The sequence below is a fragment of the Pectobacterium versatile genome (genome assembly GCF_020166435.1).
Lineage (GTDB): Bacteria > Pseudomonadota > Gammaproteobacteria > Enterobacterales > Enterobacteriaceae > Pectobacterium > Pectobacterium versatile.
In genome coordinates this window covers 57672-115342 of the sequence record NZ_JAINZP010000009.1, presented here as the reverse complement: position 1 = coordinate 115342, position 57671 = coordinate 57672, and the positions used below count along the sequence as shown (strand labels likewise).

Here is a 57671-nt window from a genome sequence, read left to right as displayed (position 1 = left end):
TCGTCATGCCAATGCGGTTGTAGAATTATTGGGCAAGTTTACTTGCCCTTTCATCATTAAGATAACTGCAACATGGCCCTTACTCGTCTTCTCATCAAAGATTTCCGCAATATCGAGGCGGCCGATCTGGCGCTGGTTCTAGGCTTTAATTTTTTAGTCGGTGCCAACGGCAGTGGTAAAACCAGCGTGCTGGAAGCGATTTATACGCTAGGGCACGGGCGGGCGTTTCGTAGTATTCAGGCAGGGCGCGTGATTCGTCACGATCAGCCGGAATTTGTACTACATGGTCGTATTGACGGTACAGAAACGGAGCGATCCGTTGGATTAAGCAAAAACCGTCAGGGCGACAGCAAGGTGCGGATTGACGGCAGCGACGGCCATAAAGTCGCTGAGCTGGCGCAACTGCTACCGATACAGCTGATCACCCCGGAAGGGTTCACCCTGCTCAACGGCGGTCCGAAGTATCGCCGTGCCTTTCTCGACTGGGGCTGTTTCCATAATGAGCCCGGTTTTTTCGCGGCCTGGAGCAACATGAAGCGTTTGTTGCGCCAGCGTAATGCAGCACTGCGTCAGGTGAGTCACTATGGGCAGCTCAGAGCCTGGGATCAGGAGCTGGTGCCGCTGGCGGAACGTATCAGCGAATGGCGTGCGCAATACAGCGCGGCGATTGCCAATGATATCGCTGCGACCTGTACGCAGTTTTTACCTGAATTTTCTCTCAGTTTCTCTTTTCAGCGCGGCTGGGATAAAGAAAGTGAGTATGCAGAACTGCTGGAACGGCAGTTCGAACGCGACCGTATGTTAGGTTATACGGCGCTGGGGCCGCATAAAGCCGACTTCCGCATCCGCGCCAGCGGCGTGGCCGTCGAGGATATGTTGTCCCGTGGTCAGCTCAAGCTGCTGATGTGCGCGCTGAGGCTGGCTCAGGGTGAATTTCTCACCCGTCAGAACGGACTGCGCTGTCTGTATCTGATCGATGATTTTGCTTCCGAACTGGATAGTACCCGCCGCCGTTTGCTGGCTGAACGGTTAAAAGCCACTCATGCACAGGTTTTTGTCAGTGCAGTCAGCGCTGAGCAGATAGAGGACATGATTGGTGAAAAGGGCAAGATGTTCCGCGTAGAACAGGGTAAAATAACGGTTCAATCACAGGACTAAAATGAGCGAGAAACGTTGATGTCGAATTCTTATGACTCCTCAAGTATCAAGGTATTGAAAGGGCTGGATGCGGTACGTAAACGCCCAGGTATGTATATCGGCGATACGGACGACGGTACTGGCCTGCATCATATGGTATTCGAGGTTGTGGACAACGCTATCGACGAGGCACTCGCTGGCTATTGTAAAGACATTATCATCACTATCCATGCTGATAATTCGGTATCGGTGCAGGATGATGGCCGTGGTATTCCAACCGGCATTCATGAAGAAGAAGGGATCTCCGCCGCTGAAGTCATCATGACCGTGCTGCACGCGGGCGGTAAGTTTGATGATAACTCGTATAAAGTCTCCGGCGGCCTGCATGGCGTAGGGGTTTCCGTGGTTAACGCCCTGTCGGAAAAGCTGAAACTGGTTATTCACCGCGACGGCAAACTTCACGAGCAGACCTATAAACACGGCGTGGCGCAGGCACCGCTGGCTGTGACGGGTGAAACCAACAGAACCGGTACGACGGTGCGCTTCTGGCCGAGCCACGAGACGTTCACCAATGTGGTGGAGTTCGAATATGAGATTCTGGCCAAGCGTCTGCGTGAGCTGTCGTTCCTGAACTCTGGCGTTTCTATTCGCCTGATCGATGAGCGCGAAAAAGATAAAGCCGATCATTATCATTATGAAGGCGGTATCAAAGCGTTTGTTGATTACCTGAACCGTAACAAGACGCCAATCCACCCGAACGTGTTTTATTTCTCGATGACGAAAGACGACATCGGCGTTGAAGTGGCGTTGCAGTGGAACGATGGTTTCCAGGAAAACATTTACTGCTTTACCAACAACATTCCGCAGCGTGACGGTGGTACACACTTGGCCGGTTTCCGTGCCGCGATGACCCGTACGCTGAATACCTACATGGATAAAGAAGGCTACAGCAAGAAATCCAAAATTAGTGCCACCGGTGACGATGCGCGTGAAGGGCTGATTGCCGTGGTGTCCGTGAAAGTGCCGGATCCGAAATTCTCCTCGCAGACCAAAGACAAGCTGGTTTCTTCCGAAGTGAAAACCGCTGTTGAATCGCTGGTAAACGAAAAGCTGGTGGATTATCTGATGGAAAATCCATCGGATGCCAAAATCGTGGTTGGTAAAATCATTGATGCTGCCCGTGCCCGTGAAGCGGCGCGTAAAGCACGTGATATGACGCGTCGTAAGGGTGCGCTCGATCTGGCTGGCCTGCCGGGCAAGCTGGCGGACTGTCAGGAACGCGACCCCGCGCTGTCTGAACTGTACCTGGTGGAAGGGGACTCAGCGGGCGGCTCTGCTAAGCAGGGACGTAACCGTAAGAATCAGGCGATTCTGCCGCTGAAGGGTAAAATCCTGAACGTTGAGAAAGCCCGTTTTGACAAGATGCTTTCCTCACAGGAAGTCGCGACGCTGATCACCGCGTTGGGCTGCGGCATTGGCCGTGATGAATACAACCCGGACAAACTGCGTTACCACAGCATCATCATCATGACCGATGCTGACGTGGATGGTTCGCACATCCGTACTCTGCTGTTGACCTTCTTCTATCGTCAACTGCCTGAAATTGTTGAGCGTGGCCACGTGTATATTGCGCAGCCGCCGCTGTACAAAGTGAAAAAAGGCAAGCAGGAACAGTACATCAAAGATGATGAAGCGATGGATCAGTACCAGATCGCACTGGCGCTGGACGGCGCGACGCTGCACACCAATGCACAGGCTCCTGCGCTGGCGGGTGAACCGCTGGAGAAGCTGGTTTCTGAACATTACGCCGTGCAGAAGATGATTGGCCGTATGGAACGTCGTTTCCCGCGAGCGTTTTTGAACCGTCTGATTTATCAACCGATGCTGTCTGAAGCTGATTTGGGCGAGCGTGAAAAGGTGCAGGCGTGGGCGGAATCGCTGGTTAGCAGCTTGAACGCAAACGAAGTGCACGGCAGCACATACAGTTTTGTCATTAATCACGATGAAGAGCGTAGCGTATTTGAACCCGCGCTGCGCGTGCGTACGCACGGTGTGGATACCGATTATCCGCTGGGCGCAGGCTTTGTTGCCGGTAGCGAATATCGCAAGTTGAATCAGCTGGGTGAAAAACTGCGTGGCTTGATTGAAGAAGATGCGTATATCGAACGTGGTGAACGCCGTCAGCCGGTTGCCAGCTTTGAACAGGCGCTGGAGTGGTTGGTGAAAGAGTCCCGCCGTGGTCTGACCGTACAGCGTTATAAAGGTCTGGGTGAAATGAACCCGGATCAGCTGTGGGAAACCACGATGGATCCGGCCAGCCGCCGCATGCTGCGCGTGACGGTGAAAGACGCGATTGCTGCCGATGAGCTGTTCACGACCCTGATGGGTGATGCCGTTGAGCCGCGTCGTGCGTTTATCGAAGAGAACGCCCTGAAAGCGATGAATATCGATATCTGATTCGGTCTACATTGTTATCGTTATCTGAGCCAGCTCCCTGCGGAGCTGGCTTTTTTTATGGCGAGTGTCCTGCTCGCCACCCTTGGGGTCGTCGCAAGCGACGTTGAAAAACGTTCCCTAGGTTTTTTATGCTTTTTATCAGGCCAATACACGTCGTTTGGCGCTGCGCATTTCCTGTAGCAGGGTGATGAAAGACGTGATCAGCATAAAGATGACGGCAGACCAGAAAATGGCGTGAGGGTGACCGTTATCCAACAGCCAGCCGAACAGCACCGGCCCTGCCGCGCCACCCAGATTAAAGCCGGTGGAGACAATCCCAAACACGCGTCCTTCCGCCCCCGGTGGTGAGGCGGCACGCACCAGCATATCCCGTGAAGGGGCGATCATGCCTGAGAGGAATCCAGCTGCGGCTAGCAACGGCACAAGCACAAGAGTCGGCAAAGAATACATGGCAACGATACTGACTAGCACGGCGGTGGCGGCCAGCGCAGCCGTCGCAACCAGCCCGTGGCGTTTGGTTTTATCCGCCAGTGAGCCGCCAGCCAATACGCCAAAGGCGCTGGCGAATAGGAATGCGGTAAGCGCCACGTTAGCCTGTGAAAGCGACAAATCGTAGCCCGTGACTAACGCGGTAACCGAGAAGTTCTGGATCGAGCCCGTACTTAAATTCAGCAGCAGGAACAGAATCAGCAGCGACAGAATCGGCAGCGTGAAAACGGGTGCGCGCGATTTGCTCGGCTGGGCGCCTGTTGCCGCCGCGGGTTTCACCCGACTGGGTTCATCGCGATCCGTCAGAAGCAGCGGTATCGTCAGTAAGCCGAGGACGCCAGAGACGATGAATGCGCTACCGATGCCGGAAAAGGCGGCAACGGACAGCAAAATACCAGGTGCAATCGCGGTGCCCAGAAAGCCGGAGAACGTGTGCACCGAGAACGCGCGACCCATGCGTTTTTCATCAATCCCGCGCGACAGCAAGGCGTAATCCGCCGGATGGTAAACCGCGTTCGCCACCCCGGCGAGCCCCATCGCAGCGACCAGCCAGACGTAGCTGCCTGAGAAACCGAGTGAGAGAAAACAGAGGCTCCCGAGCGTGATCCCTGCGGTTAACGTACGACGTGCGCCGATGCGGTCCACCATAAAACCAATCGGCGTCTGCACGCAGGCGGAGACAATGTTGAATACGCTGAGTGCAAACCCGAGTTCGACAAAGCTGATATCACGCTGGGCTGACAGCAGCGGAATGAGTGCGGGCAGCACCATCATATGGAAATGACTCACCAGATGCGCTGATGAGATTTGCGCCAGTAGCGGTAGTTTTATGAATTTCATGTTTTTTTGCAGCTTACAGGTCTGTAGATTTTATTATCGTGAGAGCTGGCGCAGGAACAGGGCGTCACTCCCTGGCAAATGGATCATAAGGTTAGCATATTACTTATATCGTCTATGGCGAATATTGATACCCGCCTTTTCGGCAGGATAGGAGAGAACGATATGACGTCTAAATCGTATTTGGGTGGGTGTTTATGTGGTCAGATTCGTTCGAGGATTGCTGTCCACGCTGGGAATCCCTCACAGGCCGTTTCCGGCCTGTGAGGGATTTCTACGGGTGAAGGACTGTGATTACGAAAGCTTAAATACCAGCACCGTCTGCGCGAGCTGTCTGGCCTGTTCCTCCAGCGACGCGGCCGCCGCCGTAGCTTCCTGCACCAGCGCGGCGTTCTGCTGGGTGACGCCGTCCATCTCGTGAACGGCCTGTGTTACCTGACTGATCCCGCGTGATTGTTCATCTGACGCTGAGACGATCTCATCCATGATGTCTTTTACCGACGTGACGGCACTCAGCATTTCCTGCATGGTATCACCGGCGTTCTGAACCAGCGTGACCCCGCTATCGACGCGGCTGGCGGACTCCGTAATCAGCGCGGTGATGTCTTTTACGGCACTGGCGCTGCGCTGCGCTGCGCGAGGTTACGTACCTCGTTGGCAACGACCGCAAAGCCGCGCCCTTGTTCGCCCGCTCTGGCGGCTTCCACCGCCGCGTTGAGTGCCAGAATATTGGTTTGGAACGCGATGCCGTTGATGATGCTGGTAATGTCGGCAATTTTCTTCGAACTGTCGTCGATCTCACTCATGATGTGGACAACCTGACCGACTATCTTGTCGCCTTTCTGAGCGATCTGCGCAGCATTCTGTGCCAGCGTTGTGGCGTTATGAGCGTTATCCGCATTCTGTTTCACCGTCGCCGTAATCTGTTCCATGCTGGCGGCGGTTTCTTCCAGCGCTGCTGCCTGTTGCTCGGTGCGGGAAGCCAGATCGGTATTGCCTGCGGCAATTTCCGTCGCACCGTGGCTGACGGATTCGCTGGTGCTAATCAGCTGCTCGGCGATATCTCTCAACTGCGTCTGCATGGCGTTCATGGCGTAAAAAATACTGCTGTCGTCCTTCGGTTGCACAGGAATGGTCTGCGTTAAATCCCCTTGTGCGACGGACAGGGCGATCTGCGCGGCCTGAGCGGGTTCGCCACCGATCGGGCGCGCAACCTTGCGATTAAAGATGATGCCCAGTACGCCGGAAACCACCACGATACTCAGCACCATAAGCAGCAGCCCCACGTTACGCTGCTGTGCGGTTTCCGCCATCACCACATTGACGGGGGCAGACAGGCCGAGCATCCAGGGCGTGCCGGTATTGCCGATGGTGACTGGTACATACACGTTAAACGCCGGCGTGTTCAGTACGGCATTGTCACGTTCGATCTGATAAGACTGACCTGTGGTGACATGCTCAAGCAGTATTGGGTCGTTTTCAATTTTTTTGGTCACCCGAGAGTTGTCGGGATGAGAAATGTAGGCACCGGTGTGAGACAACAGCTGTGCGTAGCCTGTGCCTTGATAGGGTTTTATATTGTTGGTGAGCTGTTGCAGTGTATCCAGCGAAAAATCCGCCGTGACGGAACCGTAAAATTTATTGTTGATGATGATGGGCACGGCAATGGAGGTCAGCAGGACATCGACGCCGTTGTAGGGGTAGCTATACGGTTCCAGAATCACTTCTTTCTGGCGTTTCTTCGGCAGCAGATAGTAGTCGCCGCTGCCGGGCGTTTCATAATCCACCAGAGTATGCAGAGCAACGTTGCCTGCGGTATCGCGGTCAACGTAGCGGACGAAGCGACCTTGCGGGTCCTGATCGGGCTGACCGACGTACTCTCTATCTTTGCCGTCAAACGCATCGGGTTCCCACGCCAGTGACATCGAAAGGAAATCGGGATGACTCTTCAGCGCATTCTTCAGCAGCGTCTCAGCGGTTTTTCGGTCGGCATTACCTGCCTCTTGCAGGCTGACAACGCTCTGCACCAGATTGCGCGCCGCATGTAGCGCGACATCCAGCTTTTGTTGAATGAGGTAGCTGTTGGTATATGCCGTTTGCTCAAGGTACTGCTGTGCAATGGTTTTTTTCTGCTGGCCAGATTGCCAGATCAGCAGGCCGATAGTGAGAATAAAACCGAGTGCGATGGTGGTGACGCCCGCCAGGAGCATCAGCATCCGTGTGCTGAGCTTTCTTTTTGACGTGGTTGGTGAGGCGTGGATGGATGGGGTGCTGTGATTAACCGGTAACAGTGTTGTAGACATATGCGTAATATCCCCTGGGATATAAGCGCCCATAGGCACCTTTTTTCATAAAAGAATCAATCGATTGTCTTCCTTTCTGTTTTTGGGCCATTCCCTTGCGTGACTCGTCATTTTTTGTGATGTAAGTCACAAATAAATTATCGGCGGGAAACAATATCGCTTTAGGTTATTCACGAAAATGTCACAAATCAGCGTGGTGCTTAAATCGAGATAGCAGTGAGGCATGACGCCTCACCGTGTGAGTGAGGATTAGGCGGCAGGGCCTTTGCTGACGGAATCGCGGATAATCAATTCGCCTTTGAAGGCGGGTGCAGGCGCGACGGTTTCACCCTCCAGCCGGCACAGCAGTTTCTCAAGGGTATAGCTGATCATCTCGGCGACGGGCACATGTACGGTAGTGAGGGGCGGGTAGAACCATGATGCCATCGGTAAATCATCGAACCCCAGCAGCGAGACATCCTGCGGAATGGTGAGGCCGTGTTCGCGCAGCGCTTTGGCTGCACCAATCGCCATATCGTCATTGCTGGCGACCAGTGCGCTGAAGGCGGCTGACCGCTGAAGCAGGGTTTTTGCTGCCGTATAACCGCTGTCATGGGTCCAGTCGCCTGACGCAACCAGCCTGTCATTATAGGGAACCCCGTTTTCCTCCAGCGCCAGCCGGTAGCCCGCCAGTCGGCTTGTACCCGTGGGGGAGTTCGCCGATCCGCAGACAAAGGCGATATCACGGTGGCCCTGTGCAATCAGGTAATTGACGGCATCATGGCAGTGCTGCTGGTGATCGGCGCAGATGCCGTTATCACCGTGCTGATGCAGTGTGCGGTTCACAACCATGATCGGTTGATCGTGCTGTTCGATAATCTCTTCCAGCTTATTCGTGGAAAGAAAACGCGGATAGATAATGACGGCATCGCAGCGTAAATCGAGCAGGAACTGGATCGCTTCGCGCTCTTCTTCCGCGCTGTGCTTACCATCTGCCATGATCAGCTGCCGCCCGTATTTTTCCGTCATGGTTGCCGTTTGGAACAGCAATTCGCTGAAATAAGGGCCGCTGTACAGCGTGTTGGTCACAACCAAACCAATAATTTGCGATTTGCTCGTGGCGAGCTGGCGCGCCAGCAGGTTGGGCCGGTAGCCAATCTCTTCAATCGCCCGAAATACCCGATCTCGCGTGGTTTTACTGACATAGTTATTCCCTGTCAGCACGCGTGATACGGTGGCTTTGGATACACCGGCTTTTTTCGCTACATCGAGCATGGTAACCATTGTACTTTCCCGTTCTCCTGTACTGCCTTATGTCGTCATTATAGGGAAAAATCCTCCTTTTTTATCAGCAATAACAAGTGTAGGGATAAAAATATTCCCCGATTGCGCTATTTATGATCGCCTTCAAAAAATAGTAAAAACAATATGAAACCGGTTGCATATTATTTTATGTCTTGCTTGAATAATAAAAAAACGGACGGTGAGGTGCAGTATGAATAAGATTTTACTCTGTTGCGCAGCAGGAATGTCTACCAGCATGCTGGTACAGCGAATGGAAAAGGTCGCCGAGAAAAATGCGATCGCTGTTGAGATAAAAGCCGTGGGTTTTGAAGAGTTTAATGAGCTGATTGATGAATATGATTGCTGCCTTCTGGGGCCGCAGATCAAGTATAAATTGCCTGAACTCAAGGTGATAGCTGACGAGAAAGAGAAGCCGATTGCGGTCATTAATATGGTTGATTACGGCATGATGAATGGGGAAAAAGTCCTCAACGATGCTCTGGCGATGATCAATTAGTATAACGGGAGGAATAATGAGTAAATTAAGCGAGTCATTATTCAGCGTTATCGAAAACCGTATTAGCCCCATTGCGGCAAAGCTCTCTAGCCAGCGCCATGTTGTAGCAATTAAAGATGGCTTCATTGCCTCTATGCCGTTTTTAATTGTCGGTTCTTTTATGATGTTATTCGCTCATCCACCTTTTAGCCCGAATAGTGAATGGGCTTTTGCGCAGTGGTGGCTGGGGATGGTGGAACGCCACGGCGAACAAATCATGATGCCCTACAACATGACGATGGGCATTATGGCGGTGTATATCACCAGCGCTATCGCCTATAACCTGGCGCAGAGCTATAAAATGAACGGTTTTATGGCTGCCAGTCTGGCACTGATGTCGTTTATGGTGGTGGCGGCTCCGCAAATCGACAAAAGTCTGCCGGTTGGGTCGCTGGGTGGCGAGGGGATTTTCACCGCGATTATCGTGGCGATCTATTCGACGGAGCTGATGCATTTTTTGCAGAAGCGCAATATCGGTATCCGCCTGCCGGAACAGGTGCCGCCGAAAATCCGCCAGTCTTTCGATCTGCTTATCCCGATTCTTGCCATCTTTCTCACGCTTTTCCCGCTTAGCCTGTTTATGCAGAGCCAGTTCGGCATGCTGTTACCGCAGGCGATTATGGCCGTCTTTGCGCCGATTATCTCGGCATCCGACTCGCTCCCTGCCATCCTGATCGCGGTGCTGCTCTGCCACCTGCTGTGGTTTGCCGGGATTCACGGGGCGGTTATCGTCGGCGGCATCTTGCAGGCATTCTGGCTGACCAATTTAGGGATCAATCAGGAAGCGTTTAACGCGGGTGCACCGATCACCAAAATCTTTATTGAACCCTTCTGGCAGTTCTTCATTACGGTGGGCGGCTCGGGAGCGACCATGGGGCTGGTCTTTCTCTATCTGCGTAGCCGTTCTGCTCACTTGCGCTCCATCGGCAAGCTGGCCGTGGTGCCGAGCATGTTCAACATCAACGAACCGGTGATTTTTGGTTCACCCGTTGTGATGAATCCGCTGCTGTTTATTCCGTTTATTACCGCGCCGTTGGTGAACGCCACTCTCGCCTATATCGCGTTAAAAACCGACTTAGTGCATCGCGTGATTTCTCTTGCGCCCTGGACAACGCCGGGCCCGATTGGCGCAGCCTGGTCTACGGGATGGGACTGGCGAGCGGTGGTGCTGGTGGGGGTACTGATTGTCGTCTCGTCCTTAATCTATTACCCCTTCTTCAAAATGTATGAACGTCAGCTGATCGCACAAGAAGTGGGTACAGCGGAGGAGGCAGTGAGTGATGCTCAATGAAACCATTCTTGATGAAACGACAGTAATGGAACTGATTATCTATGCGGGAGAGGCGCGCTCCAGCTCGATGGAAGCGCTGAGTGCCGCCAGAAAATACGACTGGGACAAGGCTGAAGAACGGCTGAACACCGCTTCCGTTGCGGCACGCAAAGCCCATCAAATCCAGACGGCCTTGATTGGTGCCGATGAGGGCAGCGGGAAAATTCCGGTCAACCTGATTCTGGTTCACGCGCAAGATCACCTAATGAACGCGATGCTATGCCGTGAACTGGTGGAGGAGCTGATTCAACTGCATCGGGAAATCTCCACCCTTAAACAGCTTATAAATTAACAACATGTAAATTTGAACTCACGAGAAGGAAATAAGATGTCTGCTGAACAATTACCGAAAGACTTTCTGTGGGGCGGCGCGGTAGCGGCGCATCAAGTTGAAGGTGGTTGGGATCAAGGCGGCAAAGGCGTTAGCATTTGCGATGTCCTGTCCGGCGGTGCCCACGGCGTTGACCGTGTGATTACCGATGGCGTACAGCCTGGTGTCAGTTATCCAAACCATCAGGCGGTGGAGTTCTATTCCCACTATAAGCAGGATATTGCCCTGTTCGCCGAAATGGGCTTCAAATGCTTCCGCACCTCGATTGCCTGGACGCGTATTTTCCCCAATGGCGATGAGCTGGAGCCAAATGAAGCAGGCCTGCAATTCTATGACGACCTGTTTGATGAGCTGTTGAAATACAACATTGAGCCAGTGATTACGCTGTCTCACTTCGAGATGCCACATCATCTGGTTAAGCAATACGGCGGCTGGCTGAACCGTAAAGTGGTGGATTTCTTTGTTCGCTACAGCGAAGTGGTCATGAAGCGTTACCAGTCTAAAGTGAAATACTGGATGACCTTCAATGAAATCAACAACCAGCGTAACTGGCAGTATCCGCTGTTTGGCTACTGCTGTTCCGGCGTGATTTTCACCGATCACGACAAGCCAGAGCAGGCGATGTACCAAACGCTGCACCACCAGTTTGTCGCCAGTGCGAAAGTGGTGAAGCTGGGTCATGAAATTAACCCGAATTTCAAAATTGGCTGCATGCTGGCGCTGGTGCCGATCTATCCGTGGTCATGCCATCCAGATGACGTGATGTTTGCTCAGGAAGCGATGCGCGAACGCCACCTGTTCGGTGACGTGCAACTGCGTGGTTACTACCCGTCTTACATCCTGAAAGAGTGGGCGCGCAAAGGCTATCAGATTGATATGCAGCCGGAAGATGAAAAGACGCTGCGCGAAGGCTGCACCGACTATCTGGGCTTCAGCTACTACATGAGCAGCGCGGTGCAACTGGCAGCGAAAGGCCAGAAAAAGGAAGATGCGATTACGGGCTTTGATGGCGGTGTGAAAAACCCACATGTGAAGGCATCGGAATGGGGCTGGCAGATCGACCCGGTTGGCCTGCGCTATACGCTGAACAGCTTCTACGAGCGTTATCAGAAACCGATGTTCATCGTCGAAAACGGCTTCGGCGCGGTAGACAAGGTGGAAGCTGATGGCAGCATTAACGATGATTACCGCATCGAATACCTCAAAGCGCATATCGATCAGATGAAGAAAGCTGTCGTCGAAGACGGCGTGGAGCTGATGGGCTATACCCCGTGGGGCTGCATCGACTGCGTGTCATTCACCACGGGCCAGTACAACAAACGCTACGGTTTCATCCACGTGGATAAACACGATGATGGCACTGGCGCGTTCAAGCGCTCGAAGAAAAAGAGCTTCGACTGGTATAAGAAAGTGATCGCCAGCAACGGTACCGAGCTATAACAGCGATTACAGGAAACGTTGGTCACAGGGCCGTGCTTAACCGCACGGCTTTTTACGTTGCATGTCATACGCCTGTCACCCTGGCGTATTTCGCTAACGACTTCATCGCTGAATCGCGTTAGCATGAAAACAGATAACTTGATGCTGGAAAAACTATGTCTGTAAAACTGATCGCTATTGATATGGACGGGACGTTGCTGACGCCCCAAAATCAAATTTCACCTGCGGTAAAAGCCGCGATTGCCGCTGCCAGAGAGAAAGGCGTGCAGGTTGTGCTGGCTACCGGTCGCCCTTACATCGGCGTCGAGCGCTACCTGATGGAGCTGGATTTGCAGCAGGAAGGCTGTTACTGCATAACCAACAACGGTGCGCTGGTGCAGCGTACGGTCAACGGTGACTGTGTGGCGCAAACGGCGCTGAGCTTTGACGACTATCTCTATTTCGAAGCGCTAGCCTGCAAACTGGGCGTCCATTTCCACGCGTTGGACTTCAATTTTGTCTACACCGCCAATAAAGACATCAGTCCTTACACCATTCATGAATCTCACCTGACCGGGATGCCGTTGAAGTATCGTGCGGTAGAAGAAATGGATCGCAGCCTGACGTTCCCGAAAGTGATGATGATTGATGAGCCAGAGATATTGGATCGCGCCATCAGCCAACTGCCACCGGAAGCCTTTGAACGCTACACCATCATGAAGAGCGCCGAATACTATCTGGAAATTCTGGATAAGCGCGTCAACAAAGGTGAAGGCGTGAAGATGCTGGCGGAGCACCTCGGCATTCCACGCGAAAGCGTCATGACACTGGGCGACCAACAGAACGATCTGGCGATGATTCGCTATGCGGGTATCGGCGTAGCGATGGGCAATGCCATCGACGAAGTGAAAGCAGCCAGCCAGTTTGTCACCAAAACCAACATGGAAGACGGCGTCGCCTACGCGATTGAGAAATTTGTGCTGAATGCTTGATTAGAGAGATATAACGCCGAATAGCCATCAACGATGGCTATTCCATGACTAATTACTTTTCACGATATTTAATATCATGGTTTTTAATGGTAGCCAGTCAAAAAATACTAAAATTAAATACTGTTTAATAAAATAAAATCTGTTATTAATTTCAATTTTATATTGAGCTGTTTTATCATTTTCTCTTGCTATTTATGTGGTGTATGATTTCCTTGATAAAAATAATTTAATCTAAACTAACAAAGATAGTGTATATGTCACACCTCATTTATCTCACCTTAGAAGGTGATCAGCAGGGGTTAATTTCCTCTGGATGTTCGACGGTTAATTCTATTGGCAATCGTTATCAATCTGGGCATGAGAATCAAATTCAAGTCTTAGGGTTAAACCATACAATAACGAGGGAAGAGAATATATCGCATCATCCTATACAACTCATTAAACCTATAGATAAGTCGTCTCCATTACTCGGCGTGTCAGTGACATCAAATGAAAAGCTAACGGCGAGTTTTTTCTTCTATCGAACCAATATGGCAGGGCAATTAGAAGTATTCTACGAGTTAATATTGACTGATGCGCGAATTGTATCTGTTTCTTCATCATATCCTAACTCAATAAATAATAATGATTCTATTCCTTATGAGGAAGTCATGCTGAAGTATGCCAGTATATCTTGGTCGCATAAAATAGCAGGCACATCGGGTTATAGCATTTGGAATTAGAGAGCTGATTATGAGCGATATAAATGATGGAGCATCACTAATAACGGATGGGAAATTAACATTTAACTCTGAAGGAAATAATATAAAAGGCTCAAAATATTACAGTAGGGTTATTCACTATCCAGAAAGAGGTGGGTTGTCGGGTGTGACCATTGGCCGAGGATACGATATGGGGAAAAGAACACGACAAGAAATTTATTCGGATTTAACGATGGCTGGAATTTCTCAGGAAAAATCCACTATAATATCTCATTCAGCAGGACTGATAGGATTTCAAGCTAAAGAATTTGTTAGGGTGAATAAGGATAAAATTGGAGAAATAACAGAGCAACAGCAGATTTCTTTATTTAAACACACGTATAGAAGTTATGTAATAAGAGCGAGATCGGTATACAATCAAAAGACAAAAGATATGCGGGAAAAGCCTGACTGGGAAGAGCTTCAGCCAGCGATAAGGGATATCTTGATTGATATCGTATACCAAGGCTATAGGGGGGATACAATAATGTTGGCAGCAACAACGAATAACATAGATGATATCATTTCTTTAATAATGAACTCATCTGAGCTTAGAAGGGATGAAAATAGCAGGAATAGGGTGAAATATCTAAACGAAAGCAGGGCTAGATGATGATTATAAAAAAAGTACTTTTCATTTTTTTTCTTCTATTTCCATTTTTTTTAAATGCAAAAACGACTGACGATTATCTGAACGAGAGTAAAATGGGAATATGCAAAGAAATGATAGAGCAAGAGGGCGAAATTAGCGTGTATGAGTGTGCTTATTTAATGGTGAAAGAGTCTGATAAAAAACTCAATAAAAGGTTGTCAGAAAGAACTTTAGAATTAGTTAAAATAAATGACAACGACATCATCAAGGCATTCAAGAAGCATCAACGTTCATGGGAAAGGTATAAAAAAGACCGATGTACATACGTAACATCAGGCACGGAAAAAGATAGCGCAGCGTATCAATTCCACTTAAATCTCTGTAATGCAACCGAAAACTACCGAAGAATCGAGACGTTGGAAGATGAGCCTGGGTTCCCATAATTGCCATGTTAAATATTCAAGCCTTCAGTGTGGCACGCCCAAACACTATTTCAACGCCAAACTCTCCGCTATTTTTTCTTTCATAACCTGAGTGATGTGATTAACCACCTGACTGCGGGGAATTTGTGGGGGATAAACTGCGCAATACGCCATTTTTATATCAGGATTGAAAGTCTTAACGATAACTGGTGATGGGCTGTTCAGGGCGGTAATAAAATCGACTACGCCGATGCCGACATTTTTCGATGCCAGAACGCAGCAGTTAGCCATCGAGGTTTCGATGGGGTTATGCAGATAGATCTGCTCTTTTCTGGTGGCGATATCGAGCTGCGCCCGCAGCGGTGTGGTTCTTCCCGGCAAAATAGCGCGTGTACCGGCCAGATCGGCAAGCGTAATTTCATCCGCCGTGGCAAGGGGGTGATCCACCGCTAACACTGCGACAGCACTGACGTCCGCCAGCGGTTCGGCCTCTAGTCCTTTAGTGCCAGGCTGGCTGAAAATAAAACCAACGTCATACTGATTTTCAGCAATCGCATCCGTAATATGGCTGCTGCTTTCTATGTCTAGAAACAGGGAAAGATCGGGGTATTTCTTGAGCAAAGCAGGGAGAACCTGATCTGAACAAAGAAACGAGAGCGCCTGAACAGCAGCGATGCGCAGCACGCTGCCCTTGGCGTGGCGAATTTCATCCGCAATCATTCCTATATGATCCAACCCCAGATAAATACGCTCGACTTCCCGATACAGCTTCATCGCCTCCGCGCGTGGAACCAGGCCGCGCCCGTCTCTATCGAACAGCTTAAGATTCAGTGCGTCTTCAAAGTCCTTTATGAGTCGACTGACCGCGGGCTGGGTGATGTACATCATGTTGGCGGCAGCGGTGATGCCTCCGGTGAGGATGACTTTATGAAAGGCTTCAACCTGACGGGGATTGATACGCATGCTAGCCACCTTGAAACATAACATTTGGTTATCAATTTAACACAAAATGCAATTTTTCATTATCCAATCTAGCGCATAGACTCACAATCATAAGATTTAATACACTTCATCAGTACTCAATCATGGAATAGAGGATTAGTGAATGAAGAAATCGACTCTGGCGCTATTGTTTACCGTTTTATTTTCATCTTCACCTTTGGTTTATAGCGCGGACCTGAATATCGGTTTGGCTTCCTCCACCACATCAATGGATCCGCAGTTTTATGTGAGTGGGGCGAATAGCGCAATGGCGCGCAATATTTTTGACGGTTTGGTTGTACAGGATGAAAAACAGCAGATTGCACCTGCCCTGGCAACCAGTTGGAAAGTGATTGACGACAAGACGTGGGAGTTTGTATTGCGTCCAGGCGTCAAGTTTCACGACGGCAGTGATTTTACGGCTAAAGATGTGATTGCCAGCATTAAACGTATTGCGCTGGCATCGAAAAACAGCCCTAGCTCTTACGCACCTTACGTCAGCGACATTGCTGAAGTAATAGAAGTGAATCCATTAACGGTGCGGATTAAGACAAAAGAGGCTTCGCCGCTGCTGCTGAATAATTTAAGTCGGGTTTCCATTTTGCCTGCTCGACTTGAGAACGTCCCAACGGAAACGTTGAATTCAGGAAAAGATGTGATTGGTACAGGGCCATTCAAATTTGTTTCCTGGGTGCCGGACGACCGGGTAGTCCTTGTTAGAAATGACGATTACTGGGGAGGAAAAGCAGAGTGGGACAACGTTACTGTCCGTGTATTTAAAAACAGTAGTGCACGTGTAGCAGCCGTATTATCCGGTGATGTGGACATGATTGAAAACGTTCCAACAGCCGACAGTAGTAATATTGAAAAAAATCAGCAGTTAAAAACGATTTCAACACCAGGGAATCGTGTTATTTACCTTCACATGGACCAGCAGCGAGAGGAATCACCGTTCGCCAAAGGTCCTGATGGTAAAAACCCATTACTAAAAAAAGAAGTACGCCAGGCGATGTCTTTAGCTATTAATCGTCAGGCAATCGTCGACCGTGTGATGGAGGGGCAGGCTGTTGTTGCCTCTCAGCTTGTACCGAAGGGGTATCTCGGGTATTCCGCTTCCATTCCTGCGCCGGTTTATAATCCGGAGAAAGCCAAACAGGAGCTGGCAGCGGCGGGTTACCCTGACGGCTTCATGCTGACCTTCCACGCGTCGAACGATCGTTATCCTAATGATTCTAAAATTGCTCAGGCCATTGGCCAAATGTTCACACGTGCCGGTATCAAAACCGAGGTTGTTACGATGCCCGGCAGTGTGTACTTCTCACGTGCGTCCCGTCTAGAATTCAGTTTGATTATGGGCGGGGCCGCGATTGAAACCGGGGAAGCTTCTGGAGTATTGGGGCCATTGCTAGAAACCTTTGGCCCCAATGCAGGACAGGGGAATCGTGGTCGCTATTCCAATCCTGTCTTTGATAAAACGCTGAACGAAGCACGTGTCACGCTGGATGAAACCAAACGTGGTGCGCTGCTGGCTGAGGCGATGAACATTGGCATGAACGATCTGGGTGTGATTCCCGTGATGTTCCTGTCCAACACCTGGGCGATGAAAAAGCAGTATACCTACGTGGGCCGTTCCGATGCCTACACGCTGCCGTATTTCGTCCGTTCTGCCAAATAGTCACCTGTCATTTATGATTCAAATAAGGGGTGAGTATTCACCCCTTATCTATCCGTAACAAGGAGAGCGGAGTGAATACATTTAGCGGTGTTTTTCCCTATCTGGTGTCACCCGTCAGGCCCGATGGTCAGGTCGATAAGCCTGTTCTGGCGCAGCTCACTGAACATCTGATTCAATGCGGTGTACATGGCGTCGTGCCGTTAGGCAGCACCGGTGAATTTGCCTATCTTTCTGCGGCTCAGCGTCTGGATGTCGTTAAAACGGTGATCGAAACGACGGCGGGCCGTGTGCCGGTCATCGCTGGTGTGGCGTCGACAACGATTCAGGATGCCGTTGAGCAAACGAAACGCTACGTCGAACTGGGCGCGGATGGCATTCTTGCGGTACTGGAAGCCTATTTCCCCCTGAAAGACGAAGGCGTCGAACAATATTTCCGCGCCATTGCCGAAGCCGCACAGGGTAAACCGGTGGTGCTCTACACCAATCCTCAGTTCCAGCGTTCCGATTTGAGTTTGCCCGTCATCGAACGCCTTAGCCATGTTAGTAATATCCGCTATATCAAAGACGCCTCGACCAATACCGGGCGCTTGCTTTCCATCATCGAACGTACCCGTGGCCGAATGGACGTCTTCTCCGCGTCCGCCCATATTCCCGCCTGCGTCATGCTGATTGGCGGCGTGGGTTGGATGGCTGGCCCGGCGTGTATCGTTCCCAAACAGAGTATTGCTTTGTATGAAGCTGCCCGTGCGGGTGACTGGAACAGAGCAATGGAGCTTCAGCGTCCGCTGTGGCGCATCAATGAAATTTTTGCCCGTTATTCTATTGCCGGCTGTATTAAAGCGGCGCTGCAATTGCAGGGGTTTGCGGTAGGCGATCCGCTGCCGCCTCAGCAACCGTTGGATGACAAGGCGCGTAAGGAGATCGCTGACGTTTTGGCGTCTGTCGATTCTCTATAATGTCAATTTACTTATTATTTTTCACGCTGTAGCGGTGTGGGTCTTTCTGCACCTTGATGTTCGGCAGTACCGATTAAAAAGAGAAAAGGAATCATCGAAGGATGAGCGCTTTACCTATTATTATTGATTGTGATCCGGGGATAGATGACGCGATTGCGTTATTAAGTGCATTTGTGTCACCAGAGTTGGATATTCGCGGTATTTGCGCGGTGTGTGGTAACCAGCCTGTGGAAAAAACGGTGCGTAATGCGCTGCAAATTGTTGAGCTGGGTCAGCGCACCGATATTCCCGTTTTCGCCGGCTGCCATCGGCCGCTGTTGCGTGATCCTATTCATGGCCAGTTCCATGGCGAAAGCGGACTGGGCCAGACGGTGTTGCCTGCGCCGCAAAAACAGGCCGACGCGCAGCATGCGGTGAGTTTTATTATTGCGCAGTGCAAACAGGCGATCGCTGACGGCACGCCGATCACGCTCTGTACGTTAGGGCCGTTAACCAATGTCGCGATGGCGCTGCGTATGTCTCCTGACATTGTCGACGGTATTGCACGCATTGTGATGATGGGCGGCGCATACCGGGAAGCGGGCAACCGCAGCCTGACCTCTGAATTCAATATGATCGCCGATCCGCAGGCGGCCAAGGTCGTGTTCGACTCGTCGATTGCCATCGTCGCGCTACCGCTGGATGTCACGCATCAGGTGATTTTAACGCCGGAATTGGTGGCACGTTTCATTGCGCTATCCGGACGTATTTCCGCCCCCTTGGGTGAAATGATGGCGTTTTGGGATCGCAATGACATCCGCCGCTATGGCTCACGCGGCGGCCCGCTACACGATCCGCTGGTCATCGCCTGGGTTCTGGCGCCACATTGCTTCACGACGGAAAAAGCCAGCGTTTACATTGAGCAGGAAAGCGAGCTGTGCATGGGACAGACCGTTGCTGACTGGTACGGAAAAACCGATCGGCAGCCGAATGTGGATGTGGTGACGGGCGTTGATGCCAAACAGGTTGTTGAGCTGTTTGCTGACTTACTGAGCCGCTACGGAGAGGGTGTCTGACATGGTTCGAGAACGCATAATTATTGATACTGACCCCGGCGTTGATGATGCAATAGCCATCTGGCTGGCATTGGCCTCGCCCGAACTGGACGTACTCGGGATTACCATTGTGGCTGGTAATGTGCCGCTGGCTGCGACGTTGCCGAATGCCTGTAACGTGGTGGGCGTGACAGGTAGAACCGATGTGCCGATTTTTGCCGGTGCTTCGCGTCCGCTCATCCGCGATCAGGTTTTCGGTAAATACGCTCATATCGGTAAGTTTTCCTCTGACTGGGTGCCAGAAAGCACGCTGTCGCCGGAAGAGGAACATGCCGTCGATTTTCTGGTGCGGATGACGCGTCAGGCCGCGGCCGATAATAACCCGATCACCATTTGTTCTATAGGGCCGATGACGAATCTGGCATTGGCACTGTGTTTCCATCCTGATGTCGCACGCGGCATCAAACAGATTGTGTCCATGAGCTGCGCCTTTACCGCGATGGGGAATCGCGTACCGTGGGCGGATTTTAACGTCTATGCCGATCCGCATGCGGCGGAAATCGTCTTTTCTTCCGGTGTGCCCATTGTCATCATGCCGCTGGATGTGACCTTTCAGGCACTGATTCAGACGGAACAAGTTGATGCCATCGAACGTAGCGGCGGTGCGCCGGGTAAGGCGATGGCCGCGCTGCTGCGTATGTTTGACCGTAGCGAGGTTGAGCGCTTTGGCCGTGAAGGCGGGCCGATTCATGATGCGACCGTCATTGCATGGCTGTTGAAACCGGAGCTGTTCAAGTCAAAACGCGCTCGTATAGGAGTGGAAGTCGCCGGTAAGATGGCGGGTTACGTGTTTGCCGACTTTTATCACAAACTGGGTGAGCCGGAGAATGCGCTGATCATGCGTGAAATCGACGAACAAGGATTCCTCGGGCTGATTGCCGATCGCCTGCGTCGCTATGGCCCTGAAGCAATAAATGGTTCCGAAGCAATCAATGGATCTGAGGAGCACTGATGATAGCCTACCTGCTGAGCCGAATCGGACAAACGCTGCTGACGCTGGCTGTTATGTCGGTGCTGGTGTTTGTGGGTGTTTATCTGGTCGGTAATCCGGTCGATATGCTGTTGAGTGCGACGGCCACGCCAGCGGAACGGCTGGCGGTGATTCAGTCCTTTGGTCTGGATAAGCCCGTCTGGGAACAGTACGGGCTGTTTGTCTGGAACGCCTTTCAGGGCGACATGGGCAACTCTTTTATCTTTAACCAACCCGCGCTGACGCTCATTTTTCAGCGCATGCCCGCCACGCTCGAACTGGCGATGGTAGCGTTCGTGATGGCGCTGGTTGTCGGTATTCCGCTGGGGATCTACGCTGGCCTGAAGCCGGACAGCGCGGTGTCCAAATCCATCATGACCTTTTCCATCCTCGGCTTTAGCCTGCCCACGTTCTGGATCGGGCTGGTGATGATCATGCTGTTCAGCGTGAAGCTCGGCTGGCTGCCGTCCTCTGGCCGAGGTGATACTCACGATCTCTTCGGTATTCCATTCAGTTTTCTGACCCGCGATGGTCTCGAACACCTGCTTTTACCCGCATTTAACCTCGCGCTGTTTAAAATCTCGCTGGTTATCCGTCTAATGCGTGCGGGCGTGATGGAGTGTCTGCAACAGGATTATGTACAGTTTGCCCGCGCGAAAGGGCTGTCGGAAACCCGCATTGTTCTGGTTCATGTGCTGCGCAATACGCTGATTCCACTGATTACCGTGCTGGGGCTGGAACTGGGATCGCTGATCGCGTTTGCCGTCGTCACGGAAACCATTTATGCCTGGCCGGGCATGGGTAAACTGATTATCGACTCGATCGCCGTGCTCGACCGTCCGGTCATCCTGGCTTATCTGATGATTACCGTCGTGATGTTCAGCGTGATTAACCTGCTGGTCGATTTGCTGTATGTGCTGGTCGATCCGCGCGTGCGGCTGGGAGGAGACAAGGGATGACAGGGAATACGATACACCAGCCCGCTGCCGTGCAAAAAACGGCCCATCCGGTGATGCGCGTTATGATGGCGCTGATCAACGATCGGCTAGCACTGTGTGGGCTGATCATGCTGGCGATTTTCGTGCTGCTGGCGCTGCTTGCCCCGCTTCTGTCACCGCAGAATCCCTACGATCTGATGCAGCTCGACATCATGGATGGCCGACTCGCGCCGGGTGCGCAGAGCATGGCGGGCATGACGTATTGGCTGGGGACAGACGATCAGGGGCGCGACCTGTTCAGCGCCATTCTGTACGGTACTCGTATCAGCCTGATCGTAGGGTTTTCCAGTGCGGTACTTGCGCTGCTGATTGGTGCCTCGCTGGGGCTGATTAGCGCCTACGTCGGCGGAAAAACGGATGCCACGATCATGCGTATCGTGGATATCCAGCTCAGTTTCCCCCCCATCCTGATTGCGCTGATCCTGCTGGCCGTGCTGGGGCAAGGGGTCGACAAGATTATTATGGCGCTGGTGGTGACCCAGTGGGCTTACTACGCGCGGACGATTCGCGGTTCGGCACTGGTGGAACGTCGCCGCAGCTATGTGGACGCGGCGCGCAGCATGGCGCTCTCCAACCGCCGTATCCTGTTTCGCCATATTTTACCGAACTGTCTGGCACCCCTGATCGTGGTGGCAACGATGCGCATCGCCTACGCCATCATGCTGGAAGCCACGCTCTCGTTTTTGGGGATCGGGCTGCCAGTGACGGAACCGTCACTGGGGCTGCTGATCTCAAACGGTTTTGAATACCTGATGTCGGGCGACTACTGGATCAGCTTTTTCCCAGGGCTAACGCTGCTGCTGCTGATTGTGGCGATCAATTTGGTCGGGGATGCGCTGCGCGATATCCTCAACCCGCGGAATTAATCTGTGGGAACGCCCATAGGAATAAGGGGTAACGAACACATGACAGCGCCGATTATGTCCGTTTCGCATCTGACCACCGCCTTTCAGGTGAACGGCGAGTGGATGAACGTGGTGCGGGATTTGTCCTTCACGATTGGCGAGAAAGAGACGGTCGCCGTGGTGGGAGAATCTGGTTCAGGGAAAAGCGTGATGGCGAAATCCATCATGCGCTTACTGCCACCTGGCCAAAGCCGGGTTGAAGGTCAGATTCATTTTGGCGACACCGAACTGCTGTCGCTCCCTAATAAAGCGATGCAGGATGTGCGCGGCAACCGCATCGGCATGATTTTCCAGGAGCCAATGACCAGCCTGAATCCGGTGTTGCCGATTGGCTACCAGATTACAGAAGTGCTGCGTCGCCATCGTGGCATGGGCAAAGCCGAAGCGCGTGCCGAAGCGGTGCGCCTGCTGGAAAAAGTCCGCATTCCGGCGGCGAAATCACGGCTGAACGAATACCCGCAGAGCTTCTCCGGCGGGATGCGCCAGCGCGTAGTGATTGCGATTGCGCTGGCCTGCCACCCGAAACTGCTGATTGCCGACGAGCCGACGACGGCGCTGGACGTCACGATTCAGGCGCAAATTCTGACGCTGATAAAAACCCTTCAGGAAGAAGAAGGGATGTCGGTGCTGTTTATCACCCACGACATGGGCGTGGTGGCGGAGGTCTCAGACCGCACGCTGGTGATGTATCAGGGCGAAATGGTGGAAAACGCCGTCACGCGGGAGATTTTTCATCACCCGCAACAGCCCTATACCCGGATGCTGCTGTCTGCCGTGCCCAAATTAGGCTCAATGTCCGGCAGCGCATGGCCGCAGCGCTTTCCGCTGGTCGATCTCAAAACGGGCGAGCGCCAGCCGGTACCGGAGGCGGTGAATACCGTGTCGGGTGAGGAACCGGTGCTGACGGTAAAAAATCTGGTTACTCGATTTGATATCCGATCAGGGTTTTTCCGTCGGCTGTCGGGGCGTGTTCACGCGGTTGAGAATGTCTCGTTCGATCTCTGGCCGGGAGAAACGCTCGCGCTGGTCGGGGAGTCGGGCTGCGGTAAATCCACTACCGGTCGGTCGATTATTCGCCTCAACGACGCCGTCAGTGGCGACATTCAACTGCTGGGAAAAAATATCCTGACGGCGGATAAGCGTGAGCTGACGGATTCGCGGCGGCAGATTCAAATGGTGTTTCAGGATCCGTATGAAAGCCTGAACCCGCGCATGCGGATAGGGGAAGCTATCGCCGAACCGATGCTGCTGCACGGCCTTGCGACCCGACAGGATGTTAATGCAAGAGTGAACGCGCTGCTGGAACAGGTGGGGTTATCCGGCGATATGGCCTCGCGTTTCCCGCATCAGTTCTCCGGTGGGCAGCGGCAGCGCGTCTGTATTGCCCGTGCTCTGGCGCTGGAGCCGAAAGTGATTATTGCCGATGAATCAGTATCGGCGCTGGATGTGTCCGTCAAGGCACAGGTGATCAACCTGATGCTGGATCTCCAGCAGAAGCTGGGGCTGTCATTCCTGTTTATCTCGCACGATATGGCGGTGGTCGAGCGTATCAGCCACCGCGTTGCGGTGATGTATCTCGGTGAAATCGTGGAGATCGGGCCACGTTCGGCGATCTTCGATAATCCGCAGCATGATTACACCCGACGTCTGATTTCTGCGGTTCCCGTACCTGATCCCGACACGCGTCCGGTGCGTAATATCACCAATGATGAATTGCGTAGTCCGGTACGCGCCCCCGATTTCCATCCTCCCGCACGCCACTATAAGCAGGTCGGGGAAGGGCATTTTGTTCTCAGTGAATAAGTCAAAGCGTTGGGTTTGCTCTTGTCACGATAATCGATGAGGGCAGCCCCTTCCCATCTGTCTAGGTTACTCCTTATTTTCCTCTGTCGACTGAGTTCTTTTATCCCACTAGTGGTGGTTTTCTCATGCATCCGTTAAAAGATGGGCATGACGAATCTATTGTCTTCCCCTCTAAGTAGCAAGTTGTTCGTTTTGCCAGAGTTCATCTGAAAGATGCCAAAACTGATTAATTGTTTTACGCATAATTCAGGAAAGTGATTTATTAAGCTGTTTATGACAACCCCTATATACCTGTCACACTTCAAGTTACGCTACTCGGCACACTTGTGCGTGCCTCACCCCGTTAGGGCCGCTACAAACAGCGTTCAAACCTGCCTTTGGCAGGTTTGTCAGTCACCGGAATCACTTACCTGAGTAGGCTCATCGGGATAACATGGGAGACATCCTGTCTCTCACCAAAGGCCAGCCGTTGGCTGGTAAAATTCGTTCTCGACGAATGTATCCTTCACTTGCCGCGTTACGATGCTCATTGCTGAGCATCGCCCTAAAGGGCTAACGCTTTGTGTTGTTCAAAATGTTAAATTTTGTCCTGGAACTCGAATTATTTAAGATATATCTATAGGTTGTAAATAATAATCCATCTTATTTTTTTTGGGAGTTCCTAGTTTTATTAAGTTATTAAATAACATCTTATTTTAAAAATTTCTTAGAATTAATTTTATATTTTCAGATGTGCTATGCTTATATTATGTTTAATTTTTCTAGGGGCGATAATCTGTTAATTGATTTATATTTTGGTTTTAAAAATCGTATGTTTAGCAATTAATAATTAGAGGATAATATTATGACTAGTCAATCATGTAATACTGGCTGCACTCCAGAAAAAGATAGTAATGAAAGTATTTATTTTAATAATAATGTGTTTGGTAGCGATACAATAGGTGATTTTAAAGGTTCTGTTTTTTTTGTACAAAATAGTATTATACCTTCGAAAAAACATATTGATAATGATATCCAACCACATCTGGTTTCGAAAAGAAAAACCATGGTGTTATTTAAATCATATGAATCAATTGATCAGAATGAGTCCGTATATTTACATGTCAAAAATAGGTCCGGTAATATTGTTTACAAAATTGAGATGCGTCCCCCTGAAAAATTGACATCACCCTGCGGTTCGGTTACAGGGAATTATAATGAAAGTGATTTTTCTGAGCCGCTAAATTATGATGTTGTTTTTGATAAAAACAATGATCTTAACAAAATTTCAAATGATCCATCTATTTTGGAGGGTTTAACAAAAAAATCCAAAGCAATTAAAATATTAACAAGTGATGGTAATTGGGCGAAAACGTTCACTTTGTTAAATAACCAGGAATCATCAGGAGCAAAAATCACCTTTAAGTGTAATTCTGGTTACAATTTTTCTGTCTTTTATGCTAAAGAATCAATAGTGATGAGTAGAGGTGATTCTCTGACTTTTGCTAATTTTGATGGTGTTTGGTGTCTTTGGGGCGATATTCAATATTCTAAGATAAAATATATTGAAAACGGCTGGTCAGGAATATTGCCTGCAAGTTTTATTTTGCCTGGCATTGAGATGGATTTTGTTCATGGTAAAAAAATCGGATCGATTAAAAATATAAAAGTAGGTGCGCCAAATGAATTATTACTTCATACTATATCGATTGGAATGTTAACACCCTATAGAAAGGGGTTTGCTTTTCAGGATACACCCGAATTTAATCGACAGTATTTTCAGCAGGTCCCTCTAAGTCGCTTGATTGTTTCACGATATGATCCTATTTATTTAAAAGAAGTAATGTTACCCGATGGTCGATTATTAACTGATAAAGCCCCTGGTAATGGTGGTGTTCATAGTGGAATTATGAGGGAAGATATTGCTAAGGATCTCATTGCAACTGGTATAGATTTTGCCAACTATGGCATAAATTCAACGAAAGTTCGTGACAGCATCTATCTTAGTGCGCAAATTACAGTTCATCTCTCTATTGGGAAATATGACAACGGGACTATTGTACATGGGCTTTCTGGTGGTAACGGAATGGCAACGCTAGAGAATTCGATTGGTAATGAATTTAGCCATGAGATTGGCCACAATTATGGGCTGGGACACTACCCTGGTGGGTTTTATGGTTCTGTCGATGCTATACCTAGCCATAGAAATTCAACGTGGGGTTGGGATAGTGATAATGACTTTTTTATCCCTAACTTTCACAAAAAAATCACTAACAAGAGAACATATTTAGGCGAAAAAGAGAATGAAAGTTTATATGCTGAGCCTTTTCATGGTCATCAATTAGGGAAGGATGCGATGGCTGGTGGGGAACCATTATATATGAGTTATAATGCGTTTACGTTACATACACCTTATGTTCTTAACCTAATACAGAAATTCCTTGAGAGTAAAATGGTATTCGATACTAACTCAATAACTGGATTTAGCAAATGGAATGACAGTGTTGGGCGAATGGAACCTTACGAAAATAATATTCTTAGAGCTCCATTCTTTAGTATTCCATTCAAAAATGGTGAGAATATAACAATAGATAAATTAAATTTATACTTACAGGATAATAATAATGTAGATATAAATTCTTATGATGGAAAACACTCTCCAAATATATATATTCCAAAAGCGAATAATAATAACAATAATAAAGTTATAAAGGTTGTTGTCAATTCGTCTTATTCTGTAAAAGTAATTAATGATGGGAATGTTGATACTTTATCAAAGGGTAGTGTCGTTTTTTACGTTTCTAATGGTTCGCTCTGGCAGCAGAATAAATCATATAATGAAAAGGTGAAACGTATTCCTTACAAGCAGGGCGTTAAAGTAATTACCCTAGTCGGATTCTATGACCCTGAATCTAAATTAGCCAACTATATCTATCCAGCATTAAATGGATCTTATGGTATGGTTTATCCTGATGATGCTAGCAATTCTGTTAGTCAGTCTTACCTTGAGGTGGAATTTATATCAGGTAAGAAATTTAAATATAATTTAAATTCATTCAGGATTACATCGAATCTATCAAATAAATTTCATGTTAATGTTGAGAGGGATTTAAACCCGAGAACAGCAAGGTTATTTATTAATAATAAACTCGTTGATTCTAGAACAATTGATTTGGGTTCTAATGATCTGATCTACACAGTTAACGGTAACCCGCTTGCTTAATCATGTCTATATGGTTAGGAGTACTTTCTCCTAACCATAGTAATTCTTCCGTAAAAGCAGAGTATTCATAAGTAGAATTTTCTCGTAATCTCTGAACGCGGGAGATTCGCTATGAAAAAATCAGGTTTTACTGATAGCTAATTCATCGCCATTCTCAAGCAGGTGAAACCTATTCTCCTGTACTTGAATTGTGTCGGGAGCATGGCATTAACAGCGCCAGATTTTACAAGTGGTGAGCCAAATTTGGCGGGATGGATGCCTTCCTCATGGCTTGCAGAAGAACGGTTTAACGTTGAAGTTATTCAGGAAGCCATGCAAAAAAAGTGGTAAGGCCATCTCAGCATAGGCAGATGGCCAAAGTAACAACGGGTACAGGAAAATTAGTCTTTGCTTACCATTTGATGACGGTTTTTGCATGATAGCTTGCCATCACCTTTTTTCTCAATCTTTGTTATCAATATATTCGGCCAGTACGCCAGGATCGGAAACTTCGCTCATGAAATATAATGCATCAATCCCCCAATCTTCAGCATGATCTTTTCCATTAAAAGATTGTGTGAATACAATCTTGCTATGGGTTGTTTGATTCCAGATATTTCCGGAAAACCATGTGCAGTTGGTTATTGGGGTATAAACACCGACTTGACCCTTTCCTGGAGACATACCGAGTAACTTTGCCACTTCGGTGCTTTCTTGATTGATACTAGGAATGATATTGTTTTTTAAATTATCTATCTCTTCTTCTGAAATTTTCTTAACTAATTGGAATCCAAATTTACGCGTCGGTTTATCATTGACTAATCCCTCAACAAACCCTTTTTTTTCATGATATCCATAGCAGGTATAATCGTTTTCTTTTTCGCTATAAAATATGATTATCCATGAATGACCTAGCTGACCACTTCCACATAACGATGTGAGCTCGCTGACTACCGCATGTGCTCTTTTTTCTTTGTTATCCGGATATTCTTCCGCAGCAGAATCGGCTTTGATAATGATTTCATTCAGATCGGTCTTCTGTGGTTTTCTGTTCACTCTAATACATATCTGTGGATAACCAACAGAAGGGGTTCCGATTGTTTCATATCTGCTTTCATTTTTTAAATTAGATAATGATAAAGGTATTATTTCTTCATTCATAATATGACCCTCTTTTGTGATGGTAAATTTAATTTTTCAATGGATAAACTCTCACGTACTCTATTTCTAATGTGGCTTTAGATTCATTCATGTTACCGAATCCATTACTGGGGTAATTTTTTCGGGGCACTTCTGTGCTTAATATAATAAATTGCTCTGCAATGGATATCGGCGCTGCTTTAGCTGAAACTTGCTCGATTTCTTTATCGTCTAGGTAAAATGTATAACTTTCTGTTGTCCACGCAACGGAAAATTTATGAAAATTTCCATCATTAATATTTGTTTCTGCATATTTTTTGGACCACTGCTTATGATTACTTCCATAACCATTCCAATGTAGTGCATTGTCATACTCATTGGCTTTGGCTTCAGCCAGATGTTCAAAAACATCTATTTCCACACCCGATTTTTCAGGGTTGCTGATATCTTTTCCAACCGTTGCGGACTGAACCCAGAACGCTGGCTGAACACCTTGAATACTATTAAATCTGATGCTCGCCTCCCAATAGCCATACTTTTGCTTGAACTTTCCTTCTGTTGCTATCATACCGCAATAGTTATTAATTTCGCCTTTTTCGTTCTTTTTCGTATAGGTTGTAATTTTTAAAACACCATTCTGAATAGAAACAGCGGATTTGTCATTGATACAAAAATTTCTTTTTCCTAAATACCGATAAATCCACTTTGTTTCATCTAATTCATTGGTGCCGAAATCATCTTCAAAGGACGGTTTTGAAGAAAATTGAGGAGGTATCGCGCTGGATGCTCCGGTATAAAAAAATAGTGCAATAACAATGGGTGATAATTTTTTCATTTCATACTCCATTATTTTTAAATGAATTATATTCATAGGATATCAAAGAAATTAATAGCGTGTTATTTAATGTAAACTAAAATATATCCGTCATACTTTAAATTACCTGCGCGTGCCTCAGCCCTTTAGGGCCGCTGCGAGCAGCGTTCAAACCTGCCTCTGGCAGGTTTGTCTGTCACCAGAATCCTTACCTGAGTAAGGTCATCGGGGTTATTTCCCTTGCCGCATTCCTGAAGTTTAAATTATTTAGAGCATATGATTAATTTGAATGATAAGGTTATAAGAATTGTCATGTACTATTATAGATATCTTTTTTCTTGACTGACAATATTTTTTTATAAAAATGTAAAATATATATGATGTTGTTTTTAATAAATGAATTTAAGTTTTCTTTGAAATTAAATTTCAAATTTTAAAGATTAATCTTTAAATGTAATCTAACCAATTATTGCGACGTATATATTCGTTATACTTTGGCTACATTGCTGGGTTGTGACGCTATAGTTGTGGGCTTTTTAAATCTCAATTTGTCGTTTTATAGCCAAAAGTAGAAAATGCCTGAAATCAGTACACTTAGCGTAATACGTGCTGCAATAGTGGTTTTTACCCGTCTTTCACGTCTGAAGTGTGTTTTACATGACCCGCCTCACATTGTTTCCCGCAATGTCTACCATTTCGTGAACCCATTCTCATATCTGGGTTTTTTTCATGGAAAACGGTTTCCGTTTTGTTTCCAATGGGCAAGTTTATTCATGACGCTTTTATTGACGACGTTTTTTTATTCATAACGTACATACGACGGGGTGTTCAAAATGAAACGGATCATGCTGTGTTGTTCCGCTGGGATGTCTACCAGCCTTTTAGTGAGAAAAATGAAGGAGGTGGCCGATGCACGTGGCCTAAACGTTGAAATTGCCGCCTATGCCGCCCATGAATTTGACGAGCAGGTTGGGAAGTATGACGTTGTGCTACTAGGGCCACAGGTGAAATATATGCTGGCGTCATTCAAGGAGAAAGCCGAGGGAAAAGGTGTACCCGTAGCAGCGATAGACATGATGGATTACGGTATGCAGCGCGGTGACAACGTGCTGGATTTTGCCTTTTCACTGATCGAAAAATCAGGACAACCGCTATGAGTGGCTTCTATCAGTCGATGGTGAATATCATCGAGCAAAAAATTACCCCGTTGGCAGGTGTGGTAGGGCAACAGCGCCACATCATCGCGATTCGTGATGGTTTTATCGCCGCGCTGCCTTTCATGATCATCGGCTCGTTTATGCTGGTGTTTATCTTCCCACCGTTTGCACCGGATACCACGCTAGGATTTGCCCGTGCGTGGCTCGATTTCTCCGTTGCCTACCGTGAACAGCTGATGCTGCCGTACTACCTCAGTATGGGGGTCATGACCTTCTTTATCTCGGTGGGGATTGGAGCCAGCCTCGGCAAGCATTACAAGCTGGATCCGATCATGACCGGCCTGCTGGCACTGATGGCATTCTTGCTGGTAGCCGCGCCTTATCAGGAGAAGCAAATTTCCACCCAGTACTTCTCTGGGGAAGGGATTTTTACCGCGATTCTGACCGCGATTTACGCGGGTGAGGTGTATGCCTGGCTGAAGAAACGCAATATCACGATTCGCCTGCCGAAAGAGGTGCCAACCGGCGTGGCGCGTTCGTTTGAGATTCTTATCCCCGTGCTGGTCATCGTTGCGACACTGCATCCGTTTAACCTGTTCATCCAGTCTGCAACCGGCATGATTATCCCAGAAGCCATCATGCACCTACTGGCACCTCTGATTTCGGCGTCGGATTCGCTGCCCGCGATTCTGATTTCGGTATTTATTTGCCAGATTTTGTGGTTTGCTGGGATTCACGGTGCGTTGATCGTGACCGGGATTATGAACCCGTTCTGGATGACCAACCTGGCGCTGAATCAGGCTGCGCTTTCGGCCGGTGCGCCGCTGCCGCATATTTATTTGCAGGGATTCTGGGATCACTACCTGCTGATCGGCGGGGTCGGTTCCACGCTACCGCTGGCCTTTTTGCTGCTGCGTAGCCGCGCGGTTCATCTGCGTACGATTGGCCGCATGGGCGTGGTGCCGAGCTTTTTCAACATCAACGAACCGATTCTGTTTGGTGCGCCGATCATCATGAACCCGCTGCTGTTCCTGCCGTTTATTTTTGTACCGATGGTCAATGCTGTCATTGCCTATACGGCGACGAAGCTTGGCTGGATCGCGCAGGTGGTTTCCCTGACGCCGTGGACGACGCCGGCGCCAATTGGCGCATCATGGGCGGCGAACTGGGCGTTCAGCCCGGTGATCATGTGTCTGCTCTGCATGGTGATGTCGGCCGCGATGTATTACCCGTTCCTGAAAGTTTATGAGCGCACGCTGCTTAAACAGGAACAGGAGAAACAACAGCAGGCTGCGGGCGAAGCCAGCGCCAGCGCATAAACACGAGTGAAGCAGAGAGGAACGTATGCACGATCATCTTCAGAACGATTTTCGCTTTCCCGCGAATTTTTGGTGGGGTAGCGCCAGTTCGGCACCGCAAACGGAAGGCGAAAGCCTCAACTATGGTAAAAGCGCCACCGTGTGGGACGAATGGTTTGCCACGCAGCCCGGCCGTTTTCACCATCAGGTTGGGCCGGCGGATACTTCCACGTTTTATCAGCACTGGCGTGAAGATATCGCGCTGCTGAAGACGCTGAATCACAACACGTTCCGAACGTCGATCTCCTGGGCGCGGCTGATTCCTGATGGCGTCGGTGAACCGAATCCGCAGGCGGTGGCGTTTTATAATCAGATCATTGATGAAATGCTGGCGCAGGGCATCACGCCGTTTATCAATCTGTTCCATTTTGATATGCCGATGGTGATGCAGCGGCTGGGTGGCTGGGAAAATCGGGCGGTGGTAGTGGCCTATGCGGGCTATGCGGCGACTTGTTTCCGCCTGTTTGGCGACAGGGTTAAACACTGGTTTACGTTCAATGAGCCAGTGGTGCCGGTGGAAGGCGGGTATCTGTATGATTTCCACTACCCGAACGTGGTGGACTTCAAGCGTGCTGCAACGGTGGCGTACCACACTATGCTGGCGCATGCGCTGGCGGTGAGGGCGTATCGCGAACAGCCTCAGGGTGGGGAAATCGGTATCATCCTCAACCTGACGCCTTCCTACCCGCGCTCCCAACACTCGGCCGATGTTAAAGCCGCCAACATTGCCGATCTGATGTTTAACCGCAGCTTCCTCGATCCCGCGCTGAGGGGCGAATACCCGCAGGAACTGGTCAATCTATTGCACCGATACGGCCAACTGCCGAGCTGCCAACCTGACGATCGCGCGCTGCTGGCTGATGGGATTGTCGATCTGCTGGGGATTAACTACTACCAGCCGCGCCGAATCCAATGCCGCGACAGCCTGGTCAATCCTGATAGTCCGTTTATGCCCGAGTGGTTCTTTTCCAGCTATGACATGCCGGGACGAAAAATGAATCCCTATCGCGGTTGGGAAATTTACGAACCGGGTATCTATGACATTCTGACCAACCTGCGGGTGAATTACGGCAATCCACGCTGCTTTATTTCGGAAAACGGCATGGGCGTCGAGAACGAACAGCGTTTCGACGCCAACGGTCAGATTCAGGATGATTACCGCATCGATTTTGTCCGCGAACACCTGAAGTATGTACACAAAGGCATCGCGGAAGGCAGCAACTGTCTCGGCTACCATATGTGGACGTTTATCGATAACTGGTCGTGGTCGAATGCTTACAAGAATCGCTATGGTTTTGTGCAGCTGGATTTGGCGACGCAAAAGCGCACGGTGAAGAAAAGCGGAAAATGGTTCGCGGCGACAGCGGCCGAGAATGGCTTTCAAGGTTCAACGTCGTAAGTCTTTGTTCACTTCGGTGTGGCACTCTGCCACACCGAATTAACCGTCCTTCCAGCTTCCCCACAGTCTCCCTTCCACATAAAAATCACACATAAAAAACGGCTTGCCCTGATGAGGAGGCAAGCCGGAAAGAGGGTAATACGCGATGTCTTGCAGGTGTTTCTATAATGGCATAGCGGGATAAAAATTCAGGGTAAACAACGATTAGTTGTAGATTACCGCAGAGCCACGCAGCTGATCGTTACCGGTCGCAGACGTGATGGTATAAGCTTTAGCGCCCGCTTTTTCTGCTTTCGCTGCGAGCTGAGCTTGCAGTGAGCTCAGGTCCTGAGCAGTTGCGGTAACGACGCCCGCTTTTTCCAGGTTCTGAGCCTGTGAAGCAGATACGTATTCAGCAGCAGAAGCACCGAAAGTCATGGTAGCGAGAACAACAGCAGCGGCGATGGTTTTTACGTTTTTCATGATGTCTTATCCTTTTCTGTTTGATAGGTGAAAGGGGGCTGCCCTTTCGATATGAAGAATGTTACGCCGATGCTAATGAATTAAAAAACGGATGTTATTGAGAGAGTCTTTCTATTTTTTTGAATGAAAATATCGGTTGTTGTTTGTTTTTTTTAAATAAAAAACAATAAGTTATACATAAAACTGAAATTTATTTACAAACTATTGACTGATATTGAATAAGTGGGGTGATGTCTTGTCTGCTGAAGTTCAACTAACGTTTAATGCTGTTGGTCATCAACTTACCAACATTAATTGCTGGTCATGTGATGGAGAGTGGCTAGTTTATGACGTCCGACCTTATGGTTCTTCATTCACAGGGCTGACCATTGAGCGAGTACACCTGAAAAGCCGCAAAACCGAGGTAATTTATCGGGCAACGGCGGGTGCGCATGTGGGCGTGGTGACCTGTAGCCCGCAGGAGCCGTTGCGCTATGTTTTTATCCACGGGCCGGAAAATCCGGATAGCGAGTGGCAGTATGATTTTCACCATCGCCGTGGAACGATAGTGGCAGATCGCCTGCGTGATGAAGCCGTCACGCTTGATGCCTTCTCCATTACGCCGCCTTATCAGGCTGGGGCGCTGCGCGGCGGCACGCATGTCCATGTCTTCAGCCCGGATGCCAGCCGCCTGAGTTTTACCTATAACGACCATGTACTGTATGAGCATGATCCTGCCTTGAACTTGCGCAATGTTGGCGTGGCCGTGCCGTTACAGGGCGTTATGGTTGAGAAAAATCATCCGCGTGAATATGACGGCAGCCACTATTGTGTGCTGGTCAGTAGTACGACGCTGCAACCGCAGCCCGACAGCGATGAGATCAATCGCGCCTATGAAGAAGGCTGGGTAGGAACGGCGGGCTATATCCGACAGGATGGCTCGCGGCAGCGCTGGGCGCTGGCGTTTATTGGCGATACGCTGGCGGCGGACGGGACAACGGTGCCTGAGGTTTTTATCGTCGACTTGCCGGAGGCGCTGGAAGAGTACGCCAAAGCGGGTGATGCGCCACTGGCTGGCACGGCAACGTCAATGCCTGCGCCGCCAGCAGGCGTGCAGCAGCGGCGTTTAACGTTTACGCACTCGCGTCGTTATCCTGGTCTGGTGAATCAGCCGCGCCACTGGCTACGAGCCTCGCCCGACGGCAGTGAGATTGCTTTCCTGATGCGGGATGAGGCAGGCGTGGTGCAGCTGTGGACGCTTTCCACGAACGGCGGTGAACCGAGACAGGTAACGCGCACGGAACACGGCGTACAGTCGGCCTTTAACTGGCACCCGGACGGGCGTTCTCTGGCGTTTGTGTGTGACAACAGCATCATGCTGTGTGATGCGAAAAGCGGGGAGCTGGCTCGACTGACGGCGCGGACGGACAGTGCACCGAGTGCGGATGCTGTGGTCTTTTCCCCTGATGGGAAACAGATTGCGTATATGCGGGAGATTGACGGTTTTAATCAGCTTTTCGTCGTGGCAACGGCGTAACCGGTACGCGCGCGTTCATGGCGAGTGCGGTGCTATCAAAGCTGATTATGAGGCATCGTGGCGAGCTGTGAACTGGCGGTCTGGTTTTGCTCTTCACTGTGCGAAATGCGCTCACGCGTCGACAGTTTGTTCTTATCGCTGCCTGTGCGGTAGTAATCGTAGGGCAGCAGCAGCGTGTCGGCCACTGCCGAGAACGGCAGGTCGATAGCGACCAGCGGCATCATCGCCCAGTTGGTATCGTCGTCACGCAGCATATCCACACTGGCGCGCGTGCCGGAATAGTATCCCTGATCGCTTCCGGTATGCGTCATCACGCTGGAGCAACCGCTGGTTGCCACCGCACCGCTACCGGTAATGATGAAAGAGAACAACGCACTTTTCAGTAAGGTCATATTCCTGTCCATTAAGAACCGCTGCCAGAGCGGGTCAAAGCCTAATACTGGTCACTTAAGTCCGTTTTTAGGGGAAACACAGGGGGAAGTTCCCGTAGGGACGCCTCACCCCTGTGGTCGCCCCGTGTATCTCAATGCTTAAACGAACGGCATGAGGTCAAAGCCAGTCTATCTTGAGTGTATGTGATAACGCCCACTGTGTGAGTGAATATTGCATGAAACCCAGCGATTTTTCCTTTTTGCCTCTTGAAAGTCTGAGGAGGGTCACCATATTGATGATAAGCCGGAAGAGAAGCGATACGCCGTCAGGGTATCTGTCCCGGCTGTGAACCTGTCCTTATTAAGGAAGGTAAAAATAAATCCTCGCTGCATGTTTAGGAGGCTGTTTTATGCGTAACCCCGATTTTTCCCCACTGTACCGTTCTGCTATTGGTTTCGATCGCCTGTTCAATCTATTAGAAACCGGCCAGACCCAGAGTAACGGCGGCTATCCTCCCTACAACGTCGAACTGGTTGACGAGAACCAATACCGCATTGCGATTGCCGTAGCCGGCTTCGCCGAGCAGGAACTGGACATCACCGCGCACGACAATTTATTGATTGTAAAAGGTGCCCACGCCGGTGAGCAGGTTGCCCGCAACTACCTGTATCAGGGGATTGCCGAGCGCAACTTCGAGCGTAAATTCCAACTGGCCGAACATATTCAGGTAAAGGGCGCTAATCTGGAAAACGGGCTGCTGTATATCGATCTCGAACGTATCGTGCCAGAAGCGATGAAGCCGCGTCGGATTGAAATCAAGTAAACCAACATCACGTTATTTGCACGAATCGCGCTTTACCTGAAACGGTAGCGCTGTGAATGAACGCTTCGTCTGCCGAATGGGGACGACGCCAGCTATGGCATCGTGGCTGGCATAAAGTACGCCCACAAGGGCATCACTTATCTCGCTTCTTAGAAGGAGTCATATTATGCGTAACTACGACTTATCACCTTTACTGCGTCAGTGGATCGGTTTTGACAAATTAGCCAGCTCAATGCAGGGCAGTCAGGAACCGATTGATTTTCCTCCGTATAATATCGAGAAGAAAGACGACAACCACTACCGCATTACGCTCGCGCTGGCGGGGTTCCGGCAGGCCGATCTGGATATTGAAGTGGAAGGCCCGCGCCTGACGGTGAAAGGCAGCCCGGCACCGTCCGAAAAAGCCGTAGAATATCTGCATCAGGGGCTGGTGTTTAAACCTTTCACGCTGAGCTTTACGCTGGCTGAACACCTGCATGTGTCCGATGCACATTTTGAAAATGGCCTGCTGCATATCGATCTGGTGCGTGACGTGCCGGAAGCCTTGCAGCCTCAGCGTATCGCCATCGGCGGTGGTCGTCCGGCCTTGAACCAGCAGTCTGCTGACGACGCGTCATAACGCGACATCCGCATTATTCGTTTGATGATTTTCCGCGCTCGTATCATTACGGGCGCGGTTTTGTGTATCTCATCCTGGCATGCGTCTGAATTGAAATAGCAGCTGCTTCTGCCACGAACCATCGGCTCGTTATTTCTTCCGTAAAAAAAGCCCTTTTTTGATTGAATCAATTTTTTCGCCTGACATAATTGTGCTTTATTATATGGACAAAGATTAAATATATGAGTCTATTTAGCATTATTTCCCCAGTGAAAAATCCCTCAACAATCTCAAATGTTACTGATGCCAAACCTGTAAAAAGTAAGGCGTTACTGACAAGTTTTGTCAAAAATATCAAAAAAATTGCTAATTCTGCACTCCTGTGCAAAAAAAAGGGCGACTATTTTCCTCAAGAAATCTATGTTTCAGCACCAAAAAGCAGCAGTGTATCTAGATATGTATTTCGCGAGGCGCCAGAGAAATTAAAACCGTACTGTGACGGTGTTAAGATAGAGCTTGATAATCACTTCTTTCTTAAAGAGGGTATCGCTTATGTCTCATCGGTGGATTGCTCCATGACAGGTATACAATTACCTGAAAAAAATGATGGCCGCCTTGTGTTAATCGAAGAGGAAGAGGGGCGAAAAGTGTACGCGAGAAGGACGTGGGATCTTGCACCCGACAATGCATGGGACTAATAAAATCAATAGGATACACAGTATTGACACTGGCAATTTCTCTGGTTTGAGAACAAGTAACAGAAGTCATTTTTCTACTTGCGCCATGCGTTAGCGACGGTGTTGTATCATACGACAGTTTATTTTCTGGCTACATCAATAAGTGCCCAATTAGGAAGACTTTACATGTTATCAGCTAGATAAAAAATAATATTTTTTCGCCATAAAAGAGGTATTTGTTTTTTTTATTTATGAATAGGAAAACACCTGAGTAAATAAATAAAGAATGGGTAACCCACTGTCTGGGAAAGAATTATATTACCATCATGAGGTATAAGGTTTTTTATCATTACTTTGTCGTTAATTTTATGTTCCATGAATGTCAAATATTATTGAATTTTAAAGATCTTTTATCGGATAATTAAAGCTGTGACAATTTCTTAAATAAATTAATGAACCACTTTAGTAACTAAAGTTACGCTATTTTATAGGCGCATTATAATACTATCTCTTCATTAATCACTTGATTTGATAAGACGAGAGAAGCACCCTGAACCCTTGTTTTCTCGTCTTTTTTTTCCGCAGATGATTCCTGTTGCGTTGTTTTCAGCAGGGTGACGAAGGAAGAATAACGAAATACCCACTCCTCCGCACGGGACATCCGTCGTGAATATCTCCTGAATAATTTGAGTGCAGTACGCTCGCGGCTCGAAGTATGACGGGGATATGCCCTAAATAATTCGAGTCGCAGGAAGGCGGCAACCGCATGACAAATCGGTTCCAGACCGATTTGAACAGCGCTAGAGCTGGCCCGAAGGGTGAGCCTCATTTATGAGGCTCATTAATCCCCAGGAGCTTACATCAGTAAGTGACTGGGGTGAGTAAGGGAAGCCAACGCATATGCGGCTTGAATTATGACGGGAAATACAGAATCCGTTTTAATGAAGAGTGGTGTTCTTATGTCTGCGAATAACAGCAGGTTGATAAAGCTTCTAGTTATCCTTTGTATTGCCGGTGGCTTATGGTTATTGCCGGTTCCTGATGGGGTTAAACCCGATGCCTGGCATCTGATGGCGATTTTCATTGCCACCGTTGTCGGTCTGATTCTCTCTCCTTACCCGCTTGGCGCGATGGCGATGTTCAGCCTGACCTCGGTCGCCATATTAGGGTTATTACCCATTAAAGATGTGCTGGCGGGCTTTAGCGATCCCACCATTTGGATGATCGCCTGCGCCTTCTTTATCTCTCGCGGCTTTATCAAAACCGGCTTTGGCCGACGCATTGGTCTGCTGTTCATCAGCAAGCTGGGGAATAGCTCTCTCGGTCTGGCGTATGGTCTGGTGTTTACCGACCTGATGTTCGCTCCTGCGATGCCTTCTACGTCTGCACGCTGCGGTGGAATCATCACTCCGCTGTTCCGGTCCATTGCCGAAGCCTATGACTCCACGCCGGAAAAAGGCACGCAGCGTCGAATTGGTGCGTTTCTGGTGCAGTCCATTTTCCAGTGTAACGCCGTGACTTCCGCGATGTTTATGACCTCCATGGCGGGTAACCCGATGGTGGCGAAGCTGGCTTCTCAGTTTGGTATTCACATCAGTTGGACGGATTGGGCGTTGGCGACACTGCTGCCAGGCTTCCTGTCTTTGGCGCTAATTCCTTACCTGATCTACCGTTTCTATCCGCCTGAACTGAAGAAAACCTCAGAAATGCGTGCGATCGCCGTCGAAAGACTGCGTGAAATGGGCAAAATGACCCGCGACGAGTGGGTGGTGCTGGGCGTGTTTCTGGGTCTGGTGACGTTCTGGGTGCTGGGTTCTACGCTGAATATCGATGCAACCCTGACCGCGCTGGCCGGCCTGAGCGTGCTGTTGCTCAGCCGTGCGCTGACCTGGGACGATGTAGTCAGTGAGAAAGAAGCCTGGCACACCGTGGTGTGGTTTGCCGTACTGATGACGCTGGCTGGCCAGCTTAACAAGATGGGCTTGATTGCCTGGTTGGGCGGATTGGCCGGTAATGCGGTGAGTGGGATGCACTGGCTGCCAATGCTGGGTCTGCTGCTGCTGGTGTACTACTACAGCCACTACCTGATGGCGAGTGCGATTGCCCACATCAGCGCCATGTATGCGATTTTTGTCTCTATCGCGCTGGCTGCCGGTGCGCCGCCGATGCTGACCGTACTGGTATTCGGTATCTTCAGTAACCTGTTTATGTCCACGACTCACTACTCCAGTGGTCCGGCACCGATTTTGTTCGGCACCGGCTACGTGCCGCTGGGAACCTGGTGGAAGATCGGTTTCCTGGTCAGTCTGGTCATCATCCCTATCTGGTTGGGTGTTGGCGGAGTGTGGTGGAAACTGCTCGGTTTCTGGTAAACGCAGTACTGCTGGCTTTCCTGATGCGAAACATTCCTGACACAAAAAATGTACCGCAACGTTAAGCCTGATTTCCTTTCTTCAAGCCTACGCCCTGTCCTTGTGACGGGGCGTATGCATCACGGCACGCGAAACGCGACGAAACAGTATAAGATAACGGTGTGATGATGGTGGTTTCGGAGAGTGACATGGGCAAGAAAAAGGCACCGCTAAAGCTGGGAACATCGGTGTTTCTGATGGTGTCAGTTGTGCTTGGCGCGGTGTTGCTGGTGGTCTATTCCCTGCTATTTTTTCGCATTAATCAGCTTTCAGAAGATCATCTGCGAGAAAAAGCCTTTGCCATTGCGCGCACCTTTGCGTCCTCTCCTGTTGTTATTGATGAACTGAAAGGAATTGGCCGACCGGAGGAAGTGCAGATTGCTGCGGAGGCGATCCGCCAGCGTAATCAACTGCTCTTTGTCACTGTCACGGACATGGATACAGTGCGCCATAGCCACCCTGAGCCGGAAAGAATTGGTGAACATTTTGCCGGTCGGGATATCTACCCGGCGCTGTTGGGCATGGAAAATACGTCTATTAACCGGGGAACGCTCGATCCCGCTCTGCGGGTATTCACACCGGTTTTTGATAACAACCACAAGCAGGTTGGCGTGGTCGCGTTGGGGATTGCCTTAACCAGTGTACAGAAGGTGATTAGCGATAACCGCTGGATGATTCCCTGGACGCTATTGGCAGGGGCGCTGGTCGGCTGGCTGGGCACGTTGATTCTGGTGAAAGTGCTCAAGCGCATTATGCTGGGATTCGAACCGTTTGAGATCTCGAACCTGTTTGAACAGCGTAACGCGATGCTCAAACACATCAAAGAAGGCGTTATCGCGGTCGATCAGCATGGTCGGATTACCGTCATCAATGATGAGGCGCGACGGCTTTTCCGGCAGAATAAGCCACAGGGCAGTGAAACATCGGCTCCGAAGCCAGCCGAACGCGTCAGCGACCAGTGGCTTGAACATCTGCACCTGAAACAGGTACTGGAAAGCGGTACGCCGCGACGCGATGAAGAGATTAGCTTTAACGGCCACCTGCTGCTGACCAACACCGTTCCGGTTTTTGTGAAGGGCGATATTATCGGCGCGATTGCGACATTCCGTGATAAAACGGAGATCAGCCAACTGCTGCAACGGTTGAGTGGGATGTCCTACTATGCGGATGCGCTGCGGGCGCAGTCGCATGAGTTTATGAACAAGCTGCACGTCATCCTGGGGATGCTGCACTTAAAATATTACTCGCAACTGGAAGATTATATCCTGAAGACCGCCAATAATTATCAGGCGGAAATTGGTTCGATTATTCGTAAAGTGAAATCGCCAGTGATTGCCGGCTTCCTGTTGGGTAAAATCAACCGCGCGCGCGATCTCGGCATTACACTCTCCATCAGCGAAGAGAGTCTGCTGCCGGATACCGATGATGTCGATGCGACGAATGAATTGATTACCGTGTTGGGTAATCTGATTGAGAATGCGATGGATGCGATTGATCGGCAGGAAAACTGCGAAATCAGCGTGAGCTTCCATCATCAGAATGGCCGCCTTCACTGTACCGTGGGGGATGACGGCCCCGGCATTTCGCCGGAGAGTCAGGCGCGCATTTATGAACAGGGATTCTCTACCAAAGGCAGCGGGCGCGGTATCGGCCTGTACCTGACCAAACAGAGTCTGGAGAAGATTGGCGGCACTATCGAGTTTGAATCAGAACCTGAGGTGTACACCCAGTTTTTCGTTACTATTCCTTATCAAGCAAGGCTGTTTGACCATGATTAATGTACTGATTGTTGATGACGATGCCATGGTTGCAGAGCTTAACAAATCTTATCTGAACCAGGTTTCTGGATTTAGCTGCTATGCGACCGTCCCCACGTTGCAGCAGGCACGAAACCTGCTGATGCAACCTGACTCGGAAATCGATTTGGTACTGCTGGATATTTATATGCAGCAGGATAATGGACTGGACCTGCTGCCGACTATCCGTGAATTCAGTGAGAAAACGGACGTCATCATCATCTCGTCTGCCAGCGATGTGTATACCATCAAAAAAGCGCTGCACTACGGCGTGGTGGATTATCTGATTAAGCCTTTCCAGTTCTCGCGCTTCGAACAGGCGCTGACCGCTTATCGCGAAGAGGCGAACTTGTTCAAGCACCGCGATTTTGTTGGGCAGTCGGATATTGATAACCTGATTCGCCGTACCAGCAGCAGCACGGTTAGCGAACGTAAGAAATTGCCAAAAGGGCTGACCAGCCTGACATTACGCACCGTCTGTGAGTGGATTGAAGGCAATCAGGGCATTGAGTTCTCTACCGAAATGCTGGCGAATGCGATTGGTATCTCCCGCGTCTCCTGCCGTAAATACCTGATCTATCTTTCCGATACCGGCATCCTGACCACCAATATCCTGTATGGCTCTACCGGTCGCCCGGTTTATCTGTATCGTCTGCTGCCAGAAAAACAGGACTCGCTGCGCCAATACTGTGAATAAAAAGCGGTGAGTAATTAGCAGTAAATAAGGTAACAGAAACGAGGCGGGAGCGATCCCGCCTTGTGCTATACACAATTCAGTGATGATGAAACCAAATGGAGTTGGTTGAGTGGAGCACGATAAATTTATGCAGTACGGCCGCGGGTTAGGGCTGTGGCGTAACCCACGGGAAAATATTAAGCCCGAACCAACAAATTACTTCAGGGATGACCCGATTTACCTCACGCCTTCAAAAGGGGAATGGGTTAATCATGTCCAAGAGTGCAAAAAAGAAAATAACCCGTTAGAGAACGGTGTATTTATCTGGACAGAAATTAAGGGTACAGGTCACGCCTTTGTCTCTGTGCATGAGGATAATAATGCTTCTGTTTTCACTTATGGTCGCTTTGGTAGACGGTCTGGTGCTGGCGGGACTGTCGGTGATGGCATCTTAAACTTTTTGCGGTTTGAAGAGGCGAGAACATATTACCGAGAAGAGCTGTACCAAACAGAAGCTAAGGTTTTTCTTATTACAGATGCGGATCCTACGATTGCTCGATTGTACTTTGAAAAGCTATGGCGCTCAGGGGGCAAAGTGAAAGAAACAATCAAGATGGGAGAAAGCACTAAAAGAAATGGCCGTACAGTCGATCAATATGATGTGACAGGGGTTAACTGTACAACTCATACAAAAAAGGGCGTGAAGATAGCGGGATCACAAGTATTTGAGGGAGGATATACCACTCACACTCAGATACGGATTAATTACGAAGAAGATTTTGCCGTGCCGGTATCGCTACAGCGGTATTTAGAACGAAAAAGCGGTGAGTCATCCATGCTTGTTGTTGATATGACCAATGAGTTTAGAAAGCAGTACCCGAATACCGATAACTACACACCGATAAGCGAAGATACCGCGTTAAGGGTCGTCTCCGAGGTTGTTTCTGGTATAGGTAAAATATCACCTTATTCTGGTGGTACTGTTGGTGGGTTATTAGAAGGGATGCATGATGTTAACAAGTAAATGCAAGACGTTTATTCGATGGTTCAGTATCTTCCTTGTCTCTTTTTTTTATTTGATAAGTATTGCTCTTTTTTCTTTTGGACATGTTCAAGATAAGGAAAGAATGGTTTTTTTATCTGATAAAACAGTGCCAGTTGAATACCATTTTGCGATATTAGCTGATATGCGAGAGTCTATGGATTCCATGTATTCAGCTGTATTAATTGGTTTCCCCATCTGTATGAGCCTGATTCTGATCATTTTCAAAAAGGTTAGGTAGTTGCGGTAAGCCAAACCGTTACCAATGGTTGCTGGCCGTGGCGTTTTTGTGGGTTGGATTCAAGTCGGCAGTGACCGAAACAGGCGCGGTGGTCGGACTGAACGGAGTCGTGTATACAATAAGCTTTACCCTTATTCTGGTGGTACTGTTGGTGGGTTATTAGAAAGGATGCATGATGTTAACAAGTGAATGTAAGACGGTTATGCGCTGGGGAGGTATAGCCTTAGTATCTTTTGCATATTATCTGTGGCTCTTTCTTGCTATTTTTCCGTTAGATAATAAAGGGGACATGCCACTGGGTAAGGTGGTTACTATCGAATATCATGAGGCCGTTATAGAAAATATTTATAAGGCCACAGATAATATTCTTGAGGTTGCTTTAATTGGTTTCCCCATCTGCGTGGCGCTGATTCTCATCATTTTCAAAAAGGTTAGATAGTTGTGGTAAGCAAACGGAACTGAGTGTTATGTGTGGAATGAGATAAACGAGGCTTGTGCTATACACAATTCAGTGATGATGAAACTAAATGGAGTTGGTTGAGTGGAGCACGATAAATTTATGCAATATGGCCGTGGGTTGGGGTTATGGCGTAACCCACGGGAAAATATTAAGCCCGAACCAACAAATTACTTCAGAGATGACCCGACTTACCTCACATCCTCAAAAGGGGAATGGGTTAATCAAATTCAAGAGTGCAAAAAAGAAAATAACCCGTTAGAGAACGGTGTATTTATCTGGACAGAAATTAAGGGTACAGGTCACGCTTTTGTCTCTGTGCATGAGGGTAATAATGCTTCTGTTTTTACCTATGGCCGCTTTGGTAGACGATCTGGTGTTATCGGGGCTGTGGGTGATGGCATCTTAAATTTTTTGCAGTTTGAAGATGCCAGAACATATTACCGAGAAGAGCTGTACAAGATGGAAGCGAAGGCATTCGTCATTACAGATGCGGACCCTGCAATTGCAAGAATGTATTTTGAAAAGTTGTGGCGTTCAGGAGGAAAGGCAAAAGAAACTCCATCTATGAGGGATCGTACCAAAAGGAATGGTCACACAATTGATCAATATGATGTTACGGGCGTGAATTGTACAACTCATGCAACAAAAGGCGTAAAGATAGCGGGATCACAAGTATTTGAGGGAGGATATACCACTCACTCTCAGATGCGAATTGATTACGAAGAAGATTTTGCCGTGCCGGTATCGCTACAGCGGTATTTAGAACGAAAAAGCGCTGAATCATCGATGCTTGTTGTTGATATGACCAATGAATTTAGGAAGCAGTACCCGAATACCGATAACTACACGCCGATAAGTGAAAAAAATCTTGAGATGGTTGTAAATAGAGGCGTTTCTGAAATTGCCTCGGGTGTTGGCAGGATGTCGCCTTATTCTGGTGGTACTATCGGTGGGTTATTAGACGGGATGCATGATGTTAACAAGTAAGTGCAAGGTATTTATTCGATGGGTCAGTATTGCCCTTGTCTCTCTATTTTATTATCTACTCGTAGGGGGGGTTGGTGCGATTTCTTTTGATAAGGATATTATGTATTTTTCAGAAAAAATTATATCTGTTGAATATCACAGAGCTAGCCTGGAGATTATGCAGGAACATACTAATTCGGTGTATTTAGCTGCGTTCATCGCTTTTCCCATCTGCGTGGCTCTGATTCTGATCATTTTCAAAAAGGTTAGGTAGTTGGGGTAAGCCAAACCGTTACCAATGGTTGCTGCCGGGAAAGCAGGACTCGCTGCGCCAATACTGTGAATAAAAAGCGGTGAGTAATTAGCAGTAGATAAGGTAAACAGAAACGAGGCGGGAGTGATCCCGCCTTGTGCTATACACAATTCAGTTACGATGAAACCAAATGGAGTTGGTTGAGTGGAACACGATAAATTTATGCAATATGGCCGTGGGTTGGGGTTATGGCGTAACCCACGGGAAAATATTAAGCCCGAACCAACAAATTACTTCAGAGATGACCCGATTTACCTCACGCCTTCAAAAGGGACCCTGTACACGATTCTGTGTAAATTGCCTTTTCTCAGAAGTTACCGCCCAGAAGATCACCGAACTCGATAATAAAACAGCTCACTGCCATTCGCCAGTCCCTCAGCGGCATCGTCCATTTTTGCGAGGCCGCCTGGATTGCCAGCCACACGACTTTTTTCACTGACTCGTCCGTCGGGAATACCTTCCTGTTTCTTGATTGCATGCCGGATCACGCTGTTCAGTGACTCGATAGCGTGGTTGTATAGATGACTTTGCGGCTGTCCCATGTGCCGGAGAATGCATCCAGAGCCTGCAACGCTACCTCTTCCGTCGGAGTCTGATAGAGGGCCTTCATGTCACGAGTGACTGCTTTGTTGTCCTTCCAGGAGACGAACCGCAGACTGTTACGTACCATATGGACGATGCATAGCTGGGTCCGCGCTTCCGGATACACTGTGTTAATCTAGGTATTAATTTTTCAGCGTCGCTTTCACTACAGCTGACAGCGGCGTCGTTGGACGACCAATCAGGCGGCTCAGCTGTTTACCACCATCAAACAAACCGCCTTTGGATGCCCCGATATCTGAATCAGCAATAATCTGCGCAAAAACATCAGGTAGCCCAGCGGAAACCAACGCTGCGGTGAACGCTGCTTCAGACAGATGTTGATAACCGATATTTTTTCCAGACTGTTTGCTAATTTCTGCCGCCAGTTCTGCCAGCGTATAAGGTTCATCACCAGCCAGTTCATAAACCTTGCCAGCTTGCCCTTCCTGCGTCAGCCCCGCTACCGCAGCGGCAGCGAAGTCTTCGCGGGTTGCAGAAGCAATTCTCCCTTCACCTGCGCTACCGATAAATACACCGTGTTCCAGCGCAGCAGAGATGCTGGCCGCGTAGTTTTCGGTATACCAGCCATTGCGCAGTAGAACATGCGGTAAACCAGAGTCCTTCAGCAATGCTTCTGTCTGCTGATGTTCTGCCGCCAGCGCCAGAGGCGATTTATCAGCATGCAACAGGCTGGTGTACGCGATCAGTTTAACTTCAGCTTTCACCGCCGCCTCTATGACGTTGCGGTGTTGTAGTGCACGTTGACCAACCTCACTTGAAGAGATCAGCAGCACTTTATCCACACCTTGCAGGGCAGAAGCCAGCGCCTCAGGCTGATTGTAATCCGCCGCTTTCACCTGCACACCGAGTGCAGACAGATCGGTAACCTTATTCACATCACGCACCAGCGCCACGATGTCGTTCGCCGGTACCTTCCCTAACAGTTGTTTGATAACCAAACGGCCCAGTTGGCCGGATGCACCAGTAATCGCAATCATCTCAAGCTCCTTTTATTGACTGTCTTTTATTAACCGTCTTTTGTTAACAAGAACTGGCTGGCATAATATCGGCAAAGCTAACTTTAAGTAAGTACATACATAAAGGTAAGTATAGTGAGTCAATCCAAAACACCCATAGATTTATTGCTCCCAATTCAGCCAGATGGGAATGTCTTTGCTGATAAATGCCCGTCTCGCCAGATACTTAACCACGTTACCAGTCGCTGGGGGGTGCTGATTTTGATCGCATTACTTGATGATACGCATCGCTTCAGTCAGCTGCGTCGACGGATTGGCGGCGTGAGTGAGCGTATGTTGGCGCAGACCCTACAATGGCTGGAAAATGACGGTTTTGTCCTACGAACGGCCTATCCGGTTGTCCCGCCACATGTTGAGTATAGCCTCACCCCATTAGGCAAAGAGGTTGGCGAGCGGGTAAAAGAACTGGCGATATGGGTAGAAGGGAATCTGGGCGAGATTCTGGCGGCACAACAATCAGGCGAATAGTACAAGCCCATGACTACGCTAATATAAGCCATTGAATTATATCATCTTATGAGAAAAAACGTATGCAGCCTAATTTCATCATTGAAAGATAATTTCTAGCAGTCTCCTCATAGCGGATGGCAGCCAGCTGAACTCTTTTAAAAACCATATCGATCCACGAAAACCTTCACTCAGGGTTGCGTCCGTTGTTTGTGGGCTAGAGAACCCCAGGGTAACGAACTGGATTTTTCAGTCTGTTGCTCTGGAGCTGGATTGATGATTCATCTAAGCCGATTTGTTTTATTTTTTAAACAAAAATTAAATCATTTAACTTAGTTCTTTATATCCCAAAATCCTTTCGATGAAAAAATTATTGTACGATTCCTTTCAAGAAGAATTGAATCATTGGATGTGGTTATGGTCGTATTAAAAGTAGCATTGGAAGAAATTCTGACCACTTGATTAATTTTTTGAACGTTTGGCATGTATATATCTCGAGCCCAATGTCCATCATACAAAATAATTTCAATGTTGTCATGTTTATCAAGTGCTTCTTTTATCATTTTTTCTGTTATCGTTTCACCGTTACTAAAAGGAAATTTGTAATATATAATTTTATCTGTGAAATTAATTAATTTATCTCTTAGGATATTTATTTTATTCCAAGTATCTTCTCCATAAATTTTATCTAATCCATAATGGCTTTGAGGTAAATAAGTATTATTACCACTAGGAATATCATTAATATACTTCTTACTCATTAATACTGCTGCTTCTTCACGCAATTCTTTACCCACCCCCTCATCGTAATCTGGTAATTTCTTAGTCAACACTGAGAGTGATGGCAAATATAGCGTCTGATCGAATTTCTGCAATCGGATGTTTTTATAAAAATCCCATGCTTCAAACGCTAATTTTTTATCATCTATTTTTAATAGATATCCGGTACCTTTATCCTTTATACCATTCTCACCTTTAGTTAAGCTAGGTATTTCAATCAGTGTTCCAAAAGGTCTTTGGATAAACTCTATAACACCAAAACCATTATGAATATGCCCACTCAGCATTATTATTTGAGGGTACTCTAAAAACAAAGCTTTCAGTTCTTCGTCTTGATCACCAAAGCCACCAAATAGCCCAGCTCGCCAATGCGATGAATTGAATGCTTGATGTGTTATGACAAAAATAGGATTATTAATATTAGCGTTTTCGGCTAATTTATCATTCAACCAAGATAGAGATTTTTCATTCAGCTCCATTTTATCCTTGAGACCAACATCTGTATTCAAACACAAAAAGTGATAACCACCAATCCAAGCGTCTATACACATAGTGTCTTTATAATATTTAACACCAAAATCATTAAGGTATGAATGATATAGTTCAACCAAATCTGGATCTAATACTCCACCAGGTTTAGCGCCGGAACGAACATCATGATTTCCCAACATCAACATTAGGTTAGCGTGATAATTTTTAGGGAATTTCTCACTTATCGTTGAGAATGCACCTTTTCTATCTCGATGATAATCTCCAATATCTCCCGCCATTACTAATCCAGTTGCACCGGCGTTCACAATGTTTGTTACTGACGTGGCTAACACCTTTTTGTCATCATCTGAATTTTGATGAATATCACTAATAATACCAATAATCATGATTACCCCTCTCTTCTTAAGAAGAAGTCACACATAAATTTATATGGATGTAGTCATCTCAAAGTGGAAATATAATTTCACTAGAGATTAGGTTGGTTTTTTTTAAAATCATCAATCAGACATAAAATTAAATTTTTTCTTTTAGATAATCTATCCATTAGGATAAGTGGCAATCGTAGTTAATGAAAAATAATTCAATCTACAGTCTATACTCTAAATGATTCAGGTGAGTGAGCGCAATCAACGCACATTCAATTTTAAGCATGATGGATATACAAGACTATTAATAAAAACAAATGCTTGTCCTAGTACGACGGACGCCATCAGAACAAGATTTATTCGATATAACAGAGGGGACATTCAAATAATGCCCCCTGAAAGACATATAATGTTCTATTAAATTAGCGTTTTTTGTTTTTTAAAGCTGTCATCAATTTATTTATGACTTTGTAGATCGGTGCTGTTCGCACTCATCATATCACTTTCTGGGTTAATCTCGGGCTTACAGTAATCAAACACATTGTCGCTGCTTGTTTTACGCCATACACCCCATTCCCCGTCTGAGCCAGGTATTGTACCTATGATCCCCCAGCCATTAACCCACGTATCCCCAGCATAGGCAATTTTTTGGCATATGGCAGTGTACATAATGGATTCAGACCATTCTGGATTAGCTCTCAGAGATATATAATCTGAGATTGTGACAATAGCGCCATTACTCCCAATAGAGTCAACTTTTATCGCTTTACCTGAGTAAGTATCATACAGAGTTTTTCCAGGCATTAAAGGAGGAGTACTACGATCACTACTGCCTGGAATGGTATGAATAATAACATTATAACTTAATCGCGGTTGAGGATTAATTTCTCTAACTATAATCCCATTAATAAACGGAGAGTTCGCTGCCCAACTGCTGTCAAATCGGTTTGCCTGACGAAACTCTAGCGTCAGATAGGGAAAATTGGGGTTGTTACGCGCTATACGTATTCCCTGTTTTCCCCCTTTATCATCAAGCAGTGGATCAATTTTATAGGTGCCGTTACCCACAACCGGAAATTGTTCGTCAGTTAACCACCCCGCCTCATGCATATAATTGACAGGATACATCCTTCCACCGCCTCCCCCCATGGTGTCAGATATGTCATTACTTCCGCCATCTTTTCCGCTGATCTGACAGTAATCATCAATTATCACACCTGTTGAGATGGTAGAACAGTCGGCCAAAATATTAGAGTGTTTGAAACCCAGTGTATGACCAAATTCATGTGTCCACATCCAGTACTTATGACCACTGGCATTGGAAACAATATATCTTCCTGGTGTGGTAAATTTTGATGGAAGAATTGCATTAGCAGCGTAGCTACACTTGCTGTTATAGGTGTGTTCAACATAAATAAGGTCGTAATTATCAGGATTAATACCCTGTGCCTTAGCCAGCTCAATTGCCTTGTCTCTATAAGCTCTGCTGTTACATGAGTCACCAGGGTTGCCGATATCAAGATTATCGATAGTCTTACCTTCCTTAATTATCAACGTGCCACGAGAAGCCAGAGCCAGATATTCACTCAGCGATGAATATTGTCCATTACCGCCAAAAAGCGCTTTCCTGATTTCATTAGTTGGTCTCTGAGATATACCCGTAAAATGTGTATTCAATAACAATACATTTAAGGTACCTTTCATGCTTCTCCTCAGAGGCTCATATTGACTAAAGCTCCAGTTTCCTACAGATGCTGTCGCATTGTTCAGCGTGAGAACATGATCATTATTGACAGAAAGTTCACCATTTCTTCCATAATCCTTCTGTACCTTGCTAATTATCGAATATTGTTTGTGTGTTCTGGTGGCTATAGACCAGTAAGTCTGGGAACTATAGGTACCACTATTGCATTGACGCATTTCGACCGCGTTTCCATTCGTGGTACTAAAGAGGCAGATATTATCATCAAGTGTACTGTTTTTGATGGTGTTATAACCGTCAACTGTCTCAACCACCCATTGCTGAGAGCTCACACCATTGCATACATTAAACGCAATCTTTTTCTTATCAGAACCAAGATCCATGCACTGATCCAAACCAACTATTCTGTTCATAATGGCGGTGGTTTGCCTTACAGTTGTGTCAATGAAATGCCATTTCCCAGTAGGAGTACTATCAACATTTAAAGTGAGTTTATTATCATTGAGTGATAGCCAACCGCTTCTTCCGTAATCCACCTGAACTTTACTACGTAGTGAATACTGTTTTTTGTCCGTAGTAATTAACTCCCAGTAAGTCTGTGAATCATAGGTTCCACTGCTACACTCTCGCATTTCAATTGTATTTCCATTTGTCGTAGAGAACAAACAGATATTTTCCGGCAGCGTGCTATTTTTAATTGTGCTGTATTTACCAATTGCTGTCTCAATGCGCCATTTTTGAGAATTAGTATTATGACAGTCGTTAAACACAATGGTTTTTTGATCGGAGAAAAGGTCCATACATTTTTCGGAGTCTGCAATCTTGTGCGTAATATTAACGGTAAGATTATCTGCGTAACAGAGGGTACTGATTAAAAAAATAAAAATAGCAAGCAGTTGTAGTATAAATCGACGAATAATTCGAGTCATATAAATTCCTTACTAAGAAAAAATAATGAACCTCTGTAAATACAAAGGTCGCCCATAGGACGCGTACTTTTATCATTTTACAGAACGTTAAAAATATCACTACTTATGACATATGAAAAATAACTAATTACCATTGCTCACTTGGTATAGTTTGATGGTCATTAATATCTTGTCATCTTCTGCTTTATCCTTATTTTCAGAAGAAGAGAGTGATTTTACTCCTTACCATATCAACGCGTCATATACTCGTCATACTTCAAGCTGCTTGTGCGTTGGTTGTCCTCGCTCACCCCAGTCACTTACTTGAGTAAGCTCTTGGGGACTCACGCTATTGCCGCCTTTCTGCCACTCGAATTATTTAGGGTATAAATATTGTGAAGAGCATCCTTTATCAGCAAGTATGGCTTTTCCACGACGTTTGAGGTAGCCCCCTTATGGCTTATGCCAAATATCACCCAAAAGCTGAAATGCATATTGGCACTAGCCTGAGGCTTATCAGAACATTAAGCGATAAGACTAAATTCAAAGGCGCTACGGTTTTTGCTGAAAAGTATCTCGCCAGAGATTAACAACTTCATTATCCATGGCGGCTGCAAAAATCATGCGAACAACGGCCAAACGAGTAATATGCTTCCCAGCGGCGAAAGCGCTAAAACTGAGAAGGTATATCAGTGGGAAGTAAGCTGGTAATATCGGTGAAAACCACTTGCCAAGTCTCATCATCGACAGCCATAAAGCCAAAATAGCGCAGCAGGAATACGCCCTCTGAAGCCAAGAAAGCCAATCGTGCGTTGCGCCCTTCCTGTGAATTCATATCCAAATCGGCGAGTTGACGAGCATACCACTCTTTAGATTTAGCCAAATTTTCAGGCACGTTGAGTAGTGAAGCCATCATTCCCGCCGCCCGATCGCCTTCTGCGGCATCCGTCCGATAAGTGATGTCAACGTGCGCTCGCACTCTGGCTTCTCGGCTATTATCCGCACCGATGCTCGCGACCATCATCTCATCAAACTCATCTTCCCAGCGCTGGTACATGGCGTTAATCAGCTCATCTTTCGTACCGAAACACGATTGAATACCGCCTTTTGTCACGCCCGCAGCCTTGGCGACCGCATCGATCGTCAATGAAGCTGTCCCCTGTGTACGGACAATCTGTTCTGCCGCATCCAACACACACATACGATTAATGCTCTTATGACGCCCCATGCCTTCTCCTTTTTAAAATACGTTTGTATTTAAAAAACAATTCTATATCATCAGAATGCTATCCAACAGATGAAAAATGAATGATCAAGGTAGAGATTCAGCTATGCAATCATCAAAGAAGTGGCTGATTCTGGCCATTGTTTCCAGCGCCCTGTTCTTGATCGTTATCGACATGACGGTGCTGTACACCGCACTCCCAACACTGACTCACGACTTGCACGCTACGGCATCGGACAAGCTGTGGATCGTTAATATCTACGCGTTGGTTGCCTCCGGCTTGCTGCTGGGAATGGGGACTTTGGGCGATAAGCTGGGTCATAAACCTTTATTTATCTCTGGATTGGTGGTCTTTGGTGCCGCGTCATTATTTGCCGCTTATTCGCCCACACCCAGCATGCTTATTGCCGCTCGCGCTTTGCTAGCGGTCGGTGCCGCGATGATGATGCCCGCCACACTGTCGATTATTCGTCTGACATTTACTGATGAACGGGAACGCGCACTGGCAATCGGTATCTGGGCTGCGGTGGCATCCGGCGGCGCAGCGTTTGGTCCTGTGATGGGCGGGATACTGCTTGAATACTTCTGGTGGGGCTCGGTTTTCCTCATCAACGTACCGGTTGTTCTGCTCGCTCTTATCATGGGAACCACCGTGATTCCACATCGGCCAGGCAATGCTTCACACCGCTGGGACTTCATTGGTTCTCTATTAATCATGGTGGGTTTGATTGGTGTAACCTATGCCATCAAAGAACTGGGCAAGCGGGTTCCGTCTTATGAAGATGCGCTAATCGCTCTGCTCATCGGCGTGACGTTCATAACCCTGTTCGTCCGGCGTCAGCGTAACAGCAAGCACCCCCTGGTCGATTTCTCTCTCTTCCGCCTGCGGCCTTTCTGCGCGGCCGTGGCTGCCGCTATCGTGGCAGCCGCCGCTTTGATCGGAATGGAGCTGGCTTTCACTCAGCGATTGCAGTTAGTCGTCGGACTGTCTCCGCTACAGGCGGGATTGTTCATTCTACCGCTATCACTGGCGTCCTTTATCTCTGGCCCGTTAACCGGAAAGATACTGCCGCGCGTGAATAGCGGGACAATGCTAGCCGCTGGCCTGTTGATTTCAGGGCTCGGAATGGGAAGCTATCTGCTGCTTCACAATGCGCCTACCATTATACAAATCATCAGCCTAACCGTTATTGGTGCAGGCGTGGGCTCCACCATGACGGCCGCATCCAGCACTATTATGCAGGTTGCTCCAGCGTCAAAAGCGGGTATGGCGGCGTCAATCGAAGAAGTGTCCTATGAATTAGGGGGCGCGACGGGCGTGACGCTGATGGGCAGTTTGCTGTCTTTCGCTTATTCCGCAACGTTTATGCTACCCGCTGGGTTTGCCGCACCAGACACCGCGTATGACAGTCTGGACGAGGCATTAATTTTTGCCGAATCCTTACCGGAAAATATGCGGCAGGTGCTTACTGCACAGGCACATTCCGCCTTTGATTCGGGGTTTTCCATTGTGCTGGCCGCAGCCACGCTGCTCCTGCTGTTGACCGCGGCCTTCGTCTGGACAACGCGCCATAATAAACAGCATCGTCATCAAGCCACTGATGTATAGCACCACCGACTCATCGGTTAAGACGATAAAAAACGCCGTTCAATAACGAACGGCGTTGATGATTTAGCAACGTATTACACTATAACAATGTACTGCAATGTAACGATGTACTTACTTAGAAATTTAGTCGGTTTCTTTACCGTATTGCAGTGAACGAGGCCCGTACAGTATACCGCGTGGATGACCCGCCGCCAGCAGGCGCGCACTGGTCACGCCCGCAACATCGTGGCCTTTATCAGAGATCGTGTCCGCTATCTGGTTTACTGCGGCCTGCACCAGAATACCAATAATGCCGCCGTTAGAACTTGATTGCTGCTCGTTGCTGGATGCCGTTGCGCTTCCGCTCCACAGCAGTTTTCCGGTACGCAGATCAACCAGACGAGCATCCGCAGAAACGCGGGTTTCACTGTTAATCACGATGTATGACGTGCCGTACTCTTTTACGTCCAAATACAGCGCAGCATCGGCACCAAAGATTTGCTGCAGCTTAGCCGTATTCAGCGCATGAATATCCGACGCCGTCACCAGACCATTCTGCTTGAATGTCTCTTCTACAACCGCGACAGGCAATACGTAGTATCCCGATTCCGCCAGCGGATACGTGACCTGAGAAAGCAGGCTATAGCTCGCTTTCACATCTGGGGAATGGTTAACCGGCGGCAATACCAGAATGGACTTAGGCTTGCTCTGCTTAAATGCCGTGTAATCATAAGGCACGGGTTTAGCGCAGCCAGTCAGCGCCAGCGCAAAAACCAGACCACATAATCCTAAGAAACGATTCATTTAATATTCCCTTTATTTTTACTCAACAAGAAATCCATGAAAGGCGCTGATTCGGGGAATTTCGCTTTTTCAGTTTCAAACTGCTGGCGAGCTTCACTATCACGGCCAGTATTGGCATACAGCAACCCAAGTTGAGCATAAAGTCCCGGCGGGACAGGTTTATTTTCGGCTTTCGCTTTTTCGATCGATTCATTCAGAGAAAGAATCTGTTGCTCTGGGCCGACTTTATCTTGTTGGTAATAATCATAAAGTGCAGGCTGATATTTATCCCAGCTGTAAATCGTTTTCGGCGCGGACGCACAACCAGCCAATACCGCCGCTGCCAGTAGCAGGGCAACTTTCTTATAAGAAAACATTGTTATACTCCTATTCCATTAGTTCGCTGGACGCCAGGCACCGCTTTCAATTCCTGCAACCAGATTATTGACGGCTTCACGAATAGCCAAATCCAGCACTTTACCGTTCAGCGTCGAGTCATAGCTGGCCGTGCCGCCAAAACCGATAATTTCACGGTTCGACAAGGTGTACTCGCCCGCACCCTGTACGGAATACACCACTTCAGACGTTTGTACGTTCACCACATTCAACGTGGTTTTTGCGTAAGCAACCTGAGTTTTACCGCGACCAAGGATGCCCCATAGCTGATGGTCACCCACTTCTTTGCGACCAAACTCGGTCACATCGCCAGTAACAACATAGTTCGCGCCTTTCAACGTCTGTGTTTGCCCTTTAATACTCGCTTCCGCTTTCAGCTCTTCCATGTTGGTACGATCCAACACATTAAAGCGGCCGCTCTGCTGGAGATGGCTAACAAGAATGGTCTTGGATTGATTACCTAAACGGTCAACGCCATCAGAAAAAATACCGTTCATGTAATTAGAGCGGTTTTCAAATTTTCCGACGGAAATCGGGCTGCGAACACCCTGATAAGGCGTACTGTAAGAAGTGACTTTTTGTGCTTCTACGGTACGGGAAGACTCTGTGGCACATCCGCTCAATAACGCAGCTGACATGAATACAGAACAAAGAATGACTTTTTTATTCATAACACTATCCCTTAGTGACAATCCATTAACCTGAGCAACGCCCTGTTATTGATTCATAATGAAAATGCCGTAAACACGTTATTTAGCTGCAACATTGTTTTGATGCAACAGTGTTTTTCTGCATATAAATAGCGCCAAGCATTATGAGGGGCGTAAGTAAAAGTAACGAGTTATTTCATCAAAAATAATGAAAACCAGAATTTTTACCCGAGATAAATCACTGTAAACCAGACAAAAAACAAGGTTATATTCAACCAGACCATTACTTTCGCATAACATTACAACCTACTGAAACAATTCAATAATTTTATTAGTAACACGCGTGAGATTTAACATTAACCGACTTTTTACCTGCTCTATATCAAAGTCAGGGTGTTATCCAGCGATTAGGATAAAGACCACGATCGAGGGATCCAGAGTGGGAAAAGGTAATGAACCGATTTGTTATTGCCAGTACTCAAGACTGTATGGGGTGCCATGCATGCGAAATTGCCTGTGTTATTTCACACAATGACGAGCGCTATCCAGATAGCGCCGCGGTGTTTCAGCCCAGAATCAAGGCATTCAATACGCCAACGCTGCGGGCTGCCATGACCTGCCGTCACTGTGAAGATGCCCCCTGCGCCAGCGTGTGTCCAACGCAGGCCTTGATCAGAAAAGACAATAGCATTCAGCTCGTTCAGGAAAAGTGCATCGGCTGCAAAAGCTGTGTACTAGCTTGCCCGTTTGGCGCAATGTCCATGGTAACAAGCTCGGTAGACAACAGCGCCGTCGCCCATAAATGCGATCTCTGCGCCGATCGTCCAGAAGGGCAAGCGTGTGTAGAAGCCTGTCCGACCCAGGCCTTACAGCTCGTCAGCGAGCAAACGTTAGCGGCCCGCCGTCAGGAAAAACAGCAGGCGATGGCGCTGCGTTCCTCCGCTCACTGGCAGCGTGAAACGCCCGTGCTGAAAACGCTGACACCCCATCCGCTTAGCAAAAGAAAAAACTGGCCGCGTCGAGATGCCGAGAAAAAGCCGCTGACCCAGAGAACCTCCACGTTT

At 48.2% G+C, this 57671-nt stretch carries 50 protein-coding genes and 2 pseudogenes (2 of these 52 cut by a window edge); 35 read left to right on the top strand and 17 right to left on the bottom strand.

Features of this window, described 5'->3' with window-relative positions; all coding sequences use genetic code 11:
* The 3 genes in view from dnaN to gyrB are tightly spaced (at most 49 nt apart) and all read left to right on the top strand, a layout consistent with a single transcriptional unit that may run on beyond the window.
* Positions 1-23, top strand: partial view of a DNA polymerase III subunit beta gene (dnaN, locus tag K7X24_RS12710; protein WP_224555194.1) — the end only. Its footprint begins 1078 nt before the window's first position; only the last 23 of its 1101 coding nucleotides appear in the window; the start codon falls outside the window, past its left edge; it ends in the stop codon at positions 21-23.
* 49 nt (positions 24-72) lie between these two features.
* Complete coding sequence (gene recF / locus K7X24_RS12705) at positions 73-1158, top strand: DNA replication/repair protein RecF (protein ID WP_224555192.1); 1086 nt, start codon at positions 73-75, stop codon at positions 1156-1158.
* A gap of 18 nt (positions 1159-1176) precedes the next feature.
* Entirely contained in the window at positions 1177-3594 is a 2418-nt protein-coding gene (gene gyrB, locus K7X24_RS12700; RefSeq protein ID WP_224555190.1) for a DNA topoisomerase (ATP-hydrolyzing) subunit B, read from the top strand.
* A gap of 138 nt (positions 3595-3732) precedes the next feature.
* Here gyrB and K7X24_RS12695 read toward each other — a convergent pair whose 3' ends face one another.
* The 3 genes and pseudogenes from K7X24_RS12695 to K7X24_RS12685 form a co-directional block, all read right to left on the bottom strand.
* On the bottom strand, positions 3733-4923 hold the full coding sequence (locus tag K7X24_RS12695; protein ID WP_103862400.1) for an MFS transporter: 1191 nt from the start codon (positions 4921-4923) through the stop codon (positions 3733-3735).
* Between the two features lie 291 nt (positions 4924-5214).
* Positions 5215-7136: pseudogene (locus K7X24_RS12690) on the bottom strand (methyl-accepting chemotaxis protein).
* A 336-nt stretch (positions 7137-7472) separates the two neighbouring features.
* Positions 7473-8486: a LacI family DNA-binding transcriptional regulator gene (locus K7X24_RS12685; RefSeq protein WP_224555189.1), complete on the bottom strand. Its 1014-nt coding sequence runs from the start codon at positions 8484-8486 to the stop codon at positions 7473-7475.
* Positions 8487-8697: 211 nt separating this feature from the next.
* Between K7X24_RS12685 and K7X24_RS12680 the strand changes: the two genes are divergently transcribed.
* The 8 genes from K7X24_RS12680 (at position 8698) to K7X24_RS12645 (ending at position 14889) form a co-directional block, all read left to right on the top strand.
* Positions 8698-9003, top strand: a complete 306-nt coding sequence (locus K7X24_RS12680) for a PTS sugar transporter subunit IIB (RefSeq protein WP_224555188.1) — start codon at positions 8698-8700, stop codon at positions 9001-9003.
* Between the two features lie 16 nt (positions 9004-9019).
* Positions 9020-10333, top strand: coding sequence for a PTS sugar transporter subunit IIC (locus K7X24_RS12675; protein ID WP_103943243.1), 1314 nt, complete (start codon positions 9020-9022; stop codon positions 10331-10333).
* On the top strand, positions 10323-10664 hold the full coding sequence (locus tag K7X24_RS12670; RefSeq protein ID WP_103943241.1) for a PTS lactose/cellobiose transporter subunit IIA: 342 nt from the start codon (positions 10323-10325) through the stop codon (positions 10662-10664). Before K7X24_RS12675 ends, K7X24_RS12670 begins: the two co-directional genes overlap by 11 nt.
* Positions 10665-10700: 36 nt before the next feature.
* Positions 10701-12143: a 6-phospho-beta-glucosidase gene (locus K7X24_RS12665; RefSeq protein ID WP_224555187.1), complete on the top strand. Its 1443-nt coding sequence runs from the start codon at positions 10701-10703 to the stop codon at positions 12141-12143.
* A 155-nt stretch (positions 12144-12298) separates the two neighbouring features.
* Positions 12299-13114, top strand: a complete 816-nt coding sequence (gene yidA, locus K7X24_RS12660) for a sugar-phosphatase (protein WP_224555186.1) — start codon at positions 12299-12301, stop codon at positions 13112-13114.
* 254 nt (positions 13115-13368) lie between these two features.
* Positions 13369-13836 carry an Hcp family type VI secretion system effector gene (locus K7X24_RS12655; RefSeq protein WP_010296920.1) on the top strand — a complete coding sequence of 156 codons (468 nt, stop codon included), beginning with the start codon at positions 13369-13371 and terminating at the stop codon, positions 13834-13836.
* A 10-nt stretch (positions 13837-13846) separates the two neighbouring features.
* On the top strand, positions 13847-14467 hold the full coding sequence (locus K7X24_RS12650) for a pesticin C-terminus-like muramidase (protein WP_072041017.1): 621 nt from the start codon (positions 13847-13849) through the stop codon (positions 14465-14467).
* Positions 14464-14889 (top strand): lysozyme inhibitor LprI family protein, encoded by a 426-nt coding sequence (locus tag K7X24_RS12645; RefSeq protein ID WP_102117956.1) that lies wholly within the window; start codon positions 14464-14466, stop codon positions 14887-14889. The genes K7X24_RS12650 and K7X24_RS12645 overlap by 4 nt, the downstream gene beginning before the upstream one ends.
* Positions 14890-14934: 45 nt before the next feature.
* Here the strand turns inward: K7X24_RS12645 and K7X24_RS12640 are convergent, their stop codons facing one another.
* Positions 14935-15831, bottom strand: coding sequence for a LysR family transcriptional regulator (locus tag K7X24_RS12640; RefSeq protein ID WP_224555185.1), 897 nt, complete (start codon positions 15829-15831; stop codon positions 14935-14937).
* Positions 15832-15973: 142 nt separating this feature from the next.
* Here K7X24_RS12640 and K7X24_RS12635 point away from each other — a divergent pair, with 142 nt between their 5' ends.
* The 8 genes from K7X24_RS12635 to K7X24_RS12600 all read left to right on the top strand — a co-directional run bounded on the left by K7X24_RS12635 (position 15974) and on the right by K7X24_RS12600 (position 27452).
* A complete protein-coding gene (locus K7X24_RS12635) occupies positions 15974-17524 on the top strand; it encodes an ABC transporter substrate-binding protein (RefSeq protein ID WP_224555184.1) in 1551 nt (516 codons plus the stop codon).
* 71 nt (positions 17525-17595) lie between these two features.
* Complete coding sequence (locus K7X24_RS12630) at positions 17596-18480, top strand: dihydrodipicolinate synthase family protein (RefSeq protein ID WP_224555183.1); 885 nt, start codon at positions 17596-17598, stop codon at positions 18478-18480.
* A gap of 101 nt (positions 18481-18581) precedes the next feature.
* Positions 18582-19535, top strand: a complete 954-nt coding sequence (locus tag K7X24_RS12625; protein ID WP_224555182.1) for a nucleoside hydrolase — start codon at positions 18582-18584, stop codon at positions 19533-19535.
* 1 nt (position 19536) lies between these two features.
* Positions 19537-20526: a nucleoside hydrolase gene (locus tag K7X24_RS12620; protein WP_103862390.1), complete on the top strand. Its 990-nt coding sequence runs from the start codon at positions 19537-19539 to the stop codon at positions 20524-20526.
* Positions 20526-21503 carry an ABC transporter permease gene (locus K7X24_RS12615; RefSeq protein WP_103862389.1) on the top strand — a complete coding sequence of 326 codons (978 nt, stop codon included), beginning with the start codon at positions 20526-20528 and terminating at the stop codon, positions 21501-21503. The genes K7X24_RS12620 and K7X24_RS12615 overlap by 1 nt, the downstream gene beginning before the upstream one ends.
* On the top strand, positions 21500-22408 hold the full coding sequence (locus tag K7X24_RS12610; protein WP_103862388.1) for an ABC transporter permease: 909 nt from the start codon (positions 21500-21502) through the stop codon (positions 22406-22408). The genes K7X24_RS12615 and K7X24_RS12610 overlap by 4 nt, the downstream gene beginning before the upstream one ends.
* A gap of 39 nt (positions 22409-22447) precedes the next feature.
* A complete protein-coding gene (locus tag K7X24_RS12605; RefSeq protein WP_224555181.1) occupies positions 22448-24250 on the top strand; it encodes an ABC transporter ATP-binding protein in 1803 nt (600 codons plus the stop codon).
* Positions 24251-25094: 844 nt separating this feature from the next.
* Positions 25095-27452, top strand: a complete 2358-nt coding sequence (locus K7X24_RS12600; protein ID WP_224555180.1) for a M66 family metalloprotease — start codon at positions 25095-25097, stop codon at positions 27450-27452.
* A 441-nt stretch (positions 27453-27893) separates the two neighbouring features.
* On the opposite strand, the gene K7X24_RS12590 is transcribed toward K7X24_RS12600, so the two are convergent.
* Together K7X24_RS12590 and K7X24_RS12585 are read right to left on the bottom strand one after the other, a co-directional pair.
* Positions 27894-28592 (bottom strand): hypothetical protein, encoded by a 699-nt coding sequence (locus K7X24_RS12590; protein WP_224555178.1) that lies wholly within the window; start codon positions 28590-28592, stop codon positions 27894-27896.
* Between the two features lie 28 nt (positions 28593-28620).
* On the bottom strand, positions 28621-29406 hold the full coding sequence (locus K7X24_RS12585) for a family 16 glycosylhydrolase (protein ID WP_224555176.1): 786 nt from the start codon (positions 29404-29406) through the stop codon (positions 28621-28623).
* Positions 29407-30218: 812 nt separating this feature from the next.
* Between K7X24_RS12585 and K7X24_RS12580 the strand changes: the two genes are divergently transcribed.
* The 3 genes from K7X24_RS12580 to K7X24_RS12570 are packed head-to-tail and all read left to right on the top strand — an operon-like array spanning position 30219 to position 33299.
* The gene (locus K7X24_RS12580; protein ID WP_224555175.1) at positions 30219-30542 is read left to right on the top strand and encodes a PTS sugar transporter subunit IIB; all 324 of its coding nucleotides are present in this window, start codon (positions 30219-30221) and stop codon (positions 30540-30542) included.
* Positions 30539-31861, top strand: a complete 1323-nt coding sequence (locus K7X24_RS12575; RefSeq protein ID WP_224555174.1) for a PTS sugar transporter subunit IIC — start codon at positions 30539-30541, stop codon at positions 31859-31861. The genes K7X24_RS12580 and K7X24_RS12575 overlap by 4 nt, the downstream gene beginning before the upstream one ends.
* A 25-nt stretch (positions 31862-31886) precedes the next feature.
* A complete protein-coding gene (locus K7X24_RS12570; RefSeq protein WP_224555173.1) occupies positions 31887-33299 on the top strand; it encodes a glycoside hydrolase family 1 protein in 1413 nt (470 codons plus the stop codon).
* A gap of 204 nt (positions 33300-33503) precedes the next feature.
* On the opposite strand, the gene bhsA is transcribed toward K7X24_RS12570, so the two are convergent.
* Entirely contained in the window at positions 33504-33761 is a 258-nt protein-coding gene (gene bhsA / locus K7X24_RS12565) for a multiple stress resistance protein BhsA (protein ID WP_010296876.1), read from the bottom strand.
* A 235-nt stretch (positions 33762-33996) separates the two neighbouring features.
* On the opposite strand from bhsA, the gene K7X24_RS12560 reads away from it, so the two are divergent.
* Positions 33997-35277, top strand: a complete 1281-nt coding sequence (locus K7X24_RS12560) for a DUF3748 domain-containing protein (protein ID WP_224555172.1) — start codon at positions 33997-33999, stop codon at positions 35275-35277.
* Between the two features lie 35 nt (positions 35278-35312).
* Here K7X24_RS12560 and K7X24_RS12555 read toward each other — a convergent pair whose 3' ends face one another.
* Positions 35313-35669 (bottom strand): YceK/YidQ family lipoprotein, encoded by a 357-nt coding sequence (locus tag K7X24_RS12555; RefSeq protein ID WP_224555171.1) that lies wholly within the window; start codon positions 35667-35669, stop codon positions 35313-35315.
* 389 nt (positions 35670-36058) lie between these two features.
* Between K7X24_RS12555 and ibpA the strand changes: the two genes are divergently transcribed.
* From ibpA to K7X24_RS12540, 3 genes are all read left to right on the top strand, one after another.
* Positions 36059-36472: a small heat shock chaperone IbpA gene (gene ibpA / locus K7X24_RS12550; RefSeq protein ID WP_005976748.1), complete on the top strand. Its 414-nt coding sequence runs from the start codon at positions 36059-36061 to the stop codon at positions 36470-36472.
* 166 nt (positions 36473-36638) lie between these two features.
* Positions 36639-37091: a small heat shock chaperone IbpB gene (ibpB, locus tag K7X24_RS12545; RefSeq protein ID WP_039276014.1), complete on the top strand. Its 453-nt coding sequence runs from the start codon at positions 36639-36641 to the stop codon at positions 37089-37091.
* A 221-nt stretch (positions 37092-37312) separates the two neighbouring features.
* Positions 37313-37768, top strand: a complete 456-nt coding sequence (locus K7X24_RS12540) for a hypothetical protein (RefSeq protein WP_224555170.1) — start codon at positions 37313-37315, stop codon at positions 37766-37768.
* A 475-nt stretch (positions 37769-38243) separates the two neighbouring features.
* Here K7X24_RS12540 and K7X24_RS12535 read toward each other — a convergent pair whose 3' ends face one another.
* Entirely contained in the window at positions 38244-38408 is a 165-nt protein-coding gene (locus K7X24_RS12535; protein ID WP_014917094.1) for a hypothetical protein, read from the bottom strand.
* A gap of 298 nt (positions 38409-38706) precedes the next feature.
* Here K7X24_RS12535 and K7X24_RS12530 point away from each other — a divergent pair, with 298 nt between their 5' ends.
* The 6 genes from K7X24_RS12530 (at position 38707) to K7X24_RS12505 (ending at position 45360) form a co-directional block, all read left to right on the top strand.
* Positions 38707-40119, top strand: a complete 1413-nt coding sequence (locus tag K7X24_RS12530) for an anion permease (RefSeq protein ID WP_103183552.1) — start codon at positions 38707-38709, stop codon at positions 40117-40119.
* Positions 40120-40307: 188 nt separating this feature from the next.
* Positions 40308-41936, top strand: a complete 1629-nt coding sequence (locus tag K7X24_RS12525) for a sensor histidine kinase (protein WP_224555169.1) — start codon at positions 40308-40310, stop codon at positions 41934-41936.
* Complete coding sequence (gene dcuR / locus K7X24_RS12520; RefSeq protein ID WP_010281107.1) at positions 41929-42651, top strand: two-component system response regulator DcuR; 723 nt, start codon at positions 41929-41931, stop codon at positions 42649-42651. Before K7X24_RS12525 ends, dcuR begins: the two co-directional genes overlap by 8 nt.
* Positions 42652-42760: 109 nt before the next feature.
* Positions 42761-43654, top strand: coding sequence for a hypothetical protein (locus tag K7X24_RS12515; protein WP_224555167.1), 894 nt, complete (start codon positions 42761-42763; stop codon positions 43652-43654).
* A gap of 434 nt (positions 43655-44088) precedes the next feature.
* Positions 44089-44352 carry a hypothetical protein gene (locus K7X24_RS12510; protein WP_224555166.1) on the top strand — a complete coding sequence of 88 codons (264 nt, stop codon included), beginning with the start codon at positions 44089-44091 and terminating at the stop codon, positions 44350-44352.
* Positions 44353-44454: 102 nt separating this feature from the next.
* A complete protein-coding gene (locus K7X24_RS12505) occupies positions 44455-45360 on the top strand; it encodes a hypothetical protein (RefSeq protein ID WP_224555165.1) in 906 nt (301 codons plus the stop codon).
* 599 nt (positions 45361-45959) lie between these two features.
* Here the strand turns inward: K7X24_RS12505 and K7X24_RS12500 are convergent.
* Both K7X24_RS12500 and K7X24_RS12495 read right to left on the bottom strand, forming a co-directional pair.
* A pseudogene (locus K7X24_RS12500) lies at positions 45960-46370 on the bottom strand (transposase); the annotation flags it as partial.
* A 7-nt stretch (positions 46371-46377) separates the two neighbouring features.
* Positions 46378-47232, bottom strand: coding sequence for an SDR family oxidoreductase (locus tag K7X24_RS12495; RefSeq protein WP_224555164.1), 855 nt, complete (start codon positions 47230-47232; stop codon positions 46378-46380).
* A 114-nt stretch (positions 47233-47346) separates the two neighbouring features.
* Here K7X24_RS12495 and K7X24_RS12490 point away from each other — a divergent pair, with 114 nt between their 5' ends.
* Positions 47347-47739: a winged helix-turn-helix transcriptional regulator gene (locus K7X24_RS12490; RefSeq protein ID WP_224555163.1), complete on the top strand. Its 393-nt coding sequence runs from the start codon at positions 47347-47349 to the stop codon at positions 47737-47739.
* A 311-nt stretch (positions 47740-48050) separates the two neighbouring features.
* Here the strand turns inward: K7X24_RS12490 and K7X24_RS12485 are convergent, their stop codons facing one another.
* From K7X24_RS12485 to K7X24_RS12475, 3 genes are all read right to left on the bottom strand, one after another.
* Entirely contained in the window at positions 48051-49376 is a 1326-nt protein-coding gene (locus K7X24_RS12485) for a metallophosphoesterase family protein (protein WP_224555162.1), read from the bottom strand.
* Between the two features lie 435 nt (positions 49377-49811).
* The gene (locus K7X24_RS12480; protein ID WP_224555161.1) at positions 49812-51986 is read right to left on the bottom strand and encodes a hypothetical protein; all 2175 of its coding nucleotides are present in this window, start codon (positions 51984-51986) and stop codon (positions 49812-49814) included.
* Between the two features lie 649 nt (positions 51987-52635).
* Complete coding sequence (locus K7X24_RS12475; RefSeq protein WP_224555160.1) at positions 52636-53193, bottom strand: TetR/AcrR family transcriptional regulator; 558 nt, start codon at positions 53191-53193, stop codon at positions 52636-52638.
* A 103-nt stretch (positions 53194-53296) separates the two neighbouring features.
* Between K7X24_RS12475 and K7X24_RS12470 the strand changes: the two genes are divergently transcribed.
* Entirely contained in the window at positions 53297-54799 is a 1503-nt protein-coding gene (locus tag K7X24_RS12470; RefSeq protein WP_224555159.1) for an MFS transporter, read from the top strand.
* Positions 54800-54922: 123 nt separating this feature from the next.
* Here K7X24_RS12470 and K7X24_RS12465 read toward each other — a convergent pair whose 3' ends face one another.
* From K7X24_RS12465 to K7X24_RS12455, 3 genes are read right to left on the bottom strand one after another with little or no spacing between them, the layout of a single operon-like run.
* Positions 54923-55582 carry a DUF799 domain-containing protein gene (locus K7X24_RS12465; RefSeq protein ID WP_224555158.1) on the bottom strand — a complete coding sequence of 220 codons (660 nt, stop codon included), beginning with the start codon at positions 55580-55582 and terminating at the stop codon, positions 54923-54925.
* On the bottom strand, positions 55579-55938 hold the full coding sequence (locus K7X24_RS12460) for a DUF4810 domain-containing protein (RefSeq protein WP_224555157.1): 360 nt from the start codon (positions 55936-55938) through the stop codon (positions 55579-55581). Before K7X24_RS12460 ends, K7X24_RS12465 begins: the two co-directional genes overlap by 4 nt.
* An 18-nt stretch (positions 55939-55956) precedes the next feature.
* The gene (locus tag K7X24_RS12455; protein WP_224555155.1) at positions 55957-56628 is read right to left on the bottom strand and encodes a CsgG/HfaB family protein; all 672 of its coding nucleotides are present in this window, start codon (positions 56626-56628) and stop codon (positions 55957-55959) included.
* A gap of 431 nt (positions 56629-57059) precedes the next feature.
* On the opposite strand from K7X24_RS12455, the gene aegA reads away from it, so the two are divergent.
* On the top strand, positions 57060-57671 hold the start of the coding sequence (gene aegA / locus K7X24_RS12450) for a formate-dependent uric acid utilization protein AegA (protein WP_224555154.1). Its footprint extends 1413 nt past the window's final position; 612 of the gene's 2025 nt are visible here — the first part of the coding sequence; the start codon lies at positions 57060-57062; its stop codon lies off the right edge, out of view.

Excerpts from the sequence above, each read along its gene's own strand:
- K7X24_RS12600 (WP_224555180.1), top strand. The coding sequence starts at position 25,095 with ATGACTAGTCAATCATGTAATACTGGCTGCACTCCAGAAAAAGATAGT.
- K7X24_RS12485 (WP_224555162.1), bottom strand. The coding sequence starts at position 49,376 with ATGATTATTGGTATTATTAGTGATATTCATCAAAATTCAGATGATGAC.
- K7X24_RS12605 (WP_224555181.1), top strand. The coding sequence starts at position 22,448 with ATGACAGCGCCGATTATGTCCGTTTCGCATCTGACCACCGCCTTTCAG.
- K7X24_RS12580 (WP_224555175.1), top strand. The coding sequence starts at position 30,219 with ATGAAACGGATCATGCTGTGTTGTTCCGCTGGGATGTCTACCAGCCTT.
- K7X24_RS12480 (WP_224555161.1), bottom strand. The coding sequence starts at position 51,986 with ATGACTCGAATTATTCGTCGATTTATACTACAACTGCTTGCTATTTTT.
- K7X24_RS12495 (WP_224555164.1), bottom strand. The coding sequence starts at position 47,232 with ATGATTGCGATTACTGGTGCATCCGGCCAACTGGGCCGTTTGGTTATC.
- K7X24_RS12455 (WP_224555155.1), bottom strand. The coding sequence starts at position 56,628 with ATGAATAAAAAAGTCATTCTTTGTTCTGTATTCATGTCAGCTGCGTTA.
- K7X24_RS12695 (WP_103862400.1), bottom strand. The coding sequence starts at position 4,923 with ATGAAATTCATAAAACTACCGCTACTGGCGCAAATCTCATCAGCGCAT.
- K7X24_RS12620 (WP_103862390.1), top strand. The coding sequence starts at position 19,537 with ATGGTTCGAGAACGCATAATTATTGATACTGACCCCGGCGTTGATGAT.
- K7X24_RS12670 (WP_103943241.1), top strand. The coding sequence starts at position 10,323 with ATGCTCAATGAAACCATTCTTGATGAAACGACAGTAATGGAACTGATT.
- K7X24_RS12465 (WP_224555158.1), bottom strand. The coding sequence starts at position 55,582 with ATGAATCGTTTCTTAGGATTATGTGGTCTGGTTTTTGCGCTGGCGCTG.
- K7X24_RS12590 (WP_224555178.1), bottom strand. The coding sequence starts at position 28,592 with ATGAATGAAGAAATAATACCTTTATCATTATCTAATTTAAAAAATGAA.
- K7X24_RS12570 (WP_224555173.1), top strand. The coding sequence starts at position 31,887 with ATGCACGATCATCTTCAGAACGATTTTCGCTTTCCCGCGAATTTTTGG.
- K7X24_RS12540 (WP_224555170.1), top strand. The coding sequence starts at position 37,313 with ATGAGTCTATTTAGCATTATTTCCCCAGTGAAAAATCCCTCAACAATC.
- dcuR (WP_010281107.1), top strand. The coding sequence starts at position 41,929 with ATGATTAATGTACTGATTGTTGATGACGATGCCATGGTTGCAGAGCTT.
- K7X24_RS12640 (WP_224555185.1), bottom strand. The coding sequence starts at position 15,831 with ATGCGTATCAATCCCCGTCAGGTTGAAGCCTTTCATAAAGTCATCCTC.
- K7X24_RS12675 (WP_103943243.1), top strand. The coding sequence starts at position 9,020 with ATGAGTAAATTAAGCGAGTCATTATTCAGCGTTATCGAAAACCGTATT.
- ibpB (WP_039276014.1), top strand. The coding sequence starts at position 36,639 with ATGCGTAACTACGACTTATCACCTTTACTGCGTCAGTGGATCGGTTTT.
- K7X24_RS12535 (WP_014917094.1), bottom strand. The coding sequence starts at position 38,408 with ATGTCCCGTGCGGAGGAGTGGGTATTTCGTTATTCTTCCTTCGTCACC.
- K7X24_RS12510 (WP_224555166.1), top strand. The coding sequence starts at position 44,089 with ATGTTAACAAGTGAATGTAAGACGGTTATGCGCTGGGGAGGTATAGCC.
- K7X24_RS12610 (WP_103862388.1), top strand. The coding sequence starts at position 21,500 with ATGACAGGGAATACGATACACCAGCCCGCTGCCGTGCAAAAAACGGCC.
- K7X24_RS12585 (WP_224555176.1), bottom strand. The coding sequence starts at position 29,406 with ATGAAAAAATTATCACCCATTGTTATTGCACTATTTTTTTATACCGGA.
- K7X24_RS12615 (WP_103862389.1), top strand. The coding sequence starts at position 20,526 with ATGATAGCCTACCTGCTGAGCCGAATCGGACAAACGCTGCTGACGCTG.
- K7X24_RS12650 (WP_072041017.1), top strand. The coding sequence starts at position 13,847 with ATGAGCGATATAAATGATGGAGCATCACTAATAACGGATGGGAAATTA.
- bhsA (WP_010296876.1), bottom strand. The coding sequence starts at position 33,761 with ATGAAAAACGTAAAAACCATCGCCGCTGCTGTTGTTCTCGCTACCATG.
- K7X24_RS12645 (WP_102117956.1), top strand. The coding sequence starts at position 14,464 with ATGATGATTATAAAAAAAGTACTTTTCATTTTTTTTCTTCTATTTCCA.
- gyrB (WP_224555190.1), top strand. The coding sequence starts at position 1,177 with ATGTCGAATTCTTATGACTCCTCAAGTATCAAGGTATTGAAAGGGCTG.
- K7X24_RS12625 (WP_224555182.1), top strand. The coding sequence starts at position 18,582 with ATGAGCGCTTTACCTATTATTATTGATTGTGATCCGGGGATAGATGAC.
- yidA (WP_224555186.1), top strand. The coding sequence starts at position 12,299 with ATGTCTGTAAAACTGATCGCTATTGATATGGACGGGACGTTGCTGACG.
- K7X24_RS12475 (WP_224555160.1), bottom strand. The coding sequence starts at position 53,193 with ATGGGGCGTCATAAGAGCATTAATCGTATGTGTGTGTTGGATGCGGCA.
- K7X24_RS12555 (WP_224555171.1), bottom strand. The coding sequence starts at position 35,669 with ATGACCTTACTGAAAAGTGCGTTGTTCTCTTTCATCATTACCGGTAGC.
- K7X24_RS12680 (WP_224555188.1), top strand. The coding sequence starts at position 8,698 with ATGAATAAGATTTTACTCTGTTGCGCAGCAGGAATGTCTACCAGCATG.
- recF (WP_224555192.1), top strand. The coding sequence starts at position 73 with ATGGCCCTTACTCGTCTTCTCATCAAAGATTTCCGCAATATCGAGGCG.
- K7X24_RS12530 (WP_103183552.1), top strand. The coding sequence starts at position 38,707 with ATGTCTGCGAATAACAGCAGGTTGATAAAGCTTCTAGTTATCCTTTGT.
- K7X24_RS12470 (WP_224555159.1), top strand. The coding sequence starts at position 53,297 with ATGCAATCATCAAAGAAGTGGCTGATTCTGGCCATTGTTTCCAGCGCC.
- ibpA (WP_005976748.1), top strand. The coding sequence starts at position 36,059 with ATGCGTAACCCCGATTTTTCCCCACTGTACCGTTCTGCTATTGGTTTC.
- K7X24_RS12460 (WP_224555157.1), bottom strand. The coding sequence starts at position 55,938 with ATGTTTTCTTATAAGAAAGTTGCCCTGCTACTGGCAGCGGCGGTATTG.
- K7X24_RS12685 (WP_224555189.1), bottom strand. The coding sequence starts at position 8,486 with ATGGTTACCATGCTCGATGTAGCGAAAAAAGCCGGTGTATCCAAAGCC.
- K7X24_RS12655 (WP_010296920.1), top strand. The coding sequence starts at position 13,369 with ATGTCACACCTCATTTATCTCACCTTAGAAGGTGATCAGCAGGGGTTA.
- K7X24_RS12665 (WP_224555187.1), top strand. The coding sequence starts at position 10,701 with ATGTCTGCTGAACAATTACCGAAAGACTTTCTGTGGGGCGGCGCGGTA.
- K7X24_RS12525 (WP_224555169.1), top strand. The coding sequence starts at position 40,308 with ATGGGCAAGAAAAAGGCACCGCTAAAGCTGGGAACATCGGTGTTTCTG.
- K7X24_RS12575 (WP_224555174.1), top strand. The coding sequence starts at position 30,539 with ATGAGTGGCTTCTATCAGTCGATGGTGAATATCATCGAGCAAAAAATT.
- K7X24_RS12635 (WP_224555184.1), top strand. The coding sequence starts at position 15,974 with ATGAAGAAATCGACTCTGGCGCTATTGTTTACCGTTTTATTTTCATCT.